Source organism: Pseudomonas sp. ADAK13 (assembly GCF_012935715.1).
Taxonomy (GTDB): domain Bacteria; phylum Pseudomonadota; class Gammaproteobacteria; order Pseudomonadales; family Pseudomonadaceae; genus Aquipseudomonas.
On the sequence record NZ_CP052860.1, the window covers coordinates 908,034 to 965,269 of the forward strand.

A 57,236-nucleotide genomic window follows, 5' to 3' on the forward strand; every position below is an offset into this window, starting at 1 on the left:
ACCAGGTACTGGCCACGGCTGACCTGTTCGGTGGCGCCGGGCTTGGGTACAAAGCCCTGGCTGTCGAGGAACACCAGGTTCCAGCCGAACATCAGTTGGCGGATGTTGAACGGGAACGCCAGGTGGGTTTCCGGCACCGGTTGGTCCACGGCTTTGACGCCCTGTTGCAGGTACACGTACAAGGCGTGGATGTCGTCATCGCTCATGCCCTGGTACGAGGTGTAAGGCATTGCCGGGTACAAGTGCTGGCCCTTGGCGTTGATGCCTTTGCGCAAGGCGTCCGCCAGTTGCTGCTCGGTGTAGTCGCCGATGCCGTAGGCCTTAGACGGGGTGATGTTGCTGGAGATGATCTTGCCCATGGGCGAGTCGATCACATACCCGCCGGCCAGCGGCGCGCCGCCGTTTTCAGCCGTGCGGTGGCAGGCTTCGCAGTCGCCGGCACGGGCCACATAGGCGCCTTTCTGGATCAGCGCGGCGGTGTCTTCAGCGGCAAACGCCGGCAACGCGGTGAGCAGCAAGGCCAGCAACGGAAATTTAAGCAATCCCATGACCTAGACCTCCCGCGCAATGATGTCGGCCATACGGATACTCAGCGCCACGCCCGCCAGGGTCGGGTTGATGGTGCCGGACGCCGGGATCACCCCGGTGGTGGCGAGGAACAGGTTGGCGTGGTCGTGGGTGCGGCACTCGTGGTTGACCACCGAGTCCTTGGGGTTGGCGCCCATGATCACGGTGCCCATCAGGTGGTCGCGGTTCTGGTAGCCGGTGTTGTCTTCCACCACCGTGCCGCCCATCAGTTGCACGAAGTGCGCATAATCTTCGGTGACGCCGGCCTTGGCCGCCTTCACGTAATCGCCCACCTCGTAGTTGACCACCAGCATCGGGATGCCCAGGGCGTCCTTGCGGGTGCGGCTTGGGCGCACGGTGTTGGTCTGCAACGGCAGGGTTTCATACACGGTGGACACGTCGACCCAGCGCGCCGCGTCGTGGCGGATGCGCTCGTCCAGCTCCTTGCCGTACACGCCCTGGGCGATCAGCCGTTTGGCCACGGCAATGTTCGGCACGTTGTTGGAGATCGAGTGTTTGACCGAAGCACGCTCCTTGCGGAACTCACCGTCGCGACGATTGAAAATCCCGCCCTGTTGCACCGCCCCGCGCCCCGGCCACAACGGCTCGTCGGCGATAAATTGCAGGCCCTGGCCGGTGTGGTCCATCAGGTTGCGACCGACCTGGTCGGAGGAGTTGGCGACCTCGGAAATCAGCAACAGCTTGGGGGTTTCCAGGCCATGGGCGGCGACGATGAAGTACTTGGCCGTGAGCCGCACATCGGCGCCGGTGGAGCTGCGGTAATGGATCGCGACGATCTTGTCGTCGGCGCCTTTTTCCAGCTTGTAAGCGGTGGCGTCGGTGATCAGCTTGGCGCCGGCCTGTTCAGCGTGGCGGGCATGCACGTCGCCGCTGTACATCGCCCCGATGGGGCAGACCGGCATGCAGTTGTTGTTGCCGCTGCACGCCGGGCGCCCGTCGTAGGGTTCGGTGGCGCGGCCGTTGGGCTCATGGATAAAGTGATACCCCGCCGGGGCCATGCGTTCGCGCAGGCGCTGGAACAGGTAGGTGTCGCCTTCCGGCGCCATCGGATAGGGGCTTGAGCGCGGCGGGAACGCGCCGCCGCCCTGCCCGCTCTGGTCCTGGGTGTCACTGCCGCACACGCCCAGGGCAATTTCTGCGCGCACGTAATAGGGTTCCAGCTCGCTGTATTCCAGCGGCCAGTCGCGACCTACGCCGTACAGGGTCTTGAGCTTCATATCGTTGGGCAAGTAACGCCAGCACGCCGCCGCCCAGTGCCAGGTGGTGCCGCCCACCAGTTTCAACATGCCGGGGCGGAACTCGAAAGAACCGGTGTTCTCAATGTATTGCTCATCATAAGAATGATGGGCCCACGGCTCATTCGGATACGGCGAGTTGTAATTGCCTTTGTTCGACGAATTACGGAAGTTCTCGACTATCTTCCAGCGGGGAATATGTTCACCCGCTTCCAGAATAATCACCGACTTGCCGTGTTTGGCCAATTCAAATGCTGCGTTACTGCCTAATGCGCCGGAGCCAACCACAATGACATCGGCGTCAAAATCCTGATTCATAAAAGTGCCTTGTCTTAGTCGTTGGCCAGCGTGGCCGGAGGATTAACCCAGTAATTGGTTTTTCCCCGGGAGTACGTCGGGATCACCGTGGCGTCTGCGGTTGGCGCGTAGGCCAGGGCGCCGGTGAAGGTCACCAGCCGCGTGCCGTCGGTGGCGCGCAGGGACACCGGGGTGCCGGTGTAACCCAGGTACCAGGCCGAAACGATTTTCTGCGTCGTGTCCTTGACCACCGGGTCGCGGTAGAACGGGCTGCCGGACAACTGGCTGACGCTGCGCAGGTGATGCTGGCCGACCTTGCTCCACAAGGCTTTGATCTTCTCGGGGAATGCAGGGTCGTTCTGGGTGCACTGGGCCAGGATGCGCAAGGACAAGGCGGCATCCAGGCTCGGGCGTTCGAGGAGGAACATCGACAATTGGCGGAAGGATTCAATGTCATCGCTGGCGGCGCTGCTGACGTCCTGCGCCAGCGCGGCACCGGCCCACAGCGGGGCAAACAGGCCGGCGCCGGTCAAGGCTGCGCCTGAATAAAGAAGTTTTCTTCGGGTTATCACGGGGTATCTCCTCATGAGTCGAACAACAATCGGCGCAGAGGCCAAGTTCGACTTCACTGCAAAAGGCTGAGTACTTCGTTCACGGAGGTTGAACGGACTTTAAGAGCCCTTTTTATAACTGCCAGGAGAACGTCAAGCTGTCGTGCAGCTTGTTAATTATGGATATAAGCAATAGCGCGACCGTCTATAACAGCCGCTTAAACACCGTACAGCAATTTATCCCGTAATAACATGAAACATCCCCCGGGGTAATGACTCAGTCGGGCAGGTAATCCGTGAGGGGGTACTTCGCGCATAAGGTTCGGGCCTGTAAACGCAGGGATTCCTGCGCGACGGGATCGAGGGTGTATTTGTGCTCGTTGAGGGGCGTGACGGCGTCGAGTACCCGGCCAACCAGCTCGACTACCTGGCGGCATCCATGGGCATCCACGTGGCGTTGCGCCAGGGAGCCGCTACCGATACACAACCCGTTGGCAACAAATGACGGTCGCGTCTCACCCGGGGCGCGATGTTTGTCCACGATGATGCCGCATTGCTCCAGCGCCGCCTGGGCGACAGAGCCGGTGATGCCGCCACGCAGGCGGATCAGGATCGAGTGGTTCTCACTGCGCCCGCCCACCACCTCGTAGTCACAGGCCTGAAACGCGTTGGCCAGTTCATCGGCGGTGGTGCGAATCCGCGCCATCCAGGCGTCGAATTCCGCCGACATGGCGTAGCCGAACGCCGCCGCTTTCGCCGCGATCATGTTGAAGGCCGGCGCGCCCTGCATCCGCGGGAACACGGCCTGGTCGAGAAGACGACTGAAGGTGGTCTTGAGGCCGGGCACCTTGGTTTCCGCGTCGCGCCCGGAAAGGATCAGGCCGCCGCGCGGGCCGCCCAGTTGCCTGTGAGTGCACAGCGTGGTGACGTGGGCCGCGTCGACCGGGCTCGGATGGCGTCCGGTGGCGACCAGGCCGGCGACGGTCGAAATATCCGCCAGCAGGATCGACCCGGCTTCGTCGGCAATCGCGCGGAACCGTTCAAAATCGATGAGGTGCGAGTAGGCCGTCGCACCGCAGATGATCACGCGCGGGCGATGGGCCAGCGCCTGTGTGCGCACCTGTTCGTAGTCGATCACGCCCTTGGAGGTGGTGCCATATCTGAGCGCCTTGTAGTACGCGCCAGTGAACGCCACCGGGCTGCCATGGCTCAGGGGCCCGCCATGATCGGTGGCCATGCCGAGCACCGTGTCGCCGGGCTCGAGCAAGGCCGCCAGCACCTGGTAGTTGGCCGTCGATGCGGAGTGAGGTTGCACGCCGGCGTATTGCGCGCCGAACAGCTCACGCGCCCGGCGGACCGCCAGGGCTTCGACCCGGTCGGCGTTCTCGCAGCCGGCGTGATGACGCCAGCCAAGGGCACCCTCGGCGGTCACGTTGACCAGCACCGAGGCGGACGCCGCCAGGATGTGCGGCTTCACGGCGCAGGACGAAGCGGCCAGTGACAGGGTTTGGTGCTGGCGCGTGACTTCTGCATCCAGCAGCCCCGCCAGCTCTGCGTCTTCTGCCCGAAGATCCGTCCGCCCTCGTTGCAACAGGCCGGCGTGGTGGGTAAGTGGTTGCATGTTGACTGTCATAGTCATGTGTTCCTTCCCTGAAAATCCCGAGCACCTTTCCGTTGGGCGCAGGGCAATTAAGCAGAAAAATGAACATTTTCCAAATTAAATGATTCTTTTTGCCGGGGTACGGGGGGACAAGGCGCGGTTTTCCCTGGCTGGATGCTGGCCAATCGCCAAAAAACTGATCACGGTCTTTATTCTTGTAGCGGGCGCATGCAACACTTCGCGCCGCGGCGAAGCCCGCAACCCGGCCAGAATGGACGCTCGGTGTAAAACATAAGGAAGTGGTGGGCATTTGATTCATAGAAAAGAACGCACCGAGTATTTGAAGAGCAATATCAAATACCTGATCAAAAGCCGCGGAGAGACGCAGCTGTCGTTGTGCAACGCGGCCGGCCTGACCAGAACCACGATCTACAACATTCTGGAAGGCAAGGTCGTCAACGTACAGCAGTCCACCGTCCGCAAGATCTCGGATTTCTTTGGCGTCTCCTATGAAGAAATCGAGACCCTCGACTTTGAAGAAAAAGAAATCATCGACAGCAGTATTTCCCCCCAGGGAAATATGAACCCGGCTGCCGTGCCGATCATCAAGCAAAGCCTGGTCATGGCGAGCATGCACAAGCGCATTGGCGAACTCGCCACGCTGTACCCGCTGACCTACTACTTCGGCACCTCCTACAACTTGATCGCTGTTCTGCTGGAACATGAAATTGCCGGCGTCAACGAGCCGGGGGATTTGTTGATCGTGCAGAAGGGCTCGTCGAGCGACGATAAGGAAAAGTTGGTGTACGACTGCGTCAGCAAAACACTATTCATCACGGATGAAGCGTGTGTGAGCTCGGATCGTATCTGTGTGGTGGGAGATATCATCGAGGAGCGCTTCAATGACCACGTATGAACACGACGTCGAGAACAGCAAATACAAGTTGCTGGGGTTCGAGAATGACAAGAGCCTGGCGGTGATCATGGTGATCGCCACGGGCAAGGTCATTCGAGTAAAGCTGAGCGAAGTGCTGAACAGCGAAATCATGGACAATTTAAATAAAATGGAAGTCAAGAACATGTACAAGAAGTTCTATTCCCAGGGCGGGGCGCTCACCGCGTACGAGCTCAATGACCGCAATGAGAACTCATGGATGATCTATATCATCCTGAACTTGCTGCTCTTTACGTTCTATATCTTTACCAGCATCGCCGCGACCAAACCGATTTACCTGGAGTCGCTGGGCATTATCGTCACACCCGGCACGTTTCTGTACCCGCTGACATTCCTGATCGTGGACTTGCTCAACGAGCAGTTCGGCCTCCGGCTGGCGCGAAGGGCCATCCTGTTTGCGTTTGCCAGCAACGCGATGATCATCATCCTGCTCTACGGCTCGACCTTCCTCCCCGGCTTGCCCGGCTGGAAGCTCGACGGGCCTTACAACGACGTGATCATCCAGGTGTCGTCGGTGTTGATCGCCTCTTCGGTCTCGTTCCTGGTGTCGGAGAACATAAACTCGTACCTGCTGTGCAAGATCAAAGAGCTGACCAACTCCAGGTATTTATTCCTGCGGATTTTCCTGAGTACGTTTTTCGCGGTGATTATCGACAGCTTCCTGTTCTGCTTCATCGCGTTCTACGGCGCCATGCAGACCAGCGACATCCTGAACATGATCTATGTGCAGATCGCGATCAAAGTCTGCTTTGCCTTCTTCAACATCCTGCCGGCCTATGGCGCCCGCTCGTTGTTCAAGCGCTACATCACAGGCGATAACCAGGCTGCGCAGCAAGCCAACTGATCGGTGAACGTTCCCGTGCTCAGCACGGGAACGCTCGGCATCAAGCCAATTTGCTTTTCAGGCTCTGCAGGACGGCTGCCTTGTTTTCCAGGTAGTCGTTCAGGCCACGTGCGCGAAGGTTGCACGCATCGCAGTTGCCACACCCCGTGCCGATGATGCCGTTGTAGCAGGTCAGGGTCTGGTTGCGGATCAGGTCCAGCTGGTGGTGATAGTCCGCCAGGGCCCAGGTCTCGGCCTTGTTCAGCCACATCAGCGGCGTCTCCAGACGCACGTCGTATTCCATGCCCAGTTGCAGCGCTTTATTCAGCGCCTTGACGAACTCGTCCCGGCAATCCGGGTAACCCGAGAAGTCGGTTTCACACACGCCGGTGATCACGGTTTCTGCCTTGACCTGATAGGCGTAAATCGCCGCCAGGGTCAAAAACAGAATGTTCCGGCCCGGCACGAAGGTGCTTGGCAGGCTCTCGCCGGAGCTGTTCACCGTGGGCACCGGAATGTTGTCGCGGGTCAGGCTGCTGATGGCCAGCTCGTTCAGCAGGGACACGTCCATCACCTTGTGAACGGTGGCGCCCAGCTGCCTGGCGAGTTTCTGCGCGACTTCGATTTCTGCCACATGCCGCTGGCCATAGTCGAAGGTAATGCAGTGCACCTCGTCATACAGCGGCAGTGCCTGGATCAGGCAGGTCGTCGAGTCCTGCCCACCACTGAAGACGATAACGGCTTTTTTACTCATCACGCTGCTTCCTGCATTTGTAAGATTTGGCATAGTTTAAAGGCCCCTCAATAAAAAACCCCGCGCTTCTTTCGAAGGCGGGGTTTTTTACTGCTTGATCACTCAGTGGGCGTACGTCAGCAGCAACTCTTTCGGCACCTGGAAATCCAGGGACATCATCACGCTCAAGGCGGTGATGGTGAAGATCGAGAAGACGAACAGCTTGCGTGCCCAGACGGTGTCATCCACCGCCTTGTAGCCGGTCCAGGCCATGTACAACCAGTACATGCCCATGGCGGCGGCGACGGCGAGGTAGCTCATGCCGGCGTAGCCACTGAAGGTCAACATCAAGGTCGCCACGAGGAAGGCCAGGATGTAGAGCAGGATGTGTTTCTTGGCGACCCGGATGCCACGCTTGACCGGCAGGACCGGAATCGAAGCAGCCAGGTAGTCGTTGAAGCGGAAGATCGCAATGGCATAAGAGTGCGGCATCTGCCACAGGCTGAACATCACCAGTAGCACCAGCGCGGCCATGTCGAAGCTATTGGTCACAGCCACATAACCAATCACCGGCGGCATCGCCCCCGACAGACTGCCCACCAGCGTGCCGTGAACCGACTTGCGCTTGAGGTACAGGCTGTAGAAGCCGACGTAGATGACAAAACCGATCACGGCAAACAGCGCCGCCAGCGGGTTGGCCACCTTGTACAACAACACCACGCCTGCGATACCCAAAACGGTCGCGAAGATCAGTGCCAGCTTCAGGGAGATAAGGCCCTGCACCAGCACACGATTCTTGGTGCGCTCCATCTTGATGTCGATATCGCGGTCGATGCAGTTGTTGAATACACAACCGGAAGCTACCACCAAGGACGTGCCGATCATCGCAGCCAGGAATATGGCCAGATCGACATGCCCCTTGGAGGCCAGGAAGAAACCGCCTGCCACAGAAAGCACGTTACCGAAAATGATCCCCGGTTTGGTGATTTGGATAAAGTGCTTAAGCGACATCGGGTCTTACCTCACTTCGCCATCATGAACGTATGGATGCTGAACATGATCCATACCGACAGGCCAACCAGCAGGAGGATCACCAAGCCTGCGAACACGAACGCAATCACGTTATCGCGTTGAGCCTTCGAGCGGTCCAGGTGCAGGAAGTACACCAGGTGAACCAGCACCTGAATCACCGCGAACGCCAGGACGATCATCAAGGTGATCGACTTCGGCAAGGTTGGGTACATCACCAGGCCGAACGGGATCAGCGTCAGGATGACCGACAGGATGAAGCCGATGGCGTACGACTTGACGCTGCCGTGGCTGTCATCGTGGCTGTCATGGGAATGTGCATTAGCCATTACAGAGTCCCCATCAGGTAGACAACGGTGAAGACGCAGATCCAGACCACGTCCAGGAAGTGCCAGAACAGGCTCAGGCAGCTCAGGCGAGTCTTGTTGGTGTTGGTCAGGCCATGTTTGTTGACCTGATACATCATGGTCGCCATCCAGATCAGACCGGCAGTCACGTGCAGACCGTGGGTGCCTACCAGCGTGAAGAACGCCGACAGGAAGCCGCTACGGTGCGGGCCGTAACCTTCGGAGATCAGCAGGTGGAACTCGTTGACCTCCATGCCGATGAAGCCCAGGCCGAACAGGAAGGTCAGTGCCAACCAGCTCAGGACGCCTTTCTTGCTGCCCTTGTAGAAGGCCAGCATGGCGAAGCCGTAGGTGATCGAACTGAACAACAGCAAGGCGGTTTCGCCGAGCACGTAAGGCAGTTCGAAGATGTCGTGGCCCGACGGGCCACCCGCTACGTTGTTTACCAGTACCGCGTACACCGCGAAGATCGACGCAAACAAGATGCAGTCGGTCATCAGGTAGAGCCAGAAACCGAAGACGGTCATTGGCCCCGAGTCGTGGTGATGGTCATCGTGCCCATGGTCATCGACATGGGCGTGTCCAGCATTGGTCACTAAGTTCGACATGGTTTAAGCCTGTTCCAACGAGGTTTCAACACGGTTGGCCGGGATCTTCTTCTCGGCAACCAGGCGAGCGTGTTGCTCGGCTTCGATGCGTTCGATCACGTCGACCGGCACCATGTAGCCTTGGTCATCACGGGCAGCGTGAACGATGAAGTAGCCGATGGTGCCCACCAGGCTCACGATGGCCAGCCACCAGATGTGCCAGATCATCGCGAAACCGAACACGGTCAACAGTGCGCCCATCACCACGCCAGTGGCGGTGTTGTTAGGCATGTGGATCGGTTCGTAACGCGCAGGCTTCTGGTACGCAGTACCGTCTTCCTTGGCTTCGGTGAACGGATCGATGCTGTCAGCCTTAGGCAGTACGGCAAAGTTGTAGAACGGCGGTGGCGACGAGGTCGACCATTCCAGGGTGTGTGCATTCCATGGGTCGCCGGATTCGCACAGGTTCTGCTTGCGATCACGCACGCTGACATACAGCTGGATCAGCTGGCAGGCGATACCGACAGCAATCATCAGTGCACCGACCATGGCGACGTACAGGTACGGCACCCACTCAGGGTTGGTAGTGGCGTTCAGACGACGGGTCATGCCCATGAAGCCCAACGCGTAGAGCGGCATGAACGCGACGAAGAAGCCCGAGATCCAGAACCAGAATGCAGCCTTGCCCCAGCCTTCGTGCAGCTTGAAGCCGAACGCTTTCGGGAAGTAGAAGCTGAAGCCTGCGATGTAGCCGAATACCGCGCCGCCGATGATCACGTTGTGGAAGTGAGCAATTACAAACAGGCTGTTGTGCAGTACGAAGTCAGCACCCGGGATGGCCAGCAGTACGCCGGTCATGCCGCCGATCGCGAAGGTCACCATGAAGCCCAGGGTCCACAGAACCTGGCTGGTGATACGCAGACGACCGTGATAGATGGTGAATAGCCAGTTAAATAGCTTCACCCCCGTCGGGATGGAAATCAGCATCGTCGCCAGTCCGAAGAACGCGTTGACGCTGGCCCCCGAACCCATGGTGAAGAAGTGGTGCAGCCAAACCATGAAGCCCAGTACCGAGATCGCGCCCGAGGCGTAGATCATCGAGTGGTGACCGAACAGGCGCTTGCCCGAGAAGGTCGAGATCACTTCAGAGAAGATACCGAACGCTGGCAGGATCAGGATGTACACCTCAGGGTGACCCCATGCCCAGAACAGGTTCACGTACATCATTGGATTGCCACCAAGTTCGTTGGTGAAAATGTGGAAATCCAGGTAACGGTCAAGCGACAGCAACGCCATGGTTGCAGCCAGAATCGGGAACGATGCAACGATCAGTACGTTGGCCCAGGTGCAGGTCCAGGTGAAGATCGGCATGTCCATCAGCTTCATGCCAGGGGCGCGCATTTTCAGGACGGTGGCCAGGAAGTTGACCCCCGTCAGTGTCGTCCCGAGTCCTGATAACTGTAGCGCCCAGATGTAGTAATCCACACCCACGCCCGGACTGTAAGCCAGGCCCGACAACGGCGGATACGCAACCCAACCGGTCTTGGCGAATTCGCCGACGCCCAGGGACAGGTTGATCAGCACCACGCCGGACACCAGCAGCCAGAAGCTCAAGGAGTTCAGGAACGGGAACGCAACGTCACGCGCACCGATCTGCAGCGGCAAGGCAAGGTTCATCAGGCCGGTGAAGAAAGGCATCGCCATGAAGATGATCATGATCACACCGTGGGCGGTGAAGATCTGGTCATAGTGTTCAGGAGGCAGGTAGCCAGGCGAACCCTCGGTGGCCATGGCCAACTGGGTACGCATCATGATGGCGTCGGCAAAACCACGCAGCAGCATGACCATGGCAACGATGACGTACATGACGCCGATTTTCTTGTGGTCGACCGAAGTCAGCCACTCGGTCCACAGGTAGGTCCACTTCTTGAAGTACGTGATACCTGCAAACAGTGCCAGACCACCCAGCGCGATCATGGCGATGGTCACCATCACGATCGGCTCGTGGAACGGGACCGCATCCCAACTTAATTTACCAAACATCGTTTACTCCTCTGCCCCAGCAGTTGAATGCGAGCCCGTGTCAGAACCTTCAACCGCGGCCACTTCTTTCTTCTCGTGCTCGATCGGCTTGCCTGGCTTCATACCTTCGTACTTGTCGACGATTTTCTGAAACAGGTCCGGCTCGTACGTGGAGTACAGGGCGACTGGGTTGTTCTGGCTTGGTTTGGCAAGGGCGTCGTATTCAGCTTGATCAAGCTGTTTAGGTGCGGCCTTGACTTCGGCTACCCAGGCGTTGAAATCTTCCTGGCTCGTCGAGATCGCTTTGAATTTCATGCCGGTGAAGCCAGCACCGCTGTAGTTGGCGGAGATGCCTTCCATTTCAGCTTTTTCGTTCGCGATCAGGTGCAGACGGGTCTGCATGCCTGCCATCGCGTAGATCTGGCCACCCAGTGCAGGGATGAAGAACGAGTTCATCACGGCGTCGGAGGTGATCCGGAAGTTAAGCGGGGTGTTCTCCGGGAACCGGATCTGGTTCACAGTGGCGATACCCAGGTCCGGGTAGATGAACAGCCACTTCCAGTCCAGCGCGACCACTTCGATGTTGATCGGCTTGACGTCGGAGTCCAGCGGACGGTACGGGTCCAGCTCGTGGGTCGACTTATAGGTGATGTAACCCAGGGCGATGATGATGAGGATCGGAACCAGCCACACCGCGATTTCAATCTTGGTGGAGTGCGACCACTTCGGCGCGTAGGTGGCGCTGGTGTTCGACGCGCGGTATTTCCAGGCGAAGGCGAACGTCATGATGATCACGGGCACTACAACCAACAGCATCAGCAGAGTGGCGGTGATAATCAGGTTTCGTTGATCCAGACCGACCTGACCTTTGGGGTCGAGCAAGGTCCACTTGCAGCCTCCCAGCATTAACAGCATGCCGAGCAGCGGCAAAAAGCCTAGTAATCGGGGGTACCTGTTTTTACTCATCTCACGACCTCTAAAGCAGCTTGCGCAATGCAGTTGGGTTTTGATCGCCAACACTTCACCCTGCCAAGGGTTGGCATTTCTCTTCGATTGAATAAGGGCCTGCCCGTCGCACCTTGCGCGAATCGACACGTCCCGGGCTAGCGGTGAGTTCTTATTCGAATTCGTTGGTCAAAGGCCTTGTTACAGACCAATTCCATTTGGTGCGGATAGTTGAAAGGCTGCCGGCACCTGGGGTCGCATGAAACGTTACATCCGCTTCTCGACCGCCCTAGTTTGCTCAGGGGTGAGCAGCACCGGACATTCAGTGCGGGCGATTGTAGTTAGCTAGCGATGTATAAACCATGTCTTATCCAGAAATAATTTTTATCGTTTCCAGCAATAATCCTTCACCATTATTGCAAAGGTCCGCGATCGTATCGCGTTTGATTCTCGACAAAAACCACAAAAAATGCCGTGTTATTGGGCAGTTTGCCACATCCCCTACAGGCTGTAAGGGCATCGAAAACGGATCCAAGTGCCCTGAAAACAAGGCATTCGGACATCCGCCAATGTCGCCGACCTCACGCCATTCGCGGCGTCGGCCAGACGACGAACTGACAGCCATAAAACGCCGCTTCATGCAAATTTATGCCGCGTTTACGGGCATCAGAAACGTCCTGCGACAGCGTCCGTGTGACAACATGTCGCATGCTGCGCGCACCCAAACTTGCCCCGCGTCACGGTCCCTTCACAAAATGCCTACAAACAAAAACGCCCCGGCCTTCTTTATAGGAAGGCCGGGGCGTTGACGGGCTACCGCTTAGGCTTTGCCCTGGCGATTACGGTAGATGCCCAGCGGCACCAGGATCACCGTGAGCACAAAGGCCACCAGCGCCCACTGGGCCAGAGACAGGCCGAGGACCGGCGGGTACGGCGTCTCGCAGAAACCGTCGACCTGGAACCCCAAGGGGAACACCGAGGCCAGCGGCAAGCCATCGACAATCGGTTGCAGCACATCGATGCCGCAGCTGACCTTCGGAAAGAACTGGATGTACACGTGATAGCCGGCAGCGGCGACGCCACCGAGGGCGCTGAGGGTCACCAGCGCTTCAAACACCGTGACACTGCGGGTGGTGCGCATGGCGGCACCGATGAAGGCGAAGAGCGCGATCAGCAGCAAGGCATAACGTTGCAGGATGCACAGCGGGCATGGCGCCTCGCCCAACACCACCTGCATGTACAGCGCCCCGCCGATCAGCGCCAGGCAGATGATGCCCAGCAGTACCAGAAAGCGTCGCTCCCTGCCCAAACGCAATTCGTCGATCATCCCCGTTTCCCTTTAGCCAATTGTGGTTGTGCCAATGGCCGCAAGTTTACACGCGGACGGTGAAAGTTGAGCAGTTGGCGTGAGGAGGTTTAAACAGGGAGGGTTAACAGCGGATTAATCGGGGAAATGTTGTGAATGTACTGACGCCATCGCGGGCAAGCCCGGCTCCCACATTTGACTGAGTTGCCCAAGCAAACACTGTCCCATGTGGAGCCGGGCTTGCCCGCGATGGGGCCGACCCGGTGTATCGATTAAATCCTATTCCAGCGCCGACGCCGGCCCAAAGAACTCATACCGGCTCTGCTGCTCCGGCACGCCCAGGGCCTTCAGGTGACGCTTGATCGCCGCCATGAAGCCTTTTGGCCCCAGGAAGTACGCATCCACGTCGCGCTCCTGCGGCAACCACGCCGCCAGTTGCTCCTGGCTGAGCATGCCGACCTTGTCCGCCGCCGGGCTCACGCCATCATCTTCGGCGTAGCAATAGAAGCGCTTGAGTTGCGGATGCTGCGCAGCCAGGCCGTCCACCCAGTCGCGGAACGCATGCACGCCGCCGTTACGCGCGCAGTGGATAAAGTGAATCGGACGCTCAGTGGCCAGGGCCGCTTCAAGCATCGGCAGGGTTGGCGTGATACCCACGCCGCCGCTGATCAGCACCAAGGGCTTGTCGCTGGCCGCCAGGGTGAACTCACCCGATGGCGGGAACAGGTCGATGGTCGCGCCCACCGGGAATTGGTCATGCAGGTAGTTGGACACCCGGCCACCGGCTTCGCGCTTGACGCTGATGCGGTACTGGCCCGAGTCGCCACGCGCCGACAGGGAATAGTTGCGGCGCACTTCCTCGCCATCCAATACCAGCCTCATGCCGATGTACTGACCAGGCTCGGCGGCCAGGATCGGGCCGTTATCCACGGGCGCAAAGTAAAACGAGATGATTTCCGCGCTCTCCTCCACCCGCTTGACCAGGGTGAACGCGCGCGCACCGCGCCAGCCGCCCGGCGCCTCTTCCTTCTCTTTATAGATAGCCGCTTCGGCACCGATCAGGATGTCGGCCAACTGGCCATAGGCGGCGCCCCAGGCGCTCATCACTTCCGGGGTGGCGATCTCGCTGCCCAATACTTCGGAAATCGCCCGCAACAGGCAGGTACCCACAATCGGGTAATGCTCCGGCAGGATTTGCAGGGCCACGTGCTTGTTGATGATCTTCGCCACCAGGTCGCCCAACTGGTCCAGTTGGTCGATGTGCCGGGCGTACATCAGCACGCCATTGGCCAGGGCCCGGGGCTGATCGCCGCTGGCCTGGTGGGCCTGGTTGAACAGTGGGCGAACTTCCGGGTACTCGGACAGCATCATGCGGTAGAAATGGGTGATCAGGGCTTCGCCGCCGCTTTCCAGCAGGGGCACGGTGGATTTGACGATGGCACGGTCTTGGGCACTAAGCATGGCAGACTCCTGAGTCTTCTTACTGAATACCCTTTACTACTCAGTATTCGTGCCAACAAATAAACACTTATAAATCAACATCTTGAAAATAATATAGTCAATATGACTTCCTACACTTTATAGTCACTATGACTACAAGGAGTCATTATGACTGCGCAACCGCTGCTCACCACCCTGCTGCCCCTGGTCGCCGACCTCTCCCGCGAGCTGCCCGAAGGCGAGCGTTACCGGCGCCTGCTCCAGGCCATGCGCGCCCTGCTGCCCTGTGACGCCGCCGCCCTGCTGCGCCTCGACGGCGAATGGCTGGTACCGCTGGCGGTGGACGGCTTGAGCACCGACACCCTGGGCCGGCGCTTCAAAGTCAGCGAGCACCCGCGCTTTGGCGTGCTGCTCAGCAGCCCCGGCCCGACCCGTTTTGACAGCGACAGCGAACTGCCCGACCCCTACGACGGTCTGGTGGACGGCCTGCACGGCCATCTTGAAGTCCACGACTGCATGGGCTGCCCGCTGTTTGTCGATGACCAGCCTTGGGGCCTGCTGACCCTCGACGCCCTCGACACCGAGCGTTTCGAGCGGGTGGAACTGGACGCCCTGCAAGCCTTCGCCAGCCTCGCGGCGGCGACGGTGAATGTCGCCGAGCGCATCGAACGCCTGGCCCTGCGGGCCGAAGACGAACACCAGCGGGCCGAAATCTACCGCCAGGCCAGCGGCCAGCAGCACAAGGAAATGATCGGCCAGAGCAAGACCCACAAACGCCTGGTGGAAGAAATCAACCTGGTGGGCGGCAGCGACCTGACGGTACTGATCACCGGCGAGACCGGCGTGGGCAAGGAGTTGGTGGCCCAGGCGATCCACGCCGCCTCCTCCCGGGCCGAGAAACCGCTGATCAGCCTCAACTGCGCCGCGCTGCCGGAAACCCTGGTGGAAAGCGAGTTGTTCGGCCATGTGCGCGGGGCATTTACCGGCGCGCTGAATGAACGCCGGGGCAAGTTCGAACTGGCGAATGGCGGCACGCTGTTCCTGGATGAAGTGGGCGAACTGTCCCTCACCGTGCAGGCCAAGCTGTTGCGGGTGCTGCAAAGCGGCCAGTTGCAGCGCCTGGGGTCCGACAAGGAACATCAGGTGGATGTGCGCCTGATCGCCGCCACCAACCGGGATTTGGCCGAAGAAGTACGAAACGGTCGCTATCGTGCGGACTTCTACCACCGTTTGAGCGTCTATCCGCTGCAAGTGCCCGCGCTGCGGGAGCGTGGCCGCGACGTGCTGTTGCTGGCGGGTTTTTTCCTTGAGCAGAACCGCTCACGCATGGGCCTGGGCAGCCTGCGCCTGACCAGCGATGCCCAGGCGGCACTGTTGGCTTACGCCTGGCCGGGGAATGTGCGCGAGTTGGAGCACTTGATCGGCCGCAGTGCATTGAAAGCGTTGGGCAACTGCCGGGAACGGCCGAAGATTCTCAGCCTGGACGCGACAGACCTGGACTTGCCGAACGTCACTGCGCCGCAGGCCGAAGAGCAGCCGGTCGACGTGCCGGACGTCAGCGGTGACCTGCGCCTGGCCACCGAGAACTACCAGCGCCAGGTCATCAATGCCTGCCTGGAACGCCACCAGCACAACTGGGCCAGCGCCGCCCGCGAGCTGGGCCTGGACCGGGCCAACCTGGGGCGGATGGCCAAGCGGTTGGGCATGAAATAACGAACGCTGGTTCTCAGGCAAAAGGGATCAACTGTGGGAGCTGTCGAGCTTTAGCGAGGCTGCGATGGCATCACCGCAGCGCACCTGCAAGACCGCAGCGCCTGCATCGCAGCCTCGCCCGGGCTCGACAGCTCCCACACTAAACCTGCTTCGCCTTGTAGATTGGATTGATTGGCGCGCCAGCCTTGGGCTTGCGAAACACCAACACATTGCCCGCCATCACCAGCACCAGGCCGGCCAACGCCGGTGCGGTCCACTGATAGCCCTCGGCAAATGCCGAAACGTTCAACGCCACCACCGGGAACAGCACGGTGCAATACGCCGCCCGCTCCGGGCCCATGCGCCCGACCAGCGTCAGGTAGGCGGTAAACCCGATCACCGAACCCGGTATCACCAGGTACAGCAACGAACCGATGTAGCGACTGTTCCATTCCATATCGAACGGAATGCCCTGCACTGCGCAGTACATCGCCAGCATCGACGCGCCATAGGCCATGCCCCAGGCATTGGTGGTCAGCGGCTTGAGGCCGGCCTTCTGTTGCAGGCTCGACAGCAGGTTGCCCGCCGAGAAACACATCGTGCCGAGCAACGCCAGACCCAGGCCGAGCAGGGTTTGCGGGCTGGCGGTGTGGCCCACCAGTTCCGGCCAGAACAACAGCCCCAGGCCGAGCAAGCCAAGGCCGCCGCCCATCAACACATTGCGCGCGACTTTCTGGCCGAAAAACACCCGGGCGTTCAGCGCGTTCCACAAGGTGGCCGTGGAGAACACCACCGCCACCAGGCCGCTGGGGATCCATTGGCTGGCAGTGAGGAAGCACATGAAGTTGACGCAAAACAGGCACAAACCCTGAGCCAGGCAGATCAAGTGCCCGCGCCGGTTCATCACCTGCAGCTTGCGGCTGAGCAGCAACATCACGAACAGCACCAGCGCCGCCAGGCCAAAGCGATAGACGATGGACACCGGAATCGCCACCACGCCCAGCTGCCATTTGAGGGCAATCCAGGTGGTGCCCCAGATCAGCACGGTGAGTAAATACAGGAATAGGTTCATGGCGGGCTCCTTGGGGTTGAGCCACAGTTTCGCCCCGGACGGCACCCAGCCTCTTGCAGATTCTTGCGCTTTTGTCGGCTGCCGGGATCACAGCCGCCGTCGCTGGGAGTAGGATGCAAGCCGTCAGAGAGTACGAATATGCCGCCACTGGAAACCCTGCAAGTCTTTCAATCCCTCAACCGCTCGCCCAACGCTCGCCTTGAGCTGTGCGCCGAGCTCGGTGACGGCTTGTCTGCAGCCTTGTGGAGCAACCATCACGACGCCCAGGATTACGAAGCGCCTGACCACCACACCCTGTCCTGCTACATCGGTGGCGGCACCGGCACCTTTCGCCGCGACCAGCCCGGCACCAAGGGCGGCCCGGACAAGCTGTGCATCCTGCCGGCCGATCATCAGTCGGCCTGGGTGATCAACGGCGAAATCCGCCTGGCCCACGTGTATTTCAGCCCGGAGCAATTCGCCCTGGGCTGCGTGACACTGCTGGACCGTGAGCCGCGCGAGTTGCTGTTGCGTGAGAGCACGTTCCTCGACGATGCCCAGCAAGCCCGGCGTTTTCACCAACTGATCAGCCTGAACTGGAAAGAACCCGGCGAACGCTTGCTCACCAGCAGCCTGGCCCATGAAATGCTCAGCCATACCTTGCTCAGCCAGGTGGGAATGCGTGAGGGCCTGCGCTTGAAGGGCGGGCTCGCCGCCCACCAGCGCCGGCAATTGGTGGAGTACATCGACCAGCAACTGGCCGAGCCGGTCAGCCTGGGGCAGTTGGCGGGGTTGTGTGCGTTGTCGGAGTACCACTTTGCGCGGATGTTCCGCGAGAGCTTTGGCCTGCCGCCCCACCAGTACCTGCTGGCGCGGCGACTGGCCCGCGCCCGGGAGCTGTTGCGGGGCGGGTCGTTGCCCCTGGGCGAGATCGCCCTGGCCTGCGGGTTTTCCAGTGCCAGCCACTTTACCAACCGGTTCCGCCAGGCGATGGGCGCGACGCCCGGGGAGTACCGGCAGGCGTTTATGCCTTGAAATGCAATCTGCCTAATGGCTCAGGTCCAATGTGGGAGCGGGCTTGCTGTGGTGAGCGGGCTTGCCCCGCGCTGGGCTGCGAAGCAGCCCCATCAATCTGTGGTGAACCCGACGGGGGACAAGCCCCCTCACCACAGCAAGCCCGCTCCCACAGTTGATCTTCAGCGTTCGTTAGTCCGTGCTGTTGGCCAATACCGTGGCCAGGCGGTTCTCCAATGCCTTGACCCGCGCCCCTTCGACCACGTAATTGTTGGTCACCACCGCGAACACCAACTTACGCCCATTGGCATCGGTGACATAACCGGTCAACGACGACACACCACTCATGGAGCCGGTCTTGCCGTGCAGGTTGTTCTCGGCGGCAGTGCCCCGCAGGCGATAGCGCAGGCTGCCACCCGCCAGGCGCTCCGGATTGCCGGCAATCGGCAACGCGTTGTACCAAGCGTTGAACCAAGGCTGTTTGCTGGCGGCCAGCAGCAGGTCCGTCAGGTTTTGCGACGACACCAGATTGCGTCGCGACAGCCCTGAACCGTCCACCTGGCTCAAGGTTGACGCATCAATCCCCTGACGCTTGAGGAACCCTGCCACCGCCGCCACACCCGCCTGGGCCGTCCCGGCATTGGCCGTCTTGCGGCCCATGGTCTTGAGCAACGCTTCAGACATGTTGTTGTTGGACAGCTTGAGCAGTGGCGTGATCAATGCCTGCAACGGCGCCGACTCGTGCATCGCCAGCACCGTCGCCGTGGTCGGCGTGACACCGCCGATAACACGACGCCCCAGCACGCTAATCCCTTGCTCCGCCAACGCCTGCCCGAACAGGTTCGCCACCAGTTGCGTCGGCTCCCACACACTGACCAGTTGCGGGCTCTGTTTGCCAGGCGCCAGCGCGCCACTGAGGCGCAACAGGTTGGTGCCGTGCTGGCGGTTGATCCCGTAGCTATTGCCCGCCCCACTGACCGCACGGTTGCTGATCTGCACGTAATCGGTGGCCGGGAAGAGATCCACCGTCACCGGGCGCCCCGCCGCCACCGGCGCCCTGGCCGTGACCAATAGGGAGCCCGCATCAAAATCCGTATTAGGCGACACCGTCAGCGCCGAGATCTGCGCGCCGTAGTAGGTGCTTTCGTCGTCCTGGGACCAGTCGACGCCCAGGCGCTCGGCGTCGAAAAAGCTGTCATCGAACACCAGGTCGCCTTGCACCTGCTTGATGCCCTGCTGCGCCAGGCTGGCGGCCAACGCCTGATAATCCGCCCACTGGACCGTCGGGTCGCCCTGGCCGCGCAGGTACAGATTGCCGTTAAGCACCGCGCCCTGGCGCAGGCCATCGCCCAACAGTTGGGTGGAAAACCGATACTGCGGCCCCAGCACATCCATCGCCGCCGAGGTGGTCAGCAGCTTGAGGCTGGAGGCCGGAGTCAGCCGCGTGCGCGGGTTGTGTTGGTAGAGCGTGCTGCCACTGCGGGCATCACGCACCATCAACGACACGCTGGCACCGTGCAGGGCCGGGTCGGCCAGCAACTGGTCGAGGCTGGCGCTGGTGGAAGTGTTCGGCGCCGAGGCGCAACCGCCCAGCAACAAGCTCAGGCCCAGCAGCAGCCCGCTGGCGTGTGTCCATCGTCCCAACTGCATCGGTCTTGTGTTCCCGCAAAGTCATTAAAGGCGGCAACGCTAGCAGCTCGACAACTTTATGGCGAGGTAACCCGCTACATCGCCATAAGGTGTCACCGAATTTAGAAGGTCAGCGTGCTGGAAACCGACACCTGCCGCGCATCGCCAATGGACACGAACTGGGTGTTCACGGCAGAGGTGTAATAGGTGCGGTCAAACAGGTTCTTCACGTTGAGCTGGAACTTGACCTTCTGTCCATCGACCTTGGTGTCATACGTGGCAAACGCATCGGCCACGGTATAACCCGGCAGGTCGAAACTGTTGGCCGCATCGCCCGAGCGTTCGCCCACATAACGTGCACCGGCGCCCACCCGCAGTTGGTCACCCCCGAGGATGCTGCCGAAGTCATACACCGCCGACAGCGAGCCGGTGTTTTTCGCGACGTTTTGCAGGCGGTTGCCCTTCAGCTCCGGGTCTTCGGTGACGACCGCGTCGGTGTAGGCATAGCTGCCGATCACGCTCCACTTGTCCGTCAGCTGACCGCTGGCGTCCAGTTCCAGGCCACGGGAGCGCACCTTGCCGGCGACGCTGTAGACCGAGGTCAGGCCATCGCCCACCTGGACCAGCACGTTACGTTTTTCGATGTTGAACAACGCTGCGCTCGCGGTGATGCGACCCGGCATGTCGAGCTTGGTCCCCAGCTCCCAGGACTTCGACTGTTCCGGCTCGAGGCTGCCGTCCAGGATCGTTTTGTTGGCGAGCGGCGCGATGGTGGAGTTGGGTTTGAACGACTCGGTGTAGCTGCCGTAGAACGACAGCTCGTCGGTGTAGCGGTACACCAGGCCAACGCGGGGGACCCATTTCTGGCCATTGCCGTCGGTGTTGGCGGTGAACGGGACGCCCTTGCCGGCGTATTGGTCGTACATCTGATAGCGCGCGCCGCCCACCAGGATCCATTGATCGGTGAGGTGGATCGCGTCCTGCATAAACAGCGAGTCGCTGCGCAGCAGGTCGGTCTGGTTGCTGTCCGGCGCGCTGACGGTGGTGCCCGCCACTTCATTGCCGTAGACCGGATCGTTGTAATTGAACGTGCCACGGGGCGCCTGGCGGATCAGGTCGGCCCGGTAGATCTTGCGGTACTCGTCATCCAGGCCGAAGGTCAGGTCGTGCTGCATGCCGGCGACGTTCACCTTGCCTTCAAGGCTGGCGGTGGCGAAGCGGTCCGTGGTCAGCGCGCCCTGGGTGCCGTCCATGCTACGGGTCAGGGTGCCGTTGGTGTTGACCTTGACCACACGCACCTGACTGGCGTCGTAGGTCTCGCGGTTCCAGCTGTAGCCGAAGTGGGCTTTCCAGTCGTCGTTCAGGTCGTGGTCGGCTTCGAAGCGGTACAGGTCGGAGCGGCCTTCCATGTTGTTGAAGGGCTCATCGAGACGGCGAGTCGACGGGATATTCAGCGGGTGGTTGGTCTTGGGGTCGATGGCGGTGCCCCGGTCGAACGGCGAGAGAAACTCCCGATGCTCATAGGCAAATAACAGCTTGGTGCTGTCGCCATACCAGGCCAGCGACGGGGCAATCAGGCTTTCGCGGTGAGTGCCGTAGTTGCGCCAGTAGTCTTCGTCTTCATGGTCGACGATCAGGCGGTAAGCCAACCCGCTGTCACCGATGGGGCCAGTGGTGTCGAGGTTGCCGCCGCTGCCGTTCTTGCCGTCACCAAAGGTCGAACCGCGCACGGTCAGGGAGGTGGATTGGACCAATTCCGGTTTCTTGCTGACGATATTCACCACGCCGCCCGGGTCCTGAATGCCGTATAGCAACGACGACGGGCCCTTGAGCACTTCGACGCGCTCGGCGGTGGAGTTCAGCGCGCGGCCCTGCACCAGGGGCATGCCGTCCTGCATGATCGAGCCGTTACGGTTATCACCAAAACCGCGCAACATCACCGCATCCTGAGTGCTGCCCAAGGTGTTGGCCTGGGTGATGCCGCTGATGTTGGTCAGGGCGTCGTCGAGGTTGCGCGGCTGTTGATCGCGCATCACCTGGGCCGGCACCACGTTGACGGTTTGTGGGGTTTCCAGCAGCAGACCGTGGGAACGCATCACCGAACTGGTAGGCGGCGGCTGATAGCTGGTGGTATCCGAGGCCAGGGCGGCGCCGTTGATGGTCGTAGCGCCGAGGTTCAGCGCGCCGTCGGTCGGCAGCGGCTCCAGGGCCAGGGTGCGGGCGTCGATCTGGCGGAAGGTGAAGCCGGAATTGCCCAGCAGGCGTTGCATGGCCTGGGTCGCGCTCATCTGCCCGGTGATGGCCGGGGCCTTGATCGCGTAGGGCGCTTCGTCGGTGTAGACCACGCTGATGCCGGTCACCCGAGTGAAATCACTCAAGGCCTGGGGCAGCGGCTTGGCGGCCAGGGCAAAGTTGAACAGCGTGCTCTGTTGCTGCGCCTCAGCCGCCTGCGCCACGCCAAGGGGCAGCAGCGCCAGCCCCGAAACCGCCAATATCGAGGCTCCCAGCCACTGTTTAACCGAACCCGCCGACGTTGCCCTGGACTTCATGCTTGAGAACCCGTGTGTAAAAAGCGCTGTTAATGCGAATTAATCGCAGTTTCAAGCACTACACGGATGGCCGACAGGTTTACCTCACACCGATTTGAAAATAATTTCAGTCATACCGGTTGGATCCGAAATCCGAAGCGTGGAAAGTGCACATGCACGGTGCCGCCACGTTCGTCGGTGCGCCGCACAATCAGCTGTTCACGGCCGGTGAACAGCAACTCGCCGGCCACTGGATCGACGCCATAATCGGTAGCACTGATGGTCACCTGCTGGCCGGGCTTGAAGCCGTTCGGGTCTTCGAAGATTTCTTCCGGCAAGTTGGCTGGCGTGGCATTACGCGCGACGTCCAGGGCTTGTTCGGCGGTCATCTGGCTAGAGGTGCCATGGCCGAAACACAGCACCCGGGCCAACCAGGCGGCCACGGCGGGATAGGTTTCCACCAGCGGCGACGTCACCGGCGAGCCCATGAGGAACCACAACGGATGCGCCAGGGCAAAGTCGGCAATCGACGGCTCGCCGAACAGGAAGTCGCCCTGCTGATGCTGTAACTGTTGATTGATACGGCCAATGATCACCGGCCATTGGTGTGTGGCCTGGTCCAGTTGCACACGGGTGGCGGTGCCACCGCTGAACAACTTGCTGCGGTCGGCCACCAGTACCTGGATCATTTCCGGCGGTACCTTGGCGAACTTCACCGCCAGGGACTCCGGCTGGAACACCAGGCTCACCGCATGGGAGAACACCGTCGAATCGGCCCAGGCGGCGAAGCCCTGGCTGACCAGTTCGAGGCCTTGGGGAAACAGCGCCGGCGCGGCCTTTTCCTGCTCCAGGCGGCGGGCGATCAGCGCGGTGTCGCAGTAGATATCGGCGCCGACCTGCAGCACCGGGGTCTTGCGATAACCGCCAGTGAGGGCGGTCAAGTCAGGCTTGGGCATCACCGGTGAGATATGCACCGAGCGCCAGGACAGGCCTTTGAAGCCCAGCAACAGGCGGGCTTTTTCAGCAAACGGGGATTGCGGGTAGTGGTGGAGGATCAACTCAGACATGCCAGGCTCCGCTCAATGTGTGAGCGTCCAGCTTAGCCTGCAAACCCGGCAAAGGCGCGCATGGGAACCTATCAGTCAAATTGATGGACCGATCGCCGCCAGGCACTCCTTGGCGCTTTTCTTCAATTTCTTGATCAGCCGTTCCTGACGCAACGCCTCGGCCTTGCTGGCACAGGCTTCGGTGTACACCAGCGCCACGGCGGGGCTTGAGAGAAAAAACCGTGCACCCTTGCCGCTCTGGTGAGTGGCAAAGCGGCGCACCGGGTCATTGCTGATGCCGCAATAGAGCGAGCCGTTGGCGGCACGCACCAGGTACACAAACCACGGCTTGGCTTCAGAGGGAGTGGTCACGGATCAATTCGGCAAACCAAAGGAACGCCAATCTTATCAACGACTGGCCTGGAACGCCTTCAAGCCTTTCAGCGCCTGGGCCCGCACGGCGTTTTTCACCAGCGGCGTCCAGCCCAGCAACAGGCCTTTGGTGCCCAATGCCTGGCGCGACCAACGCCACAGGTCGAAGTGGTCGTGATGCTCGCAGATCTTGCCATCACGAAACACAAAACGCGCCCGGATGTCGTTGACCACGGTGTTGCCCGTCGCACTGAACAGGTAAGTCGCCACCCAGTGCGCGCTGCCGGTGATTTCGTCACTGCGCACGCTGTCGAGGGTCAGGGAAAAGTCCTTGGCGCGGGTGGTGAGCATGCGCCACATGTCGCCCGCATCCCGGCCACGCAGCTCGCCGAACGCCGGGTCGCTGAACACCACGTCGTCGGTGTAGCAAGCGCTCATGGCCTCGGCATCCAGGCGCTGGAAGGCACTGTAGAACTCGGTGATCAAAGCGTTATGGGCGTCGCTCATGGGCAGGTTCCGCAAAAGGGGTTGGATGGCCGGTACGATAATCCCCAACGCCCGGGAACACTACTGGCATCAACGCCAGGAATACCCCGTCCCACTCATTCAGGGAACCATTCCGCTGCTGCGAGCATAGGCGAACAAATCCACATCGGTGGAGATACACAGGCGGTTCATGGCGGTGCTTTTCTGTTTGCTGATGGTGGAAATGCTGCGGTTGACCCGTGCGGCAATCTGGCTGACGGTCATGCCGCTGGCCAGCATGCGCACCACTTCCCGCTCCTTGCCGGACAGTTGCGGCGGCTGCAACTGGTCGCCGGTCCCGGCCTCGACCAACTGCACCCGCAGGCATTCGCTGACAAACGTCTTGCCCTCGCTCACCGCCTTGATCGCCGAAGGCAACTCTTTGGCTGAGGCGTTCTTCGCGACGATGGCCCTGGCGCCCTGGGCGAACGAGGCACGCAAGGTGGCGATATTGGCAAACATCGTCACCAGGATCACCGGCAACCCGGGGTACTGGCGTTGCAACAACCCCAGCAGAACATAGCCATCCGCCTGCTGATTTCCGGGCATGGCAAAGTCCGTTACCAGGATATCGCAGGGGGTGGAAGCCAGCACGCTGAGCAACTCATCAGGACCGTTGGCCTCACCCACCACCTTGCACCTGCCGTCCGCTTCGATCACTACCTTTTGTCCAATACGAACAATGGGATGATCGTCAGCAATAATTACGCGAAGCATAGAAACCCACGAATGATGGCAAATTGATTGGCGCAAAATACCCCCGTCCGCAGCGGGCAACAACCGCCTGTTCGAGACTGGTTTTCACTTGGGTCCCGTGTTTTTAAGTGATCGACTTTTAGCTTACAAAACAAAAGGAAAACACCTACAAAACATACCTACCCACAACCTGAGTAAATCCTACAAAACCCTTTGCCGATGTCATAAATCTGCCAAATACCGCAGATAAACGATCAGTTCTTTTTCAAACCGTTGCAGGTCACGCCGGTTGACCAGAACCCCGTGACCACGCACGCGGTCGATCAGGTGCCCCGCGCGAGTGTCCAGGCCCGTGCCGCCCAGGAACGCCAGGCTGCCCGCCAGTCGGTGCAGGCATTCGAGCGTGCCTTGCCGGTCTTGCTTGCGGAAGGCGCACACCAGGCTCGCATAATCCGAATCAGCCTCCCGCAGCAGGCTGCCCAACATCAGGTCCACCACCTGCCCGTCTCCAAACATCTCGATCAGCCCGGCACGGGTTGGCCAGTTTTTTTGTGGGGCCTCGCTGAACGGGTGGCGTACCTCCCCCGGCCGCTGCGGCAACCAGCGTTCCAGCACTTCACGCAACCGCTCCTGGGACAGCGGCTTGAGCAGCCAGTCATCCATGCCGGCCTCAAGGCAGCGCCGAGCATCGTCCGGCCCCAGCTTTCCGGTGAGAGCGATCACGGGGATACGCTCGCGGCCATCGGCACGCTCACGATGGCGTATCTCACGGGTCATGCTGTAGCCGTCCATCACCGGCATCCGGCAATCGCTGATCACCAGATCAAAACGCCTGTGGGCCATGGTGCTTAACGCGGCTTGCCCATTCTCGACCAGTACATGGGCCAGTTCGAACTTCTGCAAAAACCAGCCCATCAAGGCGCGGTAGGTCTGATGGTCGTCGACGACCAGGACACTCAGGAGCCGCCAGTGAGCAGGAGGGCTACGCCATGTCGGCATTTGCCGGTTCGGGCCGTCGCCTGCAAAAACGCTTGGCATCATGGCCACCTCGGTATCAACGCAGAGGGCCAGCGTCTTTGTTTGCCACGGGCCTATCTTCAAGAGAGGGGCACTCCCGGCAGCGGTCAACAACCACTCACACGACACCCATTTAAAAAACAACCTATCCAAATGAGCGTGTTCGTGGCGATACAAGAACTACGAAAAGACAGGTTTTCCTACACCCACAATCGCCTATTCCGACTTGATCCAGAGCACGTAGAGGGACACGGCGGATTCTCGTAATTGTTGTATTTCCCCTCCCCGACCCGACCGCTAAATTGCGCCCCACCCCGATTGGGGCAACGGTCACGCTTGACCCTCGCCGCCAGCCCGCAAGGTGAAGAAGACCTCACCGGCCAACGGCGGTCCCTCACAAAGGTTTAACCACATGAAGCAACTTGTTCCGGCAGTCCTCGCCTCGGTACTGACATCGTCGGTCTGGGCTGCCAGCACTACCGATCTGAACGTCCGGGGCAGGATCACCCCCAGCTCCTGCAACCCCACGCTTTCTGGTGGAGGATCGGTTGATCTGGGCAAGATTTCGGCGTCCGAGTTGAAGCCCGATCTGCACACCGCGTTGCCGACACGCTCGATGAGCTTGAGCGTGCGCTGTGAAGGCTCGACGTTCTTTGCCATGAACATGATTGATAACCGCTCGGGCACCTCCTTCGTCGAAAGCCTGCACGGCCTGGGCATGACCAGTACCAACCAGAAGGTAGGGGGTGTGGCGTTCGGGCTTTCCAACGCGGTGGCCGACAGCGCGCCGGTACGCCCGATTTTCTCAACCAATGGCGGGGCCACCTGGGTCCCGGCGTCTTATGTAGGGCACGCCGCCCTCACCTCCGTTGCGGCCATAGGCGGTGCGGACACGCCCATTGCCCTGCAAACCCTGGATGCCGACCTGGGCGTCTATACCAATATTGCACCGGCCGACGGCTTGACCCTGATCGATCAGGAGTCCATCGACGGCCACGTCACGCTGCAATTGAAGTACCTCTGATCCACCCCTCCCCACCTCCCCCTTTAGACAAAGGAAATTTTTACCGTGAACACGCTACTCAAAACCGTTGCCAGCACCCTGTTGATCGCCTGCGCTCCTGCCACATTTGCGGCGTCCACTGTGGACTTGACGGTGACCGGCCTGATTACCCCCAACTCCTGCACGCCGACGTTGTCCGGTGGCGGCCAGGTCGATTACGGCAAGATCTCGGCGAAAGATCTCAAGACCAACAATCCCACGCACCTCGGTTCACAAACCCTGCAGATGACCGTGAACTGCGATGCGCCAATTCAGTTCGCCTTGAACGCCATTGACAATCGTCCGGGCACTGCGGCGTTCAGCAATCGATACGGCCTGGGTCTGATCAACGGCAGTCAGCCGTTTGGGGGGTACAACTTGATGCTGCGTAGCCCCGTGGCCGATACCGTAGCGGTTCAACCGATTGCCTCTTACGACAAAGGCACCACCTGGGGCGCTGAATACATCTGGGAGCCGGGGCTTTACATGTCAGTCGGCGCAATGAGCGATGACACTCAGCCGCTCCCAGTGCAAAACCTCACGGTGGACCTGCAGGTGGAAACCAGCATCGCCCGCACCGACGGTCTGGACCTGAGCAATGAAGTACTGATCGACGGTTCCGCAACACTGGAAGTGAAGTACCTGTAACCCCTGGCCCGACACTGAAAAGGAGTTCGTTTCACCATGAACAAGATGCTCAGCATCATCGCGCCGGTCCTGTTACTGGGCGCCCTTGATGCTCACGCGGCCTCGGCCGTGGATCTGGCAGTCAAGGGACTGGTTACACCGAGTTCCTGCACGCCAACGCTCACCAGCGGCGGTGTGGTCGACTACGGCAAGATGTCCGCCAAGGACCTGCGGCCCGACCGCGCTACCTCCCTGGCCAACGTCAACCTGCAACTGGCAATTGCGTGCGAGGGCAGCACGTTGCTGGCCTTGCAGGGCAACGATAACCGTGAAGGCTCTGACCACCGGGGCGACGCGATGTATTACGGTTTGGGGTTGATCAATGGCAGTGAAAAACTCGGGGCCTTTGAGCTGAGGTTTTCCTCACCCGTCGCCGACGGCATAGCGGTGCATACCATCGCTTCGCCGAACAACGGCGGCTCATGGTGGGCCGAACCCAATCTTGTTCGGGGTGACATTCTCAGTGTTGCCTATATAGGTTCTCTGGTACCGATTCCCGTGCGCAGCCTGACGGCGAATGTGCGGGTCGGTGCGGAGATCGCGCCCACCCGCCAACTGACACTGGATAACGAAGTGCCGCTGGATGGTTCGGCGACGATCACCGTCAAATACCTTTAACGTTCTCGCGACCCGCACCTCAGGCCTTGCGCCTGGGGCCGGGTCATGAATGACCTGACGAGACACGTCATGACCCCGTTATTATCAAAACCCGATATGCGACACGTTCTGAGCCTCGGCCTGTTCAGCCTGCTATGGAGCTGTGCGGCCCTGGCCGACGGCATGGTGCCGGAAACGTCCGTGGTGATCGTCCATGAGGCAGAAGGCGAAGCCTCCGTTTCGGTGACCAACACCGACTCGCAGGTAGCCTTGCTGCACGTCACCCTGGAAAACGTGCCCGAAGACACCGAGAGCCTGCTGGTGGTCACCCCGCCGCTGGCCAGGGTGAACCCCTCTGCATCCCAACTGGTGCGCTTCATTTTGCAGAACCGGCAACCCCTGACCACTCAACGACTCAAGCGCGCGATCTTCGAAGGCATGCCCCAGGACCGGGCGCCCGCCGAGGCCGGGCATGCACGGGTTGGCGTGACCGTGCGCCAGAACCTGCCGGTGATCATTCACCCCAAGGGCCTGGCGCAAAATCGCACGCCCTGGACCGGCTTGAGCTGGTCGCTGAACAACAACGAACTCAGTGTCCTCAACGACACCCCGTATGTCGTGCGCCTGGCCCAGGAGCTGCAACTGCTGCCCGGCAAGCAGCGGGCGATGCTGCCACGCACCTACATTTTGCCCGGCGAACACCTGACGATGGGTGTCGCTGCGCAGGCCGCGAGCAGCGTGCGCCTGCAACCGGCCACGGTATACGGCTTTGCGGTCGCCGCCTATGACGCGCCGATTGCCCCTCCACTCAAGAGATCCGACGCACCATAAAAATGAAGTGACCGCGCCATGACGGTCACCACCCAACAGGCCGGGAGCCGCACGCAGCGAGGCTGCGCGCCCCCAACAATCCGAGTGTCCTTCGTGAAAACAGTATTGAAGTACCGTGACGGCGAAGCCGTGCGCGACGGTTCGCAACGCACCCTGGCGCGTACGCTCTTAAGCAGGGCCGCGCTCCCGCTGATCAACCTGCTCTGGCTTGCCCCGGCCTGGGCCGACAGCCAGGGCCAGTTCGACGCAAAGACCTTGCACCAGCGCGGCATCGATCCGGCGCTGGCCAAATTGCTGCTGGAAACACCCCGCTTCACCGCTGGCGTGCACGCCGTCAGCCTCGCTGTGAACGGCCAGCGACAAGGACGGATCAACGCACAGTTCGATGAGCACGGCAGCCTGTGTTTTGATCGCCCGCTGCTCGACGCGGCCAACCTGATCGTCCCCGACGACAACCCGCGCTGCCATGATTTCATCAAGGCCTATCCGCAGACCGTGGTTGAACAAGACCCCGCCACCCTCAGCGTGGCGCTGGTGGTGCCGACCGACGCCTTGCGCCCGCGCCAGCAAGACATTTCCGGCTACCAGACCGGCGGCGTCGCCGCCCTGCTCAACTACGACATGAGTGGCGTCTACAACCGCTTCAATGACGACAGCAGCCGTTTCGGTTCCGCCAACACCGAGGTCGGCTTCAATGCCGGCGACTGGATCGTGCGCAGCCGGCAGGTACAGACCTGGCAGGATGACCGCTCAAGCAGCACGCACCTGGAAGCCTATGCGCAACGCACCTTTGCCCGTCATCAGGCGGTGCTCCAGACCGGCCAGATCAACCTCTACAACCCGGTGCTGCCGGGTGCGCAGATCACCGGCGCGCAGGTGTTCACTGAACAGGCGCTGCAGGATCAGCACCAGGGCGCAACCATTGACGGCATCGCCAACAGCCCCGCCCAGGTGGAAATCCGCCAGAACGGTGCACTGATCCACTCCACCGTAGTGCCCGCCGGCCCGTTTTCCCTGACCGATGTGAGGCGCCTCAATAACCGTTCGGATGTGGAAGTCACGGTCAAGGAAACCTCGGGTGGCGAACGGCGTTATACCGTGCCGGCGGCCCTGCTCGGGATTGGCCTGCCTGCACCCGGCTATTCAATCGGGGCCGGGCGCGTACGCAACGTCGGCGACGCCGATGGCAGCGATCCCTGGGTCGTCAGCGCCGGCTGGAGTGGTGCGCTGCACCCGCGGCTGAGCCTGGGGGCCGGCACGTTACTGGCCAGTGATTATCGCTCCGCCGGGTTGAACCTCGGCTGGCTGCCGTGGGCCGATGGCCAGATCCAACTCTCCACTCAGGCCACCGACGCACGGCTGGACGAAGCCGAACGCGGGCTGCAAACCGACCTGTCCTGGACCCAGCGGCTGGGCGAGCAATGGTCGTTCACGGCAGCCAACTCCTACCGCACACCCGGGTATCGTGAACTGGAAGAAACGGTCTACCAGAACGAGCGGGAAACCCGCCGCAACACCCGCCACCGTTACCGTGACCAACAAAGCCTGGCGCTGTCCTGGACCCATCCTTGGCTGGGCGCATTCAGCGGCGGCGCTTCTCGCTCCAGCACATTTGACGGTGATGACAGCAGCCGCCTCTTCGCTTCCTGGGGCACCAACGTCAGGGGCGTGTCGATTTCCGCCAGCGGCGAACGCCAGATGGGCGGCCAGAATTATCAGGACAACGCGTTGTACTTCACGGTCAGCGTTCCATTGGGTGAGAACCGTCGCGGCCGTTCCTGGCTGCGCAACTCGGGGGGCGAGCACCGCATCGGCGTGGGCCTGAACGAGCAGGTCAATGACCAGTTCAGCTACCGGGTTGCCGCCGAGCACGACAGCCGTGACCAGGAAGTGGAAAGCTCGCTGGGGGTTTCGTACTTGCCGCGCTACAGCCAGTTCGACTTCAACTACACCCGCTCCAACGCGGATCAATCCAGCTACCAGGGCGGTGCCCGCGGTGGCGTGGTGGTGCATGACGGCGGCGTCACCCTGTCGCCTTACCCGGTACGCGAGACCTTCGCCGTGCTGTCGGTCGGCGACATGCCCGGCATCAAGGTCAACACCCCCAGCGGGCCGGTCTGGACCGACTGGCAAGGCCAGGCCGTGGTGCCGCAAGTGACGGCCTATGGCAGCAGCGCGGTGGAGGTGCAAACCCGCTCACTGCCTCGCAACGCCGATATCAGCAACGGACTGGCGATGGTTTCTGCCGGACGCGGGGCGGTGGACAAACTCGACTTCGGCGTGACGATGACGCGCCGCGTGTTGCTCACCGTCATTACGGATCAGGGCCAACCGCTGCCTCGCGGCGCATCGGTGACCGACGATCAGGGGGCGTTCGTGACGCTGGTGCAGGACAACAGCCAAGTGTTTTTGCCCAACGTGCTCGATCAACCTTCGCTGTGGGTAAACGCCCCCGGCATGAACCGCTGCCGGTTGCGCTTCGAACTCGCGGAAAAGGCTGACCCGCAGGTGTATTTCGAAACCGCCCCCGCCCGCTGCCAGATGCCTTGAGGACTGTGCCATGAACCTTGATAAGACCCTGCAACGACTGGCGACCTTACTGCTGCTCGGCATGGCTTCCAACGCCCAGGCGCTGGACGAGTGCCAACTGAACCTCAGTGAATCGCTGCTGGATTTCGGCCAACTGAGCCGCACCGCCCGCCACGACCCGGCGGGCCAACAGCTGGTCGGCGAACGCCGCTTGAGCCTGACGCTCAACTGCCCGCAGCCCACCGACTTGAGCCTGTTCTACCGTGGCCTGGCGGCCAGCGCCGAGCGGCTGCGGTTTACCGAGCGCGGCAACTATCAGATACAGCTCAGCGACGCCGTCGTCGACGGCCAGGCCGTGGAGCTGGGACTGTTGAGCGCCCCGGGGCAATCACCCACAGACACCAGCGCGGTACTCAACTGGCGGCCTGGCTATGGCATCGCGCCGGTGCGGGCCGGCGCGGTGGTGCCGGGCAACAGCCTGGCGCTGCAATTGACCGTCCGCGCCTGGGCCGATGCGGGCGCCACCCTGGTCCAGGACGCAACCCCATGGGAAGCCAGCGGCCTGATCGATGCGGTCAACACCGGCCGTGCGCGTGAGCTGGGCCTGCGTGCACGCGTTGTACCCGCCGCCTGCGTCCCGAGCTTGTCCAACGGTGGCGTGGTGAGTTACGGCACGCTGTCGGCCAAGGCGCTCAACGTTGAAAGGGAAACCGTGCTGGCGACCAAAAACCTGCTGTTTTCCGTCGCCTGCGATGCCGCCACCCCGTTCGCCGTGCGTATGCAGGACAACCGCAACGGCTCGGCCACCGGCGGCACCGATGAAACCTCCTATGGCCTCGACCTGGACGGCGCAGGCAACAAGATCGGGCGCTTCTACGTGCAGGTAGACCCCGCGAATTTCAGCGCCGACACCCTGGCCTCGCTGTACCGCACCGACTCCACCACCGCCGGTCGCGCCTGGAGCACCTCCAGCTCCCAGACGATTCCCCTCGGCGCCAACAGCTACCTGGGGTTCACCGACCGTGCCGGCGACAACGGCGGCCCGGTATCCATCCAGAACCTCTCCGGCAGCCTGCAAATCAGAGCGATCCTGGCCCCCAGCCAAACCATGGACCTGCGCAACGATGTGCACCTGAACGGCTCGGGCACCATCGAAATCATTTACCTGTAACGTCTATCGAGGACCCACCCATGAACCTTTACGGCATTGCACTCTCCACCGCACTCTTGCTGATCCCACCCATGGCACACGCCGCTTCCACCGTCGAGTTGACGGTAAAGGGCCGCATTACCCCGCTGGCCTGCACCCCGACGCTGTCCGGTGGGGGCGTGGTTGACCTGGGAAAAATTTCCCATCAGGACCTGAACATCGAGACAGGCACACGCCTGCCCCTGCGCCAATTGAGCCTGGGCATCAGTTGCAACGGTCCGACCCGTTTCGCCCTGCTCATGACGGACAACCGCGACGGCTCGGCGAACGTCAACAGCGAGATCTTCTACGGATTGGGCCTGGATAACAGCGGCAACAAGGTGGGCCTGTTCTCGGTGAGTTTCGACCCGACACTCACCGTGGTCGACAGCGTGGCGCAAATCTATGGCACCGAATCCACCACGGGCGGCGTCGCCTGGCGCCCGGCCAACCTGCGGCCTATCGACATCGGTTCACAGAGCTACCTGGCCTTTACCGACACCGAAGGCAGCACCGCCGGGCCGTCAGCGATTCAGAACCTGAATACCTTGCTGAAGGTCGAGGTGGTGCTCGCGGCCCTGAAAAACCTGGACCTGAGCACCGACGTACGCATCGATGGCTCGGGCAGCCTTCAAATCGTGTACCTGTAGCCCCGAGCGCTAGACCTTTTCGCTGGTCACCTGAACGTACCGCGAACGTCCCGCGCCCAGTCCGGCGACGATCGCACCCAGGCCGATCACCGCGAAAATCCAGCCCACGGCGGCCCAGCCGCCGGTCCAGTCATGCACCAGGCCCACCGCGAACGGCCCCATGGACGCCAGGGTATAACCGATGCCCTGGGCCATGCTCGACAGGTTGGCGGCGACGTGGGCATCGCGCGAACGCAGCACGATCAAGGTCAGTGCCAGGCTGAACGTACCGCCCTGGCCCAGGCCCAGCAGAATCGCCCAGCCCCACAAACCGTCCAGCGGCGCATACAGGCAACCGAACAGGCCACCCAGCGTCAGCACCATCACCACCACGATAGCCAGGCGCTGATCCTTGCCCCGCGTAGCCAGCCACGGCGCGGCCAGGGAGCTGGCCAGTTGCACGATCACCGACCCCGAGAGCACCAGGCCGGCCTGGGTGGCGGTCAAGCCACGCCCGATCAGGATGGAAGGCAACCAGCCAAACACGATGTAGGCCAGGGACGATTGCAGGCCCATGTACAGGGTCACCTGCCAGGCCAGCGGGTCACGCAACAGGCCCTTCACCCGATAAGCCACAGAGTGCGCGCCGTGCTTCTGGCCGATTTGCGGCAGCCAGAACAGTGCAGCGATCAACGCCGGCAGGATCCAGAACCCCAGGCCGATGGTCCAGCTGTCACCAAAGTAGTGACTCAGCGGCACTGTGGACCCCGCCGCCAGCGCCGCGCCCAGGCACAGGGCCATGGTGTACACGCCAGTCATGGTGCCCGCCTGTTTGGCGAAGTCGCGCTTGACGATGCCGGGCAGCAACACACCGATGATGCCAATGCTCGCACCGGCCAGCAGGCTGCCGGCGAACAGTCCGACCTCACCGAATGAACTGCGCAGGATGATGCCGCCCGCCAGGGTCAGCAGGATCCCCAGCACCACGCGCTCGGCGCCAAAACGCCGGGCCAGGATCGGTGCCAGCGGCGCAAACAGGCCCAGGCACAACACCGGCAAGGTGGTCAGCAGTCCGGCCTTGGCCGCCGACAAACCGAGGCTGTTCGATACCTCAGCAAGCAGCGGCGACATGCTCGACAGCGCCGGGCGCAGGTTCAGCGCCACCAGGATCAGGCCCAGCAGCAACAACCACGGGCGACTCACCACCGGCGGGCTGTGCTGGACCTCATCGTCGTCGGCTTCGGCATCGATCAGCAGTTCTTCAAGGGCGTTTTCTGAACGGGGCATGAGGTTCTCGGGTTCAAGGTTCATTGATCAACTGCCGGGACAGGGCCTTGGCGCGCTCCGGGTCCTGTTGCTCCACGGCATCGAGCAAGGCGCCGTGCAAATCGAACACCGCTTGCCGGCGGGGTTTGATGTTCAGGGTCTGGCGCAGTTGCGCACCGACGATGCTGGAGAAGTACTGGTACAGCTCGCTCAAGGCCGGGTTGTGGGCGGCGTCCACCAGGCGTTTGTGGAACACCAGGTCGCAGGTGATGTAGTGCTCCAGGTCGCCGTGGTAATGCTCGCCGCTGGCTTTCAGCGCCTCGCGCAAGGCGATCAGGTCTTCATCCGTACGCCTTGACGCCGCCAGGCCGATGGCCTCGACTTCGAGAATCTGCCGTGTCTCCTGGGCCTGGGCCAGGGTGCAGTGGGACAGGGCTTTCATTGCCCCCAGCGGGTCGGTCATGGAGCGCAAGTAGCTGCCGTCGCCCTGGCGGATCTCGATCAACCCGGAGAACGCCAACACCCGCATGGCTTCGCGCACGGTGTTGCGGCTGATGCCCAGTTCGGCAGACAACTCGGGCTCGGTGGGCAGGCGCTCGCCGATCGCCCACACGCCTTGGGTGATGCGCTGGCGCAACTGGTCCAGGGCCAGGTCGACGAGGGAGCGTTTGATGAGAGGGGCGATGTCTGTCATGGGATCTGAGCTTTCGTCCAATCATAGGATGAATTTTCCCACAGCCTATTAGGAGTTGCCTACAAAGGCAACGCACTAGGGTTGGTTGGGTAACAAATGGAGCGGGATTTCCGATTGATAAAATTACCCTTAGAGGGTAATTTCGGCCTCAGGTGTCTTATGGAAAAGTACACACCTCATTACGATTTGGCGGCGATAAAAGCGAATGTCAGGCGGCTTGGGAAGAAAGCATTTACCAATACCGCAGAAAGGACCGGCCAGGAGATGGGCCTGACTATTGAAGAGATGCAGGAAGTCATTTTCGAGCTGCAAACCAAGATGTTGTACAAATCGATGACCACCCATGAAGACCATCGAGTGTGGCAGGACGTGTACCACACGAACTCAAAAGATCTGGAGATTTATATAAAGGTGACGTACCGCCCTGCCGGCGGCCCACCCGTAATCTCCTTTAAGGAGAAAAACCCATGAAAACCCAGCAATGTTTCAGCTGCGGCGCGCGTGAGGGCATGACACATTTCGAAGGGCGCGGCGAAACCATGAGCATCAAGGGCATGGAGCGCCGTGTCGATAATCTTTCTGGTTGGGAGTGCCAGAAGTGCGGAGAAATCGAATGGGATCCCGAAAGCTCGGAGCGCCACGGGCAAGCTGGCGATGAACTGGTTATCGCGGCCCGGCAAATGATCGGCGCCGAGATGAAGCGTATCCGTCGCAAACTACACCTTACGCAAAAAGAAACCGTGCAACTGCTGTCCGGTGGTGGCCACAACGCATTTTCGCGTTACGAGCGCGGCGAGATTCTTCCGCCAAAGGCATTGATGCTGCTGATGCGCCTCCTGGATCGTTACCCGCATTTGCTCGCTGACGCAAAGGCTCTGGCCGAAGGTGCCGACCTGCGAGGAGCGTTTAAATACACCGAGCACAAAGAACATGAAAATCTTACGATGGCCTGACCCGCAAAAAACCCGGCACAAGGCCGGGTTTATTTTTAAGCGTTACTCCCGCATCAATGCAAAATCTGGCTCAAGAACAACTTGGTCCGATCATTCTGCGGGTTGTCGAAGAAGTCATTCGGCGCCGCCTGTTCAACGATCTCGCCCTTGTCCATGAAGATCACGCGGTTGGCCACGGTGCGCGCAAAGCCCATTTCGTGGGTCACGCAGAGCATGGTCATGCCGTCTTCCGCCAGGCCGATCATGGTGTCCAGCACCTCTTTCACCATCTCCGGATCGAGCGCCGAGGTCGGCTCATCGAACAGCATGATTTTCGGCTTCATGCACAGCGCACGGGCAATCGCCACGCGCTGTTGCTGGCCGCCGGACAGTTGCCCCGGAAACTTGTGGGCCTGTTCCGGAATACGCACGCGCTCAAGGTAATGCATGGCAATTTCTTCGGCCTTGCGCTTGGGCATCTTGCGCACCCACATCGGCGCCAGCGTGCAGTTCTGCAGGATGGTCAGGTGCGGGAACAGGTTGAAGTGCTGGAACACCATGCCGACTTCGCGGCGGATCGCTTCGATCTGCTTGAGGTCGTTGGTCAGTTCCACGCCATCGACCACGATGCGGCCCTGCTGGTGCTCTTCCAGACGGTTGAGGCAGCGGATGGTGGTGGACTTGCCGGAACCCGACGGGCCGCACAGCACGATACGCTCGCCCTGCTTGACGTTCAGGTTGATGTCTTTCAACACGTGGAACTGGCCATACCACTTGTTGACGCCCTGCATCTGAATAATGCCTTCAGGGCTCACAGGCTGTTTGATCGCTTCACTCATCACAAAACTCCTAACGCTTGTGGCCTGTGTCCAGCTTGTGTTCCAAATGAATGGAATAGCGGGACATACCAAAACAGAAAATCCAGAACACCAGGGCGGCGAACACGTAGCCTTCAGTGGCCATGCCCAACCATTTCGGGTCGGCGGCGGCTTGCTTGACGCTGTTGAGCAGGTCGAACAGGCCGATGATGATCACCAGGCTGGTGTCCTTGAACAACGCGATAAACGTGTTGACGATGCCCGGGATCACCATCTTCAGCGCCTGGGGCAAAATCACCAGGCCCATGCTGCGCCAGTAACCCAGGCCCATCGCGGCGGCCGCTTCGTACTGCCCCTTGGGAATCGCCTGCAAACCGCCGCGCACCACTTCGGCCACGTAGGCCGACTGGAACAGGATCACGCCGATCAACGCCCGCAGCAGCTTGTCGATGCCCATGCCTTCCGGCAGGAACAGCGGCAACATCACCGACGACATGAACAACACCGTGATCAACGGCACACCGCGCCAGAACTCGATGAAGGTCACGCAGACCACACGAATCGCCGGCATGTTCGACCGCCGCCCCAGCGCCAGCACAATGCCCAATGGCAAGGCGCCGGCGATGCCGACGGTGGCGATCACCAGGGTCAGCATCAGGCCGCCCCACTGGCTGGTGGCAACGTTGGTCATGCCGAAGATCCCGCCGTGCAGCAGGAAGTAGGCAACGATCGGGTACACCACCAAAAAGCTCAGGCCGTAGACCGCCTTGCGGGTAAAGCGCGAGATGAACAACGGCGCCACGCCGACAATGGCCAGCCACACGGTCAGGTCCACGCGCCAGCGCAGGTCGCCGGGGTAGTAGCCGTACATGAACTGCCCGAAGCGCTGTTGGATAAACACCCAGCAGGCGCCTTCCTTGGTGCAATCGGCGCGCGTAGTCCCGACCCAGTTGGCGTCGAGGATGGCCCAGTGCAGGATCGGTGGCACGACCAGGTAGATCAGGTAAAACGCCAACAGCGTCAGCAGGGTGTTGAGCCAGCTGGAAAACAGGTTGGCGCGCATCCATGCCATCGGCCCGAACACTTTGTTCGGCGGCGGCATATCAGGTTTGAATGTATGCGTACTCATGCAGGCTTCCTCACCGCTCGATCAGCGCAATGCGCTTGTTGTACCAGTTCATCAGCAGGGAAATGCTGATGCTGATCGCCAGGTACACGCTCATGGTGATGGCAATAACCTCGATGGCCTGGCCGGTCTGGTTGAGCACCGTGCCGGCAAACAGCGAAACCATTTCCGGGTAACCGATACCGGCAGCCAGTGACGAGTTTTTCGCCAGGTTCAGGTATTGGCTGGTCAGCGGCGGGATGATCACGCGCAAGGCTTGCGGGATGATCACTTTGCGCAGGGTCGGACCGTTGCGCAGGCCCAGGGAGCGCGCCGCTTCGGTCTGGCCGTGGCTGACAGACTTGATGCCTGAACGCACGATCTCGGCAATAAACGCTGCCGTGTACACGGTAAGCGCGAGGGTCAATGCCAGCAGTTCAGGGATCAATACCCAGCCGCCGACAAAGTTGAACCCCTGCAACTTGGGCATTTCCCAGTGCAGCGGTGCACCGAAGATCAGTGAACACAGCGCAGGAATCACCACCAGCAGTGCCAGGCCGGCCCAGAACTTGTGGAAGGGAACACCGGTGGCTTCAAAGCGTTTGTTGGCCCAGCGGGCCATCAGCACAACAGCGATAATCGCCACCACCACGCTGATCACAAACGGCCAGAAACCGTCCGCCATCAAGGCGGCGGGCATGTTCAGGCCACGGCTGCTGACAAAGAACGTGTCGCCGAAGTTGTGGCTGTTGCGCGGCCCCGGCATCGTCAGGAAGACCGCGAAGTACCAGAACAGGATTTGCAGCAGTGGCGGAATGTTGCGGAACACTTCCACGTACACGGTCGCCAGCTTGTTGATCATCCAGTTGGGCGACAAGCGCGCCACGCCGATGATGAACCCGAGGATGGTCGCCAGGACCACGCCGATCACAGTCACCAGCAACGTGTTGAGCAGACCGATCACAAAGACCCGGGCATAGCTGTCCGATTCGGTGTAGTCGATCAGGTGCTGAGCGATGCCGAAGCCGGCACTGCGCTCAAGAAAGTCGAAACCCGAGGTAATGCCCCGGTGTTGAAGGTTGGTTTGCGTGTTGTTGAACAGGTACCAGCCCAACGAGACCACCGCCACAATCGTGATGATCTGGAATAGCCACGCACGCACTTTTGGATCACTGAAGCTGAGCTTCTGTTTTGGTGCGCCGATTTGATTTTGCATTAAGTGCCCCAGGAATAATGGAACAGAACATCACCCGGCGGTTGGCCCACCGGGTGACAGAACCATCAGCGATCAGCGCACAGGTGGTGCGTATTGAATGCCACCGTTGGTCCACAGTGCGTTCAGGCCACGATCGATTTCCAGAGGCGTGCTTTTGCCGAGGTTTTTCTCGAACACTTCGCCGTAGTTACCGACTTGCTTGACGATCTGTACGACCCAGTCTTTCTTCACTTTCAGGTCTTTGCCGTATTCGCCGTCAGCACCCAGCAGACGGGCAACGTCCGGGTTCTTGGTGGACTTGGCTTCAGCTTCGACGTTCTTCGAGGTGATACCGGCTTCTTCAGCGTTGAGCATGGCGTAGCCAACCCAGCGCACGATGGCCAGCCACTCGTCGTCGCCGTTACGCACGACAGGGCCCAGTGGTTCTTTGGAAATGGTTTCCGGCAGTACCACGTAGTCCTTCGGCGAGGCCAGCTTGCTGCGCTGTGCGTAGAGCTGGGACTTGTCGGAGGTCAGTACGTCGCAACGACCGGATTCCAGCGACTTGGCGCTTTCATCGGAGGTGTCGAACGTGATCGGGGTGTACTTCAGGTTGTTGGCACGGAAGTAGTCGGAAACGTTCAGTTCAGTGGTGGTACCGGCCTGGATGCAGATGGTTGCACCGTCCAGTTCCTTGGCGCTTTTCACACCCAGCTTGTTGTTAACCAGGAAGCCAACACCGTCGTAGTAGGTGATGAAGCCCGGGAATTTCAGGCCCATGCCGGCATCGCGGGAGCTGGTCATGGTGGTGTTGCGCGACAGGATGTCGACTTCGCCAGACTGAAGCGCGGTGAAACGCTCCTTGGCATTCAACTGGCTGAATTTGACCTTGGTTGCGTCACCGAATACGGCAGCCGCAACAGCACGGCACACGTCAGCGTCGATCCCGAGGATCTTGCCGCTGGCATCCGGCACCGAGAAGCCCGGCAGACCGTCGCTCACGCCACACTGCACAAAGCCTTTCTTCTGCACGGCGTCCAGGGTAGCGCCAGCCTGGGCGAAACCACTGACACCCAGTACGGCAGCCGCGGTCACGATGGCCAGGGTGGATTTCAATACCTTCATTCAAACCTCCAGTTTTGCTCTTGTTGTGTCGGAGCTCGAACCCCACCGCACCCTTATGAGGCGACATCGACCCGTGTTGGCTTTTTTTGGGGTCAAACAGCATGAGGTTTTTGCTTTAAGTCCAGTTGCTATCCCACAGGCGTCAGTCACTGATAGTGTTACCGCCTGGGGTGAGCCTTGACATCGGGTTTCTCATAGCAAGCCCCGTACCAGACTGGTGGCTGAGTCGTTTCAGCCCATGGTCAAGAGCAAAAGATTCAACCTTGCGACATTCTCTTAACAGATCAACCCGTCGCGCACCGTTCCGACGCACTCAATCGGAGCGCACGCACATTTATGGAGCAGACATGACCGAACCCTTGATTCTTCAGCCCGCCAAGCCCGCAGACGCCTGCGTAATCTGGTTGCATGGCCTGGGTGCCGATCGCTACGACTTCCTGCCGGTGGCTGAAGCCCTGCAGGAAAAACTCCTGACTACACGCTTTGTTCTGCCCCAGGCGCCGACACGCCCGGTAACCATTAATGGCGGCTATGAGATGCCCAGTTGGTACGACATCAAGGCCATGAGCCCGGCGCGCTCCATCAGCCTTGAAGAGCTGGAAGAGTCGGCCAGAATGGTCACCGACCTGATCAAGGAACAAAAAAGCAGCGGAATAGACGCCTCGCGGATTTTCCTTGCCGGGTTTTCCCAGGGTGGCGCCGTGGTATTCCACACCGCATTCCTTAAATGGCAGGGCGCATTGGGTGGCGTGATTGCCCTTTCCACCTATGCTCCGACCTTCGGCGACGAGCTTGAATTGTCGGCCAGCCAGCAACGAATTCCGGCGCTGTGCCTGCATGGCCAGTACGACGATGTGGTCCAGAACGCCATGGGACGCAGCGCCTATGAGCATTTGAAGTCCCGCGGTGTCACCGTGGCATGGCAGGAATACCCAATGGGCCACGAAGTGTTACCCCAGGAGATACACGATATCGGTACCTGGTTGGCCGCCCGCCTCGGCTGAAAACCACACATTGTGTAGCCGTATGACCAACGCACTACGCCGCGCCCGATTCTTGCATTACACTGGCCGGCGTACATTCCTTAACCAATTGATGAGATGACCGTGCTCAAAGCACTCAAGAAGATGTTCGGTAAAAGCGAGGCTGAGCAGCTCGCGCCAGGTTCCAGTGCCCCCGCCCACGCCCAAGGCAACCGCAATGACGGTCAGCAGCCTGGCCGGACCGCACCTGTAGCCTCGCCAAAAAAAGAGCCGGTGACCACACCCGCCACGGTTAACGTCGCTGAAGAACCACCCGCCGAGAAGCCACGTCAGGAGCCACGCCAGGAAAAACCGCGCCGCGAACGCGCGCCAAAACCTGTGGTTATCCCCTGGAAACTGGAAGACTTCGTTGTCGAACCCCAGGAAGGCAAAACCCGCTTTCATGACTTCAAGCTCGCCCCGGAACTGATGCACGCCATCCAGGACCTGGGTTTCCCGTACTGCACGCCGATCCAGGCGCAAGTGCTGGGCTTCACCCTCGCCGGCAAAGACGCCATCGGTCGCGCCCAGACCGGTACCGGCAAGACCGCTGCCTTCCTGATCTCGATCATCACCCAGTTGCTGCAGACCCCGCCGCCCAAAGAGCGCTACATGGGTGAGCCGCGCGCACTGATCATCGCCCCGACCCGGGAGTTGGTGGTCCAGATCGCCAAGGACGCCGCCGACCTGACCAAATACACCGGCCTCAACGTGATGACGTTTGTCGGTGGCATGGACTTCGACAAGCAACTCAAGCACCTGGAAGCGCGTCACTGCGACATCCTGGTCGCCACGCCGGGCCGCTTGCTGGACTTCAACCAGCGCGGCGACGTGCACCTGGACATGGTCGAAGTGATGGTGCTGGACGAAGCCGACCGCATGCTCGACATGGGCTTCATCCCGCAGGTGCGTCAGATCATTCGCCAGACCCCGCCGAAAAACGAGCGCCAGACCCTGCTGTTCTCCGCGACCTTCACCGAAGACGTGATGAACCTCGCCAAGCAGTGGACCACCGACCCGTCCATCGTCGAGATCGAGGCCCTGAACGTTGCCAGCGAGAACGTCGAACAGCACATCTATGCAGTGGCCGGTGCCGACAAGTACAAGCTGCTCTACAACCTGGTCAACGACAACGGTTGGGAGCGGGTGATGGTGTTTGCCAACCGCAAGGACGAAGTGCGGCGTATCGAAGAGCGCCTGGTGCGTGACGGCGTCAACGCCGCGCAACTGTCTGGCGACGTGCCGCAGCACAAGCGCATCAAGACCCTGGAAGGTTTCCGCGAAGGCAAGATTCGTGTGCTGGTGGCCACCGACGTGGCCGGGCGCGGGATCCACATCGACGGCATCAGCCACGTGATCAACTTCACCCTGCCGGAAGTGCCGGACGACTACGTGCACCGGATTGGCCGTACCGGCCGTGCGGGCGCTGCGGGCGTATCCATCAGCTTTGCCGGTGAAGACGACTCGTATCAGTTGCCGTCGATCGAAACTTTGCTGGGCCGCAAGATCAGCTGCGAAACACCGCCGACGCATTTGTTGCGCCCGGTGGAGCGTAAACGCCCTTAAGCGGGAATGCGCTAAAAATGTGGGAGCTGGCTTGTGTGGGAGCTGGCTTGCCTGCGATAGCATCACCCCGGTGTAACTGACACACCGAGGTGCCTGCATCGCGGGCAAGCCCGGCTCCTACACAAGCCCGCTCCCACATTTGGTTTCAGCGTCTTCAAATTCAAGGAGGAACACATGAACCAGGCCGACTACATCATCATCGGCGGTGGCATCGCTGGCGCATCCGCCGGTTACTGGCTGTCACAACATGCCCGCGTCATCGTGCTGGAGCGCGAGTCGATGCCGGGTTACCACTCCACCGGCCGCTCCGCCGCCCTGTACATCGCCGCCTACGGCACGCCCCAGGTTCGTGCACTGACCCTCGGCAGCCGCGCCTTCTTCGATCACCCGCCCACCGGTTTTGCCGAGCACCCGCTGCTCACCCCGCGAGGCGAATTGCTGGTGGACTTGACTGGCGACCCGGACGAATTGCAGCGCCAGTACCTGAGCGCCAAGGCCCTGGTGCCGGAAACGCGGCTGCTCGACGTCGATGAATCGATGGCCATGATGCCAATCCTGCGTCGGGAAAAGGTCCATGGCGGGATCTACGATCCTACCGTCTGCGACATCGACACCGACGCGCTGTACCAAGGCTATCTACGTGGCATTCGACGCAACGGCGGTGAAATCCACACCGACAACGACGTGCAAAAACTGACCCGCGACGCCCAGGGCGTGTGGCAAGTTCGCACTGCGCAACAGCACTTCAGCGCCCCGGTCATCATTAACGCCGCAGGTGCCTGGGCCGACCACATCGGTGAGTTGGCCGGTGCACAAAAAATCGGCCTGCAACCCAAGCGTCGCAGTGCATTCGTGTTCGCCGCGCCCGCCGAATTGAACATTCATGCATGGCCGGAGCTGGCGGCCCTCGACGGTTCGTTCTATATGAAACCCGATGCGGGCATGTTCCTCGGCTCACCGGCCAATGCCAACCCGGTAGAGCCCCACGATGTGCAGCCGGAAGAGCTGGACATTGCCACGGGGATCTATCACATCGAGGAAGCCACCACCCTGACCATCCGCCGCCCCGCACGGACGTGGGCCGGGTTGCGCAGTTTTGTCAGCGATGGGGATCTGGTCTGCGGCTTCGATCCACAGGTGGAGGGTTTGTTCTGGATTGCGGCCCAGGGCGGCTATGGGATTCAGACCTCACCGGCCATGGGCCAGGCCAGTGCCGCGCTGGTGCGCGGGAAACCGTTGCCGGATGCATTGGCGGCGTTCGGGTTGACCGAAGCTATGCTGTCGCCTCACCGGCTGCAAGCCTCGACCTAACCCCTGTGGCGAGGGAGCTTGCTCCCGCTGGAGTGCGCAGCGCTCCCAAGATTTTGGGGCCGCTACGCAGCCCAGCGGGAGCAAGCTCCCTCGCCACACGTCTTGTTATTTCCAGCGATCAGCGGCAGCGTGATCGCTGTCGCGCCCTTCCACCCAGCGCGGGCCCTCGCTGGTGTTTTCCTTCTTCCAGAACGGCGCCCGTGTCTTCAGGTAGTCCATCACAAACGCGCAGGCATCAAACGCGGCCTGGCGATGGGCACTGGCCGCCGCCACGAACACGATCGGCTCACCCGGCTCTAGGGCGCCGATGCGGTGCAGCACTTCCAGCTTGAGCAGCGGCCAGCGTTGCTCGGCCTCCACGGCGATTTTGCCGAGGGCTTTTTCCGTCATGCCCGGGTAGTGCTCAAGAAACATCCCCGCCACCTCCCGGCCATCGTTGAAATCACGTACATAGCCGACAAAACTCACCACCGCGCCCACGCCCACATTGGCCGCGTGCATAGCGTTAACTTCGGCACCCGGATCAAACGGCTCGGCCTGCACCCGAATCGCCATGGTCAGCCTCCGGTCACGGGCGGGAAAAACGCCACTTCGTCGCCATCAACCAGCGGCTCGTCCAGCGAGCACAGTTCTTCGTTGCGGGCGCACATCAAGCCGGTTTCGTTGAGCACTTCAAAGCCGGGGTCCGCCGCCAATGCCTGGCGCACGGCATCGATCGTGGCGAACTCGCCTTCAACTTCCAGCGAGTCCAGGTCCACGGCTTCGCGGTAGCGCGCAAAAAACAGTACGGTGATGCTCATGCCTGGTCCGCCTTGAAATGCCCGCTCTTGCCGCCGAGTTTCTCCAGCAGCCGAATATTTTCGATGGTCATGCCACGGTCCACGGCCTTGCACATGTCGTAGATCGTCAGGGCCGCCACGCTCGCCGCCGTCAACGCTTCCATCTCGACGCCGGTCTGGCCACTGAGTTTGCAGCGGGCGACGATGTGCACCGCGTCCAGGCCATCGGCGCTGAGTTCAACCTTGACCCCGGTGAGCATCAGCGGGTGGCACAGAGGGATCAGGTCACTGGTTTTTTTCGCGGCCTGGATCCCGGCAATGCGGGCCACGGCAAACACGTCGCCCTTGGGGTGGGCGCCGTCGACAATCATTTTCAGGGTTTCGGGCAACATGCGCACCCGCGCTTCGGCCACAGCCTCACGGAACGTCACGGCTTTTTCAGTGACGTCGACCATGTGGGCGCGACCTTGGGAATCGAGATGAGTCAGCACAGGGATACTCCTGATCAGGAGCCCCGATTGTAAACCTGCGGGTCAATTTTGCGCACAGCTGAATTTGTAGGAGCCGGCTTGCCGGCGATGGGGCCCTTGAGGACGCCATCGCCGGCAAGCCGGCTCTACAGTGGTCAGTGGTTACAGGTGAGATTCGGCGTATTCGGCCAGAATCGAACGAGGGACACCTTGCAAGGCGATGTGCACGCCGTTCGGGAAGTCCTTGAAGCGTTCCGTCAGGTAAGTCAGCCCGGAGCTGGTCGCGGACAGGTAAGGGGTGTCGATCTGTGCCAGGTTACCCAGGCACACCACTTTGGAACCGGCGCCGGCACGGGTGATGATGGTTTTCATCTGGTGCGGCGTGAGGTTCTGGCATTCATCGATCAAAATCAGGCTTTGCTGGAAGCTGCGACCCCGTATGTAGTTGAGGGATTTGAACTGCAACGGCACTTTGCTGAGGATGTAGTCGACGCTGCCATGGGTGTTTTCGTCATCCATGTGCAAGGCTTCGAGGTTGTCGGTGATCGCCCCCAGCCACGGCTCCATTTTTTCCGCTTCGGTGCCGGGCAGGAAACCGATTTCCTGGTCCAGGCCCTGCACACTGCGGGTGGCGATGATGCGGCGATAGCGCTTGGTCACCATGGTCTGTTCGATGGCGGCCGCCAGGGCGAGGATGGTTTTCCCCGAGCCTGCCGCGCCGGTCAGGTTGACCAGGTGGATGTCCGGATCCAGCAAGGCATACAGCGCCAGGCTCTGGTAGATATCACGCGGTTTCAGGCCCCAGGCTTCCTGGTGCAACAGGGGTTCCTGATGCAAGTCGAGGATCAGCAGCTTGTCGACCTGGATCTCTTTGATCCAGCCCACAAACCCCTGTTCGTCGATGATGAACTCGTTGATGTGCACGGCCGGCAGGTTGTCGATCAGCTGTACCTGGTGCCAGGTGCGGCCATGGTCCTGACGGGTTTCGACCTTGCTGACGCGATCCCAGAACGAGCCGGTCATGGTGTGATAACCACGAGACAGCATCGACACGTCGTCAACCAGCTGGTCAGTACTGTAGTCCTCGGCAGCGATCCCACACGCTCGTGCCTTGAGGCGCATATTGATGTCTTTGGTCACCAGCACCAGGCGCAGGTCCTTGTCACGTGCGTGCAGGTCGATCAATTGGTTGATGATTTTGTTGTCGTTCAGATTCTCCGGCAGCAGGCTGTTGGGCTCGCTGCGCTTGCTCATGAGAATCGACAGCAAGCCCTTGGGCCCGCTTTTGCCACGCTGGATCGGTACGCCCACCTCGACGTCATCGGGGGAGGCTTCGCCGAGGGTCTTGTCGATCAGGCGGATGGCCTGGCGGCATTCGGCGGCAACGCTGTGGTGCCCGCTTTTGAGTTTGTCGAGCTCCTCAAGCACGATCATCGGGATGGCGACGTGGTGTTCTTCGAAGTTAAGCAGTGCGTTTGGATCGTGAATCAGTACGTTGGTATCAAGCACATAAAGGATTGGCTGGTCGGAAGAAGGGTTACGTCCATGATCATCCATACTCGGTCACCTTTGTGGGAGCCAGTCGACGCAATACCGCGACAGTGCTGCGCCTCGATTCGACCGTCGAACGCACTTGAGGGGCGTCAAGTGCGGTGCACACAAGAGGTGTCTTGGAAGACGCCACCTGTGTTGCAGGTTTCGGCTGTCTGTCTTCGTAATACCGCAAAACACATGACAGGAAAAAGCACTTTGACGCTTTTTTGAAGTTTATTTTTCAGGATGACGAATAGCACTAGGCGAGCCGGCATTGCACCGTTAAAGTCGGAAGTCCGCCTGTATCGAAATATCTCCCAAATCCCCCCCGAAAAAACCTCAGCCCCAACAGGGCCGGGCTCTTCGTGCTTTTCAGCGAAACGCTTCCCGGCAATCCTGCCAGCCGAGTCCACTTTCTGCCGTGGCGTGCAAAAGCCAGGGCAATGCGATGCGCGCCTTGTCCTGGGTGTCGTGGAACACGATCATCCCGCGCCGCCACAGCAGCATCAGCGTCAGCACGCGATTGGCCGACTCATCGGCCTTGAGCTTGCCGGCTTCGTCTTCTGAATCGATGTCCCACAGCGCCACCTGCAGCCCCTGGGACTGGAAGAAACCCTGGCTGTCGGAGCGTCGCTGGCCGTAGGGCGGGCGGAACAGCGGCACGTAGTTTTCCGGCATCAGGCTCTGGGCCAGGGAGGCGCTACGGGTGATGGAGGACTGCCAGTCGACCCAGTGGCTATGGGAACGGTACTGCCAGCCCTGGATGCCGACGCACTGGCCCTGGTACAGCGCCTGCACGTCGGTGGCCGAGCTTTTTTCAACGCGGGTTTGCAGACTGTTGCCGAGCACGAAGAAGAGGCCGTGCATTTTCTGTTTGCGCAGGTAGTCGGCCAGCCAGTCGGTGTTGCCGCTGACGGGGGAAGGGCCACTGTCGAAGGTCAGCAGGAACATCCGGTCGTTGAGTTCGTCGCCGTTGCGTTCGTGGTCGCCGAAGCGCGCGATTTCGCTGCTGATCTGCGGGAACAGGGCGGCCTTGCGTAACTGTTCATCCAGGTAGCGCTCGTGGAATACGCCGCTGGGGCCGGCCCAGCCTATATAGAAGGAACTGTCGCTGACCTGGAACTTGGCGGCTTGTTCGCGCAGGTCGTCCATGTTTTCCACGAGGTAGCAGAAGGAGGCGTCCTGTTCGCAGCTTTGTTGGGCGAAGGTGTAGTTTTCCAACAGCCGTTGCCACAGTTGGCGGCGCAGGTCGTCGATGGAGGCCTGGTTGATGATCTTCAGGCCCAGGCGCTGTTTCAGGGCGGGCTCGTCGAGGGCTTCGCTGGCCAGCAGGGTGTGGGCGAACATCAGGATTTCGGCGCGGGAGGCGACATCGAACAGGGCCGGGCTGCTGAGGCGTTCGGGCCAGGTGCCGCGGTCCAGGGTCGCGACATCCACGGGGGCGGCTTGGGCGCCCAGGCAGATGAGCCAGGCTGACAGAAAAAGCGCAATTCGCACGAAGGGTCTCCCTTTCCAGAGTCGTCGGGCACTATAGCCGATCGCGTGGGGGGGCTATTGGGTTGGTGTGTATATCCGTTATTTGGGTGATGGCTGATATCGGTTCCGCTCTTACAGCGGGTCACTTTTGGAAAAGAGCCCGGAATGCCGGCCCAGCCAAAAGTAACCAAAAGGGCTCTTGCCCCACCACTCGGCACCTCGCTCAGGCTCGGTGTGCCCTCACTCCGGCTTTGGAGCGTGGGCCGCCGCGATGGGCCATCCTTGGCCCAGCGCGGCTAACCCGGCGTCCTGCCGGGTTACCCACGCTCCAAAGCCTGCGTTCGGCCAGCGTGGTTTAACGGGGCGCCTAAGATCAAGATCAAAAGCAGATCAACAGCACAGCGGCCTACAGGCCGGCTTGAGTGGTGTGAAGCAAAGGCAACATCAAAATCTAAAGCCAGAGCGGGCACGGTCAAATGTGGGAGCTGGCTTGCCTGCGATGGCATCGCCTCGGTGTACCTGAGAGACCGAGTTGTCTGCATCGCAGGCAAGCCAGCTCCCACAGAAAAGCAGAGCTGCATCAGTTTCAGATTTGGTTTTCGCTTTGGCTTTTGATCTGGCTTCTACCACTCAAGCCGGCCTGTAGGCCGCTGTGCTTTTGCTTTTGATCTGGCTCTGACTGCCCCAATAAGCCCGAGGCCGAACGCAGGGATTGAGGAGCGGGTAAACCGGCAGGACGCCGGTTTAGCCGCGACGGGGCAGGGACGCCCCGTCGCGGCGGCCCGCGGAGCAATCCCGGAGTGAGGGAACACCGAGCCTTAGCGAGGTGCCGACAGGCGGGGCAGAGCCCTTTGGTTACTTTGGGGCTTTTCCAAAGTGACCCGCTGTAAGAGCGGAACCAATAGCGGCCGTTACCGCAGCAACGGATATGTCCACAGCACAAACCCACTCCTCTATCACCATCATAGGTGGAGTCAAACCTCCCTACCCCCTAGAATCCCCCCACGATTAAAGGAGACGACTTCATGCTGACGGTGATTTCCCCCGCCAAAACCCTCGATTTCGAGTCAAAGCCGGTCACCCCGCGCTTCACCCAGCCGCAATACCTCGACCACTCCCAGGAGCTGATCGAACAACTGCGCGAACTGAGCCCGGCGCAGATCAGCGAATTGATGCACGTCTCCGACAAGATCGGCGGCCTCAACGCCGCACGCTTCGGTAGCTGGACCCCAGCTTTCACCCAAGCCAACGCCAAGCAGGCCCTGCTGGCCTTCAAGGGCGACGTCTACACCGGCCTCAACGCCGAAACCTTCACAGACGCCGACTTCACTTACGCCCAGGACCACCTGCGCATGCTCTCCGGCCTGTACGGCCTGCTGCGCCCACTGGACCTGATGATGCCGTACCGCCTGGAGATGGGCACCAAGTTGCCCAACGCCCGTGGCAAGGACCTGTACGCCTTCTGGGGCACCCGCATCAGCGAGTGGCTCAACGAAGCGCTGGCCGAACAAGGCGATGACGTGCTGCTCAACCTGGCGTCCAACGAGTACTTCTCGGCAGTCAAGCGCACGGCGCTGAACGCGCGGATCATCAACACCGAGTTCAAGGACCTGAAAAACGGCCAGTACAAGATCATCAGCTTCTACGCCAAGAAGGCCCGGGGCATGATGAGCCGCTTTGTGATTGAAGAACGCATCAACGACCCGGCCAAACTCAAGGAGTTTGACGTGCAGGGTTATCGCTTCAATGTGGAGCAGTCGAAACCGGATAACCTGGTGTTCCTGCGGGATCACGCACCGGAATAACTCAGTTTTTCTGACACCCCAAACCCGTGGCGAGGGAGCTTGCTCCCGCTGGGCTGCGCAGCGGCCCCAAAAAAGCCAGGGCCGCTTCGCGCCCCAGCGGGAGCAGGCTCCCTCGCCACAACAATTCCCTCGAATAAACCCCTCTCCAGCCCCTATAGTCGTCATTTATTTGGCGTCAAAAATATTTCTTCAGAATTCCTAACATTTATTTCACTCGACATTCGTCAATTTTTTTCGTAGTGGCACCACTTTTTTCAAAGAGTAGTGGCACAAAACTATTTAGCCCTCGCAACTCCCCGCAACTACTGGCCCAAATAGCAAGTGCTATCACAATAGTACTAGTGCCATCTTTCCTAATATTTCAAGAAATTTCCGGAAACAGGATGAGCGGCCCGGAACTATGTCCCAAAGCACCGCTCATACCACCGGTAACGATTATCTCTGCAAATGTAAGAGATGACTTACGCGGCGACCAAATGAAGTAGCAAAGTTGTCATCTAACTTTGACTCAATGGTCAAACCATCAACTGACTAGTTGAAGGCGGACGAAAAGGTTTCACTACTTTCTCCGAAAAGGCCAAGGCTGAGCTCACCTGTATCGGTCAGTGAGACAACCCAAGCCGTTGATATATAAGGGCTTAAAGCCCCTGTCAACGCCTTGAGGCACTGGCGCCAAGCCCTTCCCCAGGAAGGCTGGCTGCATTTCAGGGCAAGCCCCAACAATAAGGCCAAGTTGCGCACAACTTGAGTGCATTAGTTAGTCACTCGACTTTTAGTATGCCTGCACTGGATATATCGACGTTTATTCGTCGCACTTTCCAGTGCCTGAGTGACGCTTCAAAACATGAACTCCGGCCATCTAATGGCACGATTAACAATGAGGTAAATGCGATGCGCATCAGCATATTTGGTCTAGGTTACGTCGGCGCAGTATGTGCCGGTTGCCTGTCTGCACGGGGCCATGAGGTCGTCGGCGTAGACATCTCCAAGGAAAAGATCGACCTGATTAACGCGGGCAAATCGCCCATCGTTGAACCGGGTCTGGGCGAGCTGTTGAGCCAGGGTATTCAAACCGGCCGACTGCGCGGCACCACCAATTTCGCCGAAGCAATCCGTGATACCGACCTGTCGATGATTTGCGTCGGTACGCCGAGCAAGAAGAACGGCGACCTGGAACTCAACTACATCGAATCGGTGTGCCGCGAGATCGGTTTTGTCCTGCGTGACAAGACCACCCGCCACACCATCGTGGTCCGCAGCACCGTGCTGCCAGGCACCGTGGCGAATGTGGTCATCCCGATTCTCGAAGATTGCTCCGGCAAGAAAGCCGGTGTCGACTTCGGCGTCGCGGTGAACCCTGAGTTCCTGCGTGAAAGCACCGCCATCGCCGACTACGACCTGCCGCCGATGACCGTCATCGGTGAGTTCGACAAAGCCTCCGGCGATGTCCTGCAGTCGCTGTACGAAGAACTCGACGCCCCGATCATCCGCAAGGACATCGCCGTCGCCGAGATGATCAAGTACACCTGCAACGTCTGGCATGCGACCAAAGTGACCTTCGCCAACGAGATCGGCAACATCGCCAAGGCGGTGGGTGTCGACGGCCGCGAAGTGATGGAAGTGGTCTGCCAGGACAAGACCCTCAACCTGTCCCAGTACTACATGCGCCCGGGCTTCGCGTTCGGCGGCTCCTGCCTGCCGAAAGACGTGCGCGCCCTGACGTACCGCGCCGGCTCCCTCGACGTGGATGCGCCGCTGCTCAACTCGCTGATGCGCAGCAACGAGTCCCAGGTGCAAAACGCCTTTGACATCGTCTCCAGCCACGACAAACGCAAAGTCGCCCTGCTGGGCCTGAGCTTCAAGGCCGGCACCGATGACCTGCGCGAAAGCCCGCTGGTGGAACTGGCCGAAATGCTGATCGGCAAGGGTTTCGACCTGAGCATCTACGACAGCAACGTCGAATATGCCCGCGTGCACGGCGCGAACAAGGAATACATCGAGGGCAAGATCCCGCACGTGTCGTCCCTGCTCAACTCGGACTTCGACGAAGTGATCAACAACTCCGACGTGATCATCCTGGGCAACCGCGATGAGAAGTTCCGTGCCCTGGCGCATAACGCTCCCCACGGCAAGCAAGTGGTCGACCTGGTGGGCTTCATGTCCAAGGCCACCAGCGTGAGCGGTCGTACCGAAGGCATTTGCTGGTAACAGCAACGGCAAGTTTCAAGCGGCAAGCGTCCTGATCCCCGGCGCTTGCCGCTTGAAGCCTCCTTCACCTGCGGAATGACGCCTATGTCCAAGTTAAAACACGTACTCCTCCAATCCGCCGGCTGGCTGTTTTTCCTGAGCCTGCTGATGGGACTCGCCCTGCTGTTGCCGGCGAGTACGTTCGACTCCGAGTCGAAGAATTTTATTTTCCTGATTGGCGCCGTCGGTATCTGGCGCTACTCGATGGGTGCTACGCATTTCTTTCGCGGCATGCTGTTCCTGTACGTGGTCTACCCGCACCTGCGGCGCAAAGTGCGCAAGCTGGGCAAGGCAGCAGACCCGTCCCACGTATTCCTGATGGTGACAAGCTTTCGGATCGACGCGCTGACCACGGCCCAGGTCTACAGCTCGGTGATCCGCGAAGCCATCGAATGTGGCTTCCCTACCACCGTGGTCTGCTCGCTGGTGGAAATGTCCGATGAGCTGCTGGTCAAGAGCCTGTGGGCCAGGATGAACCCGCCCGACCACGTCAAGCTGGACTTCGTGCGTATCGCCGGTACCGGCAAGCGTGACGGCCTGGCCTTCGGTTTTCGCGCCATCTCCCGCCACCTGCCGGACGATCGCGCCGTGGTTGCCGTGATCGATGGCGACACCGTGCTCGCCGAGGGCGTCGTGCGCAAGACCGTGCCGTGGTTCCAGCTGTTCGGCAATGTCGGTGGCCTGACCACCAACGAGTTCTGCGAAGTGCGCGGCGGCTACATCATGAGCGAGTGGCACAAGCTGCGCTTCGCCCAACGCCACATCAACATGTGCTCCATGGCTTTGTCCAAACGCGTGCTGACCATGACCGGCCGCATGTCGGTGTTCCGCGCCAACGTGGTCACCGACCCGGGCTTTATCGCCGACGTGGAAAGCGACTCGCTGCAACACTGGCGCCTGGGCCGCTTCAAGTTTTTGACCGGTGACGACAAGTCCAGCTGGTTCAGTCTGATGCGCCTGGGCTACGACACTTTCTACGTGCCGGACGCTGCGATCCACACCGTGGAGCACCCGCCGGAAAAGAGCTTTATCAAGGCCAGCCGCAAGCTGATGTTCCGATGGTACGGCAACAACCTGCGCCAGAACTCCCGTGCCCTCGGCCTGGGTATGCGCCGGCTTGGCCTGTTCACCAGCATCGTGCTGTTTGACCAGCGCGTGTCGATGTGGACCTCCCTGCTGGGGCTGACCGTGGCGATCATCGCCACGTTCAAATACGGCGGCGCGTTCATCCTCGCCTACCTGCTGTGGATCGGCATCACCCGCCTCATCCTGACCCTGCTGCTGTCGTGCTCCGGTCACCGGATCGGCCCGGCTTACCCGGTGATTCTCTATTACAACCAGATCATGGGCGCGCTGGTGAAGATCTACGTGTTCTTCCGCCTTGATCAACAGTCCTGGACACGCCAGGACACCAAACTGACCCGCGATTTGGCCAGCTTTCAACGTTGGTTCAACACCTGGTCGTCTCGGACCATGACCTTCTCCGCCGGCAGCATTTTCGTCGCCGTGTTGCTGATGATGGTTTGACCCTGCCAAGCCTGAATTAACTAGGAACTACACACCATGAATAGCCAAGTAAACGCCAACGTTGTCCACGAATCCGAAGCCCAGCGCCAACACGCCCGGGTAAAAATCCCGGCCAAGCTACGCTTCTTCAACGCCGACCGCACCCAGACCGAAGCACGGGTCATCGACCTGTCGGCCGGCGGTCTGGCGTTCACTGCCACCCAACCATTGACCGTGGGCCAGGTGCACAAGGGTCGCTTGCAGTTCGTGATCGATAACCTCGGCCTGGCGATGGACGTCGAGCTGCAGATTCGCTCCTACGACCGCCAGACCGGCCGCACCGGTTGCCAGTTCCAGAACCTCGACGCACAAGACATCTCGACCCTGCGCCACCTGATCACCTCGCACTTGTCCGGCGACATCGTGACCATGGGCGACGTGCTGGCAACCCTGCAACGCGACAACTTCACCAAGGCGCGCAAGGTCAAGGACAGCGGCAGCAACATGAGCGTCGGCGGCCGCCTGCGGGCCGTGACCTTCAGCCTCGGGATCTTCGTGGTGGGCCTGGTCGCCTTCGGCTTCGTGGTCAAGTCGGTGTACGGCATGTACTTCGTCAGCCACGCCACCTCCGGCCTGGTGAGCGTGCCCGGTATGAACGTCACCATGCCGCGCGATGGCACCGTGCAGAGCCTGATCAAAGGGGACGCAGTGGCGGCCAAGGGCGCGCCACTGGCGACCTTCAGCACCAGCATGCTCGACGTACTCAAAGGCCATCTGGACGAAGACCAGTTGCAACCGGCCAAGGTGGAAGAGCTGTTCGGCAAGCAAATGACCGGCACCCTCACCTCCCCGTGCGACTGCGTCGTGGCCCAGCAATTGGTCGCCGACGGTCAGTACGCCAGCAAGGGCGACGTGATCTTCCAACTGGTGCCACGCGGCAGCCAGGCCAACGTGGATGCACGCTTCTCCTATCGCCAGTTTGCCGACGTTCGCCCGGGCACCCGTGTGAACTTCCAGGTGGCGGATGAAGAGCAGGTTCGCACCGGCACCATCGTCAGCAGCACCAGCCTCAACAGCACCGAAATGTCCTCCGACATCCGTGTGCAGATCAAACCCGATGCCCCGCTGGACAGCACCTACGCCGGTCGCCCGGTTGAAGTGACCAGCGACCGTGGCCCGTCCCTGAACTGGCTGATCGATAAAGCCATGGCTGCAGGTCTTTAACCATGAGCGCCCTTCGATCCCTGCCGGTTCCATTGGCGCTGGCCATCGCCCTCGCCGGGTGCGCCGGCCTGCCCGACCAACGCCTGGCCAACGAAGCCCTCAAGCGTGGCGACACGGTCACCGCGCAGCAGAACTACCAGCAGCTGGCAGACCTGGGCTACAGCGAGGCCCAGGTGGGCCTGGCGGACATCCAGGTCGGCACCCGCGACCCCGAGCAAATCAAGCAGGCCGAAGCCACGTATCGCGCGGCCGCCGACACCTCGCCCCGTGCCCAGGCACGCCTGGGCCGCCTGCTGGTGGCCAAGCCTGGCGCGACCGAAGCCGAGCACCATGAAGCCGAAGGCCTGTTGAAAAAAGCCTTTGCCAATGGCGAAGGCAACACCCTGATCCCGCTGGCGATGCTGTACCTGCAATACCCGCACAGTTTCCCGAACATCAACGCCCAGCAGCAAATCAGCAAATGGCGCGCTTCGGGTTACCCGGAAGCAGGTCTCGCCCAAGTGCTGCTGTACCGCACCCAGGACACCTACGACCAGCATCTGGACGAAGTGGAAAGCATCTGCAAGGCCGCGCTGAACACCACGGATATCTGCTACGTCGAGCTGGCCACGGTCTACCAGAAAAAAGCCGAGCCGGAAAAACAGGCCGAGCTGCTGAAACAGATGGAAGCCGGCTACAGCCGTGGCGCCGTGACCGCCCAACGGGTCGACAGTGTTGCCCGTGTGTTGGGCGATGCGACCCTGGGCAAGACCGACGAAAAAACCGCCCAGGCCCTGCTGGAAAAAATCGCCCCGGGCTACCCGGCATCCTGGGTCAGCCTGGCGCAACTGCTCTACGACTTCCCGGAACTGGGCGACGTCGACCAGATGATGAAGTACCTCGACAACGGCCGCGCCGCCGACCAGCCCCGCGCCGAACTGTTGCTGGGCAAGCTCTACTACGAAGGCAAGTGGGTCCCGGCTGACGCCAAGGCTGCCGAAGAACACTTCCAGAAAGCCGTCGGCCGCGAAGTGGCTGCCGATTACTACCTCGGCCAGATCTATCGCCGTGGCTACCTGGGCAAGGTCTATTCGCAAAAGGCCCTCGACCATCTGCTGACCGCCGCGCGCAACGGCCAGAACAGCGCCGACTTCGCGATCGCCCAATTGTTTTCCCAAGGCAAGGGCACCAAGCCCGACCCGCTTAACGCCTATGTCTTCAGCCAATTGGCCAAGGCCCAGGACACGCCGGAAGCCAACGACCTGGCCACCCAGCTCGAAGCCCCGCTGACCCCGGAACAACGCGCCGAAGGCCAACGCCTGGTGCAACAGGAACTGGCCGCGCGCGGCACCCTGGCCCAAAGCACGCTGCAATTGCACGCCCTGCAAGAAGAAGACGGCGAGGAATCCCTATGAAGCTCAATCCATTCGTCAAGGCCGGCATCGGCCTGACCTTCGCCCTGCTGTGGTCGTGCCCGACCCTGGCCGCGCTGACCGAAGCCAAGAACTTCGGCCTGGAAGTGAAAGTCACCGGCCAGTCCGAAGATGACCGCGACCTGGGCACCCAGAAAGGCGGCGACGTCAACGGCATCGGCCTCGACCTGCGCCCGTGGATCTACGGCGAAAGCGGCAACTGGAGCGCCTACGCCATG

General features: G+C 60.7%; 53 protein-coding genes (2 of these 53 cut by a window edge). 22 read left to right on the plus strand and 31 right to left on the minus strand.

Annotated features, from left to right (window positions below):
- From HKK54_RS04330 to glyA, 4 genes are all read right to left on the minus strand, one after another.
- Nucleotides 1-548 carry the 5' portion of a c-type cytochrome gene (locus HKK54_RS04330; RefSeq protein WP_169386241.1) on the minus strand. Its footprint begins 895 nt before the window's first position, so the window shows 548 of its 1,443 coding nt (coding positions 1-548); it begins with the start codon at nt 546-548; its stop codon lies off the left edge, out of view.
- Nucleotides 549-551: 3 nt separating this feature from the next.
- Nucleotides 552-2,141 carry a GMC family oxidoreductase gene (locus HKK54_RS04335; RefSeq protein WP_169386242.1) on the minus strand — a complete coding sequence of 530 codons (1,590 nt, stop codon included), beginning with the start codon at nt 2,139-2,141 and terminating at the stop codon, nt 552-554.
- A 14-nt stretch (nt 2,142-2,155) separates the two neighbouring features.
- On the minus strand, nt 2,156-2,692 hold the full coding sequence (locus HKK54_RS04340; protein WP_169386243.1) for a sugar dehydrogenase complex small subunit: 537 nt from the start codon (nt 2,690-2,692) through the stop codon (nt 2,156-2,158).
- Nucleotides 2,693-2,948: 256 nt separating this feature from the next.
- Nucleotides 2,949-4,304 carry a serine hydroxymethyltransferase gene (gene glyA / locus HKK54_RS04345; protein WP_169389243.1) on the minus strand — a complete coding sequence of 452 codons (1,356 nt, stop codon included), beginning with the start codon at nt 4,302-4,304 and terminating at the stop codon, nt 2,949-2,951.
- A 277-nt stretch (nt 4,305-4,581) separates the two neighbouring features.
- Between glyA and HKK54_RS04350 the strand changes: the two genes are divergently transcribed.
- Nucleotides 4,582-5,187 carry a helix-turn-helix transcriptional regulator gene (locus HKK54_RS04350; RefSeq protein WP_010170334.1) on the plus strand — a complete coding sequence of 202 codons (606 nt, stop codon included), beginning with the start codon at nt 4,582-4,584 and terminating at the stop codon, nt 5,185-5,187.
- On the plus strand, nt 5,174-6,070 hold the full coding sequence (locus HKK54_RS04355) for a queuosine precursor transporter (protein ID WP_169386244.1): 897 nt from the start codon (nt 5,174-5,176) through the stop codon (nt 6,068-6,070). The genes HKK54_RS04350 and HKK54_RS04355 overlap by 14 nt, the downstream gene beginning before the upstream one ends.
- Before the next feature lie 40 nt (nt 6,071-6,110).
- Here the strand turns inward: HKK54_RS04355 and queC are convergent, their stop codons facing one another.
- The 8 genes from queC to hmpA all read right to left on the minus strand — a co-directional run bounded on the left by queC (nt 6,111) and on the right by hmpA (nt 14,479).
- Nucleotides 6,111-6,803: a 7-cyano-7-deazaguanine synthase QueC gene (gene queC, locus HKK54_RS04360; RefSeq protein ID WP_169386245.1), complete on the minus strand. Its 693-nt coding sequence runs from the start codon at nt 6,801-6,803 to the stop codon at nt 6,111-6,113.
- Nucleotides 6,804-6,905: 102 nt separating this feature from the next.
- Nucleotides 6,906-7,793 (minus strand): heme o synthase, encoded by an 888-nt coding sequence (gene cyoE, locus HKK54_RS04365; protein WP_010170337.1) that lies wholly within the window; start codon nt 7,791-7,793, stop codon nt 6,906-6,908.
- 11 nt (nt 7,794-7,804) lie between these two features.
- On the minus strand, nt 7,805-8,140 hold the full coding sequence (gene cyoD, locus HKK54_RS04370; RefSeq protein WP_003216374.1) for a cytochrome o ubiquinol oxidase subunit IV: 336 nt from the start codon (nt 8,138-8,140) through the stop codon (nt 7,805-7,807).
- Complete coding sequence (locus HKK54_RS04375) at nt 8,140-8,766, minus strand: cytochrome o ubiquinol oxidase subunit III (RefSeq protein ID WP_008435616.1); 627 nt, start codon at nt 8,764-8,766, stop codon at nt 8,140-8,142. Before HKK54_RS04375 ends, cyoD begins: the two co-directional genes overlap by 1 nt.
- Nucleotides 8,767-8,769: 3 nt before the next feature.
- Nucleotides 8,770-10,788 (minus strand): cytochrome o ubiquinol oxidase subunit I, encoded by a 2,019-nt coding sequence (gene cyoB, locus HKK54_RS04380; RefSeq protein ID WP_010170338.1) that lies wholly within the window; start codon nt 10,786-10,788, stop codon nt 8,770-8,772.
- Nucleotides 10,789-10,791: 3 nt separating this feature from the next.
- Nucleotides 10,792-11,733 carry a ubiquinol oxidase subunit II gene (cyoA, locus tag HKK54_RS04385; RefSeq protein ID WP_010170339.1) on the minus strand — a complete coding sequence of 314 codons (942 nt, stop codon included), beginning with the start codon at nt 11,731-11,733 and terminating at the stop codon, nt 10,792-10,794.
- A 799-nt stretch (nt 11,734-12,532) separates the two neighbouring features.
- Nucleotides 12,533-13,039: a disulfide bond formation protein B gene (locus HKK54_RS04395; RefSeq protein WP_010170340.1), complete on the minus strand. Its 507-nt coding sequence runs from the start codon at nt 13,037-13,039 to the stop codon at nt 12,533-12,535.
- A 258-nt stretch (nt 13,040-13,297) separates the two neighbouring features.
- The gene (gene hmpA, locus HKK54_RS04400) at nt 13,298-14,479 is read right to left on the minus strand and encodes an NO-inducible flavohemoprotein (RefSeq protein ID WP_169386246.1); all 1,182 of its coding nucleotides are present in this window, start codon (nt 14,477-14,479) and stop codon (nt 13,298-13,300) included.
- A 147-nt stretch (nt 14,480-14,626) separates the two neighbouring features.
- Here hmpA and norR point away from each other — a divergent pair, with 147 nt between their 5' ends.
- Nucleotides 14,627-16,171 (plus strand): nitric oxide reductase transcriptional regulator NorR, encoded by a 1,545-nt coding sequence (gene norR, locus HKK54_RS04405; RefSeq protein WP_169386247.1) that lies wholly within the window; start codon nt 14,627-14,629, stop codon nt 16,169-16,171.
- A gap of 139 nt (nt 16,172-16,310) precedes the next feature.
- Here norR and HKK54_RS04410 read toward each other — a convergent pair whose 3' ends face one another.
- On the minus strand, nt 16,311-17,222 hold the full coding sequence (locus HKK54_RS04410) for a DMT family transporter (RefSeq protein WP_010170346.1): 912 nt from the start codon (nt 17,220-17,222) through the stop codon (nt 16,311-16,313).
- A gap of 138 nt (nt 17,223-17,360) precedes the next feature.
- On the opposite strand from HKK54_RS04410, the gene HKK54_RS04415 reads away from it, so the two are divergent.
- A complete protein-coding gene (locus HKK54_RS04415; protein WP_169386248.1) occupies nt 17,361-18,236 on the plus strand; it encodes a helix-turn-helix domain-containing protein in 876 nt (291 codons plus the stop codon).
- 171 nt (nt 18,237-18,407) lie between these two features.
- On the opposite strand, the gene dacB is transcribed toward HKK54_RS04415, so the two are convergent.
- The 7 genes from dacB to HKK54_RS04450 form a co-directional block, all read right to left on the minus strand.
- Complete coding sequence (gene dacB, locus HKK54_RS04420) at nt 18,408-19,865, minus strand: D-alanyl-D-alanine carboxypeptidase/D-alanyl-D-alanine endopeptidase (RefSeq protein ID WP_169386249.1); 1,458 nt, start codon at nt 19,863-19,865, stop codon at nt 18,408-18,410.
- Nucleotides 19,866-19,966: 101 nt separating this feature from the next.
- Complete coding sequence (locus tag HKK54_RS04425; RefSeq protein WP_169386250.1) at nt 19,967-22,393, minus strand: TonB-dependent siderophore receptor; 2,427 nt, start codon at nt 22,391-22,393, stop codon at nt 19,967-19,969.
- A 110-nt stretch (nt 22,394-22,503) separates the two neighbouring features.
- Nucleotides 22,504-23,439: a glutathione S-transferase family protein gene (locus tag HKK54_RS04430; RefSeq protein WP_169386251.1), complete on the minus strand. Its 936-nt coding sequence runs from the start codon at nt 23,437-23,439 to the stop codon at nt 22,504-22,506.
- Between the two features lie 75 nt (nt 23,440-23,514).
- A complete protein-coding gene (locus HKK54_RS04435; protein WP_010170353.1) occupies nt 23,515-23,790 on the minus strand; it encodes a GIY-YIG nuclease family protein in 276 nt (91 codons plus the stop codon).
- Nucleotides 23,791-23,826: 36 nt separating this feature from the next.
- Nucleotides 23,827-24,297, minus strand: coding sequence for a nuclear transport factor 2 family protein (locus HKK54_RS04440; protein WP_169386252.1), 471 nt, complete (start codon nt 24,295-24,297; stop codon nt 23,827-23,829).
- Between the two features lie 99 nt (nt 24,298-24,396).
- On the minus strand, nt 24,397-25,032 hold the full coding sequence (locus tag HKK54_RS04445) for a response regulator transcription factor (protein WP_029615874.1): 636 nt from the start codon (nt 25,030-25,032) through the stop codon (nt 24,397-24,399).
- A 201-nt stretch (nt 25,033-25,233) separates the two neighbouring features.
- Nucleotides 25,234-26,049 (minus strand): Hpt domain-containing response regulator, encoded by an 816-nt coding sequence (locus HKK54_RS04450; RefSeq protein ID WP_178120970.1) that lies wholly within the window; start codon nt 26,047-26,049, stop codon nt 25,234-25,236.
- 391 nt (nt 26,050-26,440) lie between these two features.
- Here HKK54_RS04450 and HKK54_RS04455 point away from each other — a divergent pair, with 391 nt between their 5' ends.
- From HKK54_RS04455 to HKK54_RS04485, 7 genes are all read left to right on the plus strand, one after another.
- Nucleotides 26,441-27,052, plus strand: coding sequence for a DUF1120 domain-containing protein (locus HKK54_RS04455; protein WP_169386253.1), 612 nt, complete (start codon nt 26,441-26,443; stop codon nt 27,050-27,052).
- Nucleotides 27,053-27,097: 45 nt separating this feature from the next.
- The gene (locus HKK54_RS04460) at nt 27,098-27,718 is read left to right on the plus strand and encodes a DUF1120 domain-containing protein (protein ID WP_169386254.1); all 621 of its coding nucleotides are present in this window, start codon (nt 27,098-27,100) and stop codon (nt 27,716-27,718) included.
- Nucleotides 27,719-27,754: 36 nt separating this feature from the next.
- Entirely contained in the window at nt 27,755-28,375 is a 621-nt protein-coding gene (locus tag HKK54_RS04465; protein WP_169386255.1) for a DUF1120 domain-containing protein, read from the plus strand.
- A 96-nt stretch (nt 28,376-28,471) separates the two neighbouring features.
- On the plus strand, nt 28,472-29,185 hold the full coding sequence (locus HKK54_RS04470) for a fimbria/pilus chaperone family protein (protein WP_169389245.1): 714 nt from the start codon (nt 28,472-28,474) through the stop codon (nt 29,183-29,185).
- A gap of 93 nt (nt 29,186-29,278) precedes the next feature.
- Complete coding sequence (locus tag HKK54_RS04475; protein WP_169386256.1) at nt 29,279-31,735, plus strand: fimbria/pilus outer membrane usher protein; 2,457 nt, start codon at nt 29,279-29,281, stop codon at nt 31,733-31,735.
- Nucleotides 31,736-31,745: 10 nt separating this feature from the next.
- Nucleotides 31,746-32,885, plus strand: coding sequence for a DUF1120 domain-containing protein (locus HKK54_RS04480; RefSeq protein WP_010170370.1), 1,140 nt, complete (start codon nt 31,746-31,748; stop codon nt 32,883-32,885).
- Between the two features lie 20 nt (nt 32,886-32,905).
- Nucleotides 32,906-33,553, plus strand: coding sequence for a DUF1120 domain-containing protein (locus HKK54_RS04485; protein ID WP_169386257.1), 648 nt, complete (start codon nt 32,906-32,908; stop codon nt 33,551-33,553).
- A gap of 9 nt (nt 33,554-33,562) precedes the next feature.
- On the opposite strand, the gene HKK54_RS04490 is transcribed toward HKK54_RS04485, so the two are convergent.
- On the minus strand, nt 33,563-34,843 hold the full coding sequence (locus tag HKK54_RS04490; RefSeq protein WP_169386258.1) for a CynX/NimT family MFS transporter: 1,281 nt from the start codon (nt 34,841-34,843) through the stop codon (nt 33,563-33,565).
- Complete coding sequence (locus HKK54_RS04495) at nt 34,833-35,492, minus strand: FadR/GntR family transcriptional regulator (RefSeq protein ID WP_169386259.1); 660 nt, start codon at nt 35,490-35,492, stop codon at nt 34,833-34,835. The genes HKK54_RS04490 and HKK54_RS04495 overlap by 11 nt, the downstream gene beginning before the upstream one ends.
- A 159-nt stretch (nt 35,493-35,651) precedes the next feature.
- Between HKK54_RS04495 and HKK54_RS04500 the strand changes: the two genes are divergently transcribed.
- Both HKK54_RS04500 and HKK54_RS04505 read left to right on the plus strand, forming a co-directional pair.
- Complete coding sequence (locus HKK54_RS04500) at nt 35,652-35,963, plus strand: type II toxin-antitoxin system MqsR family toxin (RefSeq protein ID WP_029615878.1); 312 nt, start codon at nt 35,652-35,654, stop codon at nt 35,961-35,963.
- The gene (locus HKK54_RS04505) at nt 35,960-36,445 is read left to right on the plus strand and encodes a type II TA system antitoxin MqsA family protein (protein WP_169386260.1); all 486 of its coding nucleotides are present in this window, start codon (nt 35,960-35,962) and stop codon (nt 36,443-36,445) included. Before HKK54_RS04500 ends, HKK54_RS04505 begins: the two co-directional genes overlap by 4 nt.
- Nucleotides 36,446-36,498: 53 nt before the next feature.
- Here HKK54_RS04505 and HKK54_RS04510 read toward each other — a convergent pair whose 3' ends face one another.
- From HKK54_RS04510 to HKK54_RS04525, 4 genes are all read right to left on the minus strand, one after another.
- Nucleotides 36,499-37,263, minus strand: coding sequence for an amino acid ABC transporter ATP-binding protein (locus HKK54_RS04510; protein ID WP_003171943.1), 765 nt, complete (start codon nt 37,261-37,263; stop codon nt 36,499-36,501).
- Between the two features lie 10 nt (nt 37,264-37,273).
- The gene (locus HKK54_RS04515; protein ID WP_003216325.1) at nt 37,274-38,371 is read right to left on the minus strand and encodes an amino acid ABC transporter permease; all 1,098 of its coding nucleotides are present in this window, start codon (nt 38,369-38,371) and stop codon (nt 37,274-37,276) included.
- Nucleotides 38,372-38,381: 10 nt separating this feature from the next.
- Nucleotides 38,382-39,563: an amino acid ABC transporter permease gene (locus HKK54_RS04520; RefSeq protein ID WP_010170390.1), complete on the minus strand. Its 1,182-nt coding sequence runs from the start codon at nt 39,561-39,563 to the stop codon at nt 38,382-38,384.
- A 72-nt stretch (nt 39,564-39,635) separates the two neighbouring features.
- On the minus strand, nt 39,636-40,667 hold the full coding sequence (locus tag HKK54_RS04525) for an amino acid ABC transporter substrate-binding protein (protein WP_010170392.1): 1,032 nt from the start codon (nt 40,665-40,667) through the stop codon (nt 39,636-39,638).
- A gap of 347 nt (nt 40,668-41,014) precedes the next feature.
- On the opposite strand from HKK54_RS04525, the gene HKK54_RS04530 reads away from it, so the two are divergent.
- From HKK54_RS04530 to HKK54_RS04540, 3 genes are all read left to right on the plus strand, one after another.
- On the plus strand, nt 41,015-41,671 hold the full coding sequence (locus tag HKK54_RS04530) for an alpha/beta hydrolase (RefSeq protein ID WP_010170394.1): 657 nt from the start codon (nt 41,015-41,017) through the stop codon (nt 41,669-41,671).
- Between the two features lie 96 nt (nt 41,672-41,767).
- A complete protein-coding gene (gene rhlB / locus HKK54_RS04535; RefSeq protein WP_032881918.1) occupies nt 41,768-43,255 on the plus strand; it encodes an ATP-dependent RNA helicase RhlB in 1,488 nt (495 codons plus the stop codon).
- Nucleotides 43,256-43,429: 174 nt separating this feature from the next.
- Nucleotides 43,430-44,566 carry an NAD(P)/FAD-dependent oxidoreductase gene (locus HKK54_RS04540; RefSeq protein WP_169386261.1) on the plus strand — a complete coding sequence of 379 codons (1,137 nt, stop codon included), beginning with the start codon at nt 43,430-43,432 and terminating at the stop codon, nt 44,564-44,566.
- Nucleotides 44,567-44,671: 105 nt separating this feature from the next.
- Here HKK54_RS04540 and moaE read toward each other — a convergent pair whose 3' ends face one another.
- From moaE to HKK54_RS04565, 5 genes are all read right to left on the minus strand, one after another.
- Nucleotides 44,672-45,121 carry a molybdopterin synthase catalytic subunit MoaE gene (moaE, locus tag HKK54_RS04545; RefSeq protein WP_010170400.1) on the minus strand — a complete coding sequence of 150 codons (450 nt, stop codon included), beginning with the start codon at nt 45,119-45,121 and terminating at the stop codon, nt 44,672-44,674.
- 2 nt (nt 45,122-45,123) lie between these two features.
- Complete coding sequence (moaD, locus tag HKK54_RS04550; protein ID WP_010170402.1) at nt 45,124-45,366, minus strand: molybdopterin converting factor subunit 1; 243 nt, start codon at nt 45,364-45,366, stop codon at nt 45,124-45,126.
- Nucleotides 45,363-45,836 (minus strand): cyclic pyranopterin monophosphate synthase MoaC, encoded by a 474-nt coding sequence (gene moaC / locus HKK54_RS04555; RefSeq protein ID WP_010170404.1) that lies wholly within the window; start codon nt 45,834-45,836, stop codon nt 45,363-45,365. Before moaC ends, moaD begins: the two co-directional genes overlap by 4 nt.
- A 141-nt stretch (nt 45,837-45,977) precedes the next feature.
- On the minus strand, nt 45,978-47,372 hold the full coding sequence (locus HKK54_RS04560; RefSeq protein WP_010170407.1) for a PhoH family protein: 1,395 nt from the start codon (nt 47,370-47,372) through the stop codon (nt 45,978-45,980).
- 348 nt (nt 47,373-47,720) lie between these two features.
- Nucleotides 47,721-48,845, minus strand: a complete 1,125-nt coding sequence (locus HKK54_RS04565) for a polysaccharide deacetylase family protein (protein WP_169386262.1) — start codon at nt 48,843-48,845, stop codon at nt 47,721-47,723.
- Between the two features lie 1,004 nt (nt 48,846-49,849).
- Here HKK54_RS04565 and yaaA point away from each other — a divergent pair.
- The 6 genes from yaaA to HKK54_RS04595 all read left to right on the plus strand — a co-directional run.
- Nucleotides 49,850-50,629, plus strand: a complete 780-nt coding sequence (yaaA, locus tag HKK54_RS04570; protein WP_169386263.1) for a peroxide stress protein YaaA — start codon at nt 49,850-49,852, stop codon at nt 50,627-50,629.
- A gap of 891 nt (nt 50,630-51,520) precedes the next feature.
- Nucleotides 51,521-52,837, plus strand: coding sequence for a nucleotide sugar dehydrogenase (locus HKK54_RS04575; RefSeq protein WP_010170413.1), 1,317 nt, complete (start codon nt 51,521-51,523; stop codon nt 52,835-52,837).
- Nucleotides 52,838-52,921: 84 nt separating this feature from the next.
- Entirely contained in the window at nt 52,922-54,403 is a 1,482-nt protein-coding gene (gene alg8 / locus HKK54_RS04580) for a mannuronan synthase (protein WP_169386264.1), read from the plus strand.
- Nucleotides 54,404-54,439: 36 nt separating this feature from the next.
- Entirely contained in the window at nt 54,440-55,606 is a 1,167-nt protein-coding gene (locus HKK54_RS04585; RefSeq protein ID WP_010170416.1) for an alginate biosynthesis protein Alg44, read from the plus strand.
- A 2-nt stretch (nt 55,607-55,608) separates the two neighbouring features.
- A complete protein-coding gene (gene algK, locus HKK54_RS04590; RefSeq protein ID WP_169386265.1) occupies nt 55,609-57,000 on the plus strand; it encodes an alginate biosynthesis TPR repeat lipoprotein AlgK in 1,392 nt (463 codons plus the stop codon).
- On the plus strand, nt 56,997-57,236 hold the beginning of the coding sequence (locus tag HKK54_RS04595) for an alginate export family protein (RefSeq protein WP_010170420.1). It continues 1,248 nt past the right edge of the window; the window shows 240 of its 1,488 coding nt (coding positions 1-240); it begins with the start codon at nt 56,997-56,999; its stop codon lies beyond the right edge, outside the window. The genes algK and HKK54_RS04595 overlap by 4 nt, the downstream gene beginning before the upstream one ends.

Excerpts from the sequence above, each read along its gene's own strand:
- HKK54_RS04335 (WP_169386242.1), bottom strand. The coding sequence starts at position 2,141 with ATGAATCAGGATTTTGACGCCGATGTCATTGTGGTTGGCTCCGGCGCA.
- glyA (WP_169389243.1), bottom strand. The coding sequence starts at position 4,304 with ATGACAGTCAACATGCAACCACTTACCCACCACGCCGGCCTGTTGCAA.
- HKK54_RS04355 (WP_169386244.1), top strand. The coding sequence starts at position 5,174 with ATGACCACGTATGAACACGACGTCGAGAACAGCAAATACAAGTTGCTG.
- queC (WP_169386245.1), bottom strand. The coding sequence starts at position 6,803 with ATGAGTAAAAAAGCCGTTATCGTCTTCAGTGGTGGGCAGGACTCGACG.
- cyoE (WP_010170337.1), bottom strand. The coding sequence starts at position 7,793 with ATGTCGCTTAAGCACTTTATCCAAATCACCAAACCGGGGATCATTTTC.
- cyoD (WP_003216374.1), bottom strand. The coding sequence starts at position 8,140 with ATGGCTAATGCACATTCCCATGACAGCCACGATGACAGCCACGGCAGC.
- HKK54_RS04375 (WP_008435616.1), bottom strand. The coding sequence starts at position 8,766 with ATGTCGAACTTAGTGACCAATGCTGGACACGCCCATGTCGATGACCAT.
- cyoB (WP_010170338.1), bottom strand. The coding sequence starts at position 10,788 with ATGTTTGGTAAATTAAGTTGGGATGCGGTCCCGTTCCACGAGCCGATC.
- cyoA (WP_010170339.1), bottom strand. The coding sequence starts at position 11,733 with ATGAGTAAAAACAGGTACCCCCGATTACTAGGCTTTTTGCCGCTGCTC.
- HKK54_RS04395 (WP_010170340.1), bottom strand. The coding sequence starts at position 13,039 with ATGATCGACGAATTGCGTTTGGGCAGGGAGCGACGCTTTCTGGTACTG.
- hmpA (WP_169386246.1), bottom strand. The coding sequence starts at position 14,479 with ATGCTTAGTGCCCAAGACCGTGCCATCGTCAAATCCACCGTGCCCCTG.
- norR (WP_169386247.1), top strand. The coding sequence starts at position 14,627 with ATGACTGCGCAACCGCTGCTCACCACCCTGCTGCCCCTGGTCGCCGAC.
- HKK54_RS04410 (WP_010170346.1), bottom strand. The coding sequence starts at position 17,222 with ATGAACCTATTCCTGTATTTACTCACCGTGCTGATCTGGGGCACCACC.
- HKK54_RS04415 (WP_169386248.1), top strand. The coding sequence starts at position 17,361 with ATGCCGCCACTGGAAACCCTGCAAGTCTTTCAATCCCTCAACCGCTCG.
- dacB (WP_169386249.1), bottom strand. The coding sequence starts at position 19,865 with ATGCAGTTGGGACGATGGACACACGCCAGCGGGCTGCTGCTGGGCCTG.
- HKK54_RS04425 (WP_169386250.1), bottom strand. The coding sequence starts at position 22,393 with ATGAAGTCCAGGGCAACGTCGGCGGGTTCGGTTAAACAGTGGCTGGGA.
- HKK54_RS04430 (WP_169386251.1), bottom strand. The coding sequence starts at position 23,439 with ATGTCTGAGTTGATCCTCCACCACTACCCGCAATCCCCGTTTGCTGAA.
- HKK54_RS04440 (WP_169386252.1), bottom strand. The coding sequence starts at position 24,297 with ATGAGCGACGCCCATAACGCTTTGATCACCGAGTTCTACAGTGCCTTC.
- HKK54_RS04445 (WP_029615874.1), bottom strand. The coding sequence starts at position 25,032 with ATGCTTCGCGTAATTATTGCTGACGATCATCCCATTGTTCGTATTGGA.
- HKK54_RS04450 (WP_178120970.1), bottom strand. The coding sequence starts at position 26,049 with ATGCCAAGCGTTTTTGCAGGCGACGGCCCGAACCGGCAAATGCCGACA.
- HKK54_RS04455 (WP_169386253.1), top strand. The coding sequence starts at position 26,441 with ATGAAGCAACTTGTTCCGGCAGTCCTCGCCTCGGTACTGACATCGTCG.
- HKK54_RS04465 (WP_169386255.1), top strand. The coding sequence starts at position 27,755 with ATGAACAAGATGCTCAGCATCATCGCGCCGGTCCTGTTACTGGGCGCC.
- HKK54_RS04470 (WP_169389245.1), top strand. The coding sequence starts at position 28,472 with ATGCGACACGTTCTGAGCCTCGGCCTGTTCAGCCTGCTATGGAGCTGT.
- HKK54_RS04480 (WP_010170370.1), top strand. The coding sequence starts at position 31,746 with ATGAACCTTGATAAGACCCTGCAACGACTGGCGACCTTACTGCTGCTC.
- HKK54_RS04485 (WP_169386257.1), top strand. The coding sequence starts at position 32,906 with ATGAACCTTTACGGCATTGCACTCTCCACCGCACTCTTGCTGATCCCA.
- HKK54_RS04490 (WP_169386258.1), bottom strand. The coding sequence starts at position 34,843 with ATGAACCTTGAACCCGAGAACCTCATGCCCCGTTCAGAAAACGCCCTT.
- HKK54_RS04495 (WP_169386259.1), bottom strand. The coding sequence starts at position 35,492 with ATGACAGACATCGCCCCTCTCATCAAACGCTCCCTCGTCGACCTGGCC.
- HKK54_RS04500 (WP_029615878.1), top strand. The coding sequence starts at position 35,652 with ATGGAAAAGTACACACCTCATTACGATTTGGCGGCGATAAAAGCGAAT.
- HKK54_RS04505 (WP_169386260.1), top strand. The coding sequence starts at position 35,960 with ATGAAAACCCAGCAATGTTTCAGCTGCGGCGCGCGTGAGGGCATGACA.
- HKK54_RS04510 (WP_003171943.1), bottom strand. The coding sequence starts at position 37,263 with ATGAGTGAAGCGATCAAACAGCCTGTGAGCCCTGAAGGCATTATTCAG.
- HKK54_RS04515 (WP_003216325.1), bottom strand. The coding sequence starts at position 38,371 with ATGAGTACGCATACATTCAAACCTGATATGCCGCCGCCGAACAAAGTG.
- HKK54_RS04520 (WP_010170390.1), bottom strand. The coding sequence starts at position 39,563 with ATGCAAAATCAAATCGGCGCACCAAAACAGAAGCTCAGCTTCAGTGAT.
- HKK54_RS04525 (WP_010170392.1), bottom strand. The coding sequence starts at position 40,667 with ATGAAGGTATTGAAATCCACCCTGGCCATCGTGACCGCGGCTGCCGTA.
- HKK54_RS04530 (WP_010170394.1), top strand. The coding sequence starts at position 41,015 with ATGACCGAACCCTTGATTCTTCAGCCCGCCAAGCCCGCAGACGCCTGC.
- rhlB (WP_032881918.1), top strand. The coding sequence starts at position 41,768 with ATGACCGTGCTCAAAGCACTCAAGAAGATGTTCGGTAAAAGCGAGGCT.
- HKK54_RS04540 (WP_169386261.1), top strand. The coding sequence starts at position 43,430 with ATGAACCAGGCCGACTACATCATCATCGGCGGTGGCATCGCTGGCGCA.
- moaE (WP_010170400.1), bottom strand. The coding sequence starts at position 45,121 with ATGGCGATTCGGGTGCAGGCCGAGCCGTTTGATCCGGGTGCCGAAGTT.
- moaD (WP_010170402.1), bottom strand. The coding sequence starts at position 45,366 with ATGAGCATCACCGTACTGTTTTTTGCGCGCTACCGCGAAGCCGTGGAC.
- HKK54_RS04560 (WP_010170407.1), bottom strand. The coding sequence starts at position 47,372 with ATGGATGATCATGGACGTAACCCTTCTTCCGACCAGCCAATCCTTTAT.
- yaaA (WP_169386263.1), top strand. The coding sequence starts at position 49,850 with ATGCTGACGGTGATTTCCCCCGCCAAAACCCTCGATTTCGAGTCAAAG.
- HKK54_RS04575 (WP_010170413.1), top strand. The coding sequence starts at position 51,521 with ATGCGCATCAGCATATTTGGTCTAGGTTACGTCGGCGCAGTATGTGCC.
- alg8 (WP_169386264.1), top strand. The coding sequence starts at position 52,922 with ATGTCCAAGTTAAAACACGTACTCCTCCAATCCGCCGGCTGGCTGTTT.
- HKK54_RS04585 (WP_010170416.1), top strand. The coding sequence starts at position 54,440 with ATGAATAGCCAAGTAAACGCCAACGTTGTCCACGAATCCGAAGCCCAG.
- algK (WP_169386265.1), top strand. The coding sequence starts at position 55,609 with ATGAGCGCCCTTCGATCCCTGCCGGTTCCATTGGCGCTGGCCATCGCC.